Source organism: Butyricimonas sp. RTP31003st1_G1_RTP31003_210430 (assembly GCF_040920905.1).
Taxonomy (GTDB): Bacteria; Bacteroidota; Bacteroidia; order Bacteroidales; family Marinifilaceae; genus Butyricimonas; species Butyricimonas paravirosa.
In genome coordinates, this window is the sequence record NZ_JBCOSQ010000027.1 from 1 (window position 1) to 57,671 (window position 57,671).

Annotated in this window: 47 protein-coding genes and 1 pseudogene (1 of these 48 running past the window's edge); 43 read left to right on the forward strand and 5 right to left on the reverse strand. The window is 42.0% G+C overall.

Going from position 1 to position 57,671, the window contains the following annotated elements; all coding sequences use genetic code 11:
- The 28 genes and pseudogenes from AB5542_RS09980 to AB5542_RS10115 all read left to right on the forward strand — a co-directional run.
- On the forward strand, positions 1 to 870 hold an 870-nt coding region (locus AB5542_RS09980; protein WP_368243049.1), incomplete at its 5' end, for a FecR family protein.
- Between the two features lie 153 nt (positions 871 to 1,023).
- Complete coding sequence (locus tag AB5542_RS09985; protein ID WP_279039287.1) at positions 1,024 to 4,260, forward strand: SusC/RagA family TonB-linked outer membrane protein; 3,237 nt, start codon at positions 1,024 to 1,026, stop codon at positions 4,258 to 4,260.
- Between the two features lie 12 nt (positions 4,261 to 4,272).
- Positions 4,273 to 5,709: a RagB/SusD family nutrient uptake outer membrane protein gene (locus tag AB5542_RS09990; RefSeq protein ID WP_279039285.1), complete on the forward strand. Its 1,437-nt coding sequence runs from the start codon at positions 4,273 to 4,275 to the stop codon at positions 5,707 to 5,709.
- 12 nt (positions 5,710 to 5,721) lie between these two features.
- Positions 5,722 to 6,462: a DUF4843 domain-containing protein gene (locus AB5542_RS09995; protein ID WP_279039284.1), complete on the forward strand. Its 741-nt coding sequence runs from the start codon at positions 5,722 to 5,724 to the stop codon at positions 6,460 to 6,462.
- A 3-nt stretch (positions 6,463 to 6,465) separates the two neighbouring features.
- The gene (locus AB5542_RS10000) at positions 6,466 to 7,923 is read left to right on the forward strand and encodes a hypothetical protein (RefSeq protein ID WP_279039282.1); all 1,458 of its coding nucleotides are present in this window, start codon (positions 6,466 to 6,468) and stop codon (positions 7,921 to 7,923) included.
- 6 nt (positions 7,924 to 7,929) lie between these two features.
- The gene (locus AB5542_RS10005; protein WP_279039281.1) at positions 7,930 to 9,069 is read left to right on the forward strand and encodes a TlpA disulfide reductase family protein; all 1,140 of its coding nucleotides are present in this window, start codon (positions 7,930 to 7,932) and stop codon (positions 9,067 to 9,069) included.
- Between the two features lie 56 nt (positions 9,070 to 9,125).
- Positions 9,126 to 10,172: a TlpA family protein disulfide reductase gene (locus AB5542_RS10010; protein WP_288215194.1), complete on the forward strand. Its 1,047-nt coding sequence runs from the start codon at positions 9,126 to 9,128 to the stop codon at positions 10,170 to 10,172.
- A gap of 119 nt (positions 10,173 to 10,291) precedes the next feature.
- On the forward strand, positions 10,292 to 10,843 hold the full coding sequence (locus AB5542_RS10015) for an RNA polymerase sigma factor (protein WP_279039277.1): 552 nt from the start codon (positions 10,292 to 10,294) through the stop codon (positions 10,841 to 10,843).
- Between the two features lie 53 nt (positions 10,844 to 10,896).
- On the forward strand, positions 10,897 to 12,048 hold the full coding sequence (locus AB5542_RS10020; RefSeq protein WP_279039276.1) for a FecR family protein: 1,152 nt from the start codon (positions 10,897 to 10,899) through the stop codon (positions 12,046 to 12,048).
- Positions 12,049 to 12,183: 135 nt separating this feature from the next.
- A complete protein-coding gene (locus AB5542_RS10025) occupies positions 12,184 to 15,702 on the forward strand; it encodes a SusC/RagA family TonB-linked outer membrane protein (protein WP_340279451.1) in 3,519 nt (1,172 codons plus the stop codon).
- A 12-nt stretch (positions 15,703 to 15,714) separates the two neighbouring features.
- Positions 15,715 to 17,124, forward strand: coding sequence for a RagB/SusD family nutrient uptake outer membrane protein (locus AB5542_RS10030; protein ID WP_279039274.1), 1,410 nt, complete (start codon positions 15,715 to 15,717; stop codon positions 17,122 to 17,124).
- A gap of 16 nt (positions 17,125 to 17,140) precedes the next feature.
- Positions 17,141 to 18,022, forward strand: a complete 882-nt coding sequence (locus AB5542_RS10035) for a putative zinc-binding metallopeptidase (RefSeq protein ID WP_118304924.1) — start codon at positions 17,141 to 17,143, stop codon at positions 18,020 to 18,022.
- A 6-nt stretch (positions 18,023 to 18,028) separates the two neighbouring features.
- Positions 18,029 to 20,563, forward strand: coding sequence for a zinc-dependent metalloprotease (locus AB5542_RS10040; RefSeq protein ID WP_279039273.1), 2,535 nt, complete (start codon positions 18,029 to 18,031; stop codon positions 20,561 to 20,563).
- 592 nt (positions 20,564 to 21,155) lie between these two features.
- On the forward strand, positions 21,156 to 21,986 hold the full coding sequence (locus AB5542_RS10045) for a hypothetical protein (RefSeq protein ID WP_087421808.1): 831 nt from the start codon (positions 21,156 to 21,158) through the stop codon (positions 21,984 to 21,986).
- 87 nt (positions 21,987 to 22,073) lie between these two features.
- The gene (gene cmk / locus AB5542_RS10050) at positions 22,074 to 22,775 is read left to right on the forward strand and encodes a (d)CMP kinase (RefSeq protein WP_118304926.1); all 702 of its coding nucleotides are present in this window, start codon (positions 22,074 to 22,076) and stop codon (positions 22,773 to 22,775) included.
- Positions 22,759 to 23,610: a 4-hydroxy-3-methylbut-2-enyl diphosphate reductase gene (locus tag AB5542_RS10055; RefSeq protein WP_118304927.1), complete on the forward strand. Its 852-nt coding sequence runs from the start codon at positions 22,759 to 22,761 to the stop codon at positions 23,608 to 23,610. The genes cmk and AB5542_RS10055 overlap by 17 nt, the downstream gene beginning before the upstream one ends.
- Before the next feature lie 94 nt (positions 23,611 to 23,704).
- Positions 23,705 to 24,685 carry a 6-phosphofructokinase gene (pfkA, locus tag AB5542_RS10060; protein ID WP_279039270.1) on the forward strand — a complete coding sequence of 327 codons (981 nt, stop codon included), beginning with the start codon at positions 23,705 to 23,707 and terminating at the stop codon, positions 24,683 to 24,685.
- 18 nt (positions 24,686 to 24,703) lie between these two features.
- On the forward strand, positions 24,704 to 27,160 hold the full coding sequence (gene priA / locus AB5542_RS10065; RefSeq protein ID WP_279039268.1) for a primosomal protein N': 2,457 nt from the start codon (positions 24,704 to 24,706) through the stop codon (positions 27,158 to 27,160).
- 439 nt (positions 27,161 to 27,599) lie between these two features.
- A complete protein-coding gene (locus tag AB5542_RS10070) occupies positions 27,600 to 28,592 on the forward strand; it encodes an AAA family ATPase (RefSeq protein WP_027199954.1) in 993 nt (330 codons plus the stop codon).
- 150 nt (positions 28,593 to 28,742) lie between these two features.
- Complete coding sequence (locus AB5542_RS10075) at positions 28,743 to 29,621, forward strand: DUF58 domain-containing protein (RefSeq protein WP_270594911.1); 879 nt, start codon at positions 28,743 to 28,745, stop codon at positions 29,619 to 29,621.
- Positions 29,622 to 29,647: 26 nt separating this feature from the next.
- Positions 29,648 to 30,691, forward strand: a complete 1,044-nt coding sequence (locus AB5542_RS10080) for a hypothetical protein (RefSeq protein ID WP_279039263.1) — start codon at positions 29,648 to 29,650, stop codon at positions 30,689 to 30,691.
- An 85-nt stretch (positions 30,692 to 30,776) separates the two neighbouring features.
- Positions 30,777 to 31,769 (forward strand): vWA domain-containing protein, encoded by a 993-nt coding sequence (locus AB5542_RS10085; protein WP_340279450.1) that lies wholly within the window; start codon positions 30,777 to 30,779, stop codon positions 31,767 to 31,769.
- Positions 31,770 to 31,853: 84 nt separating this feature from the next.
- A complete protein-coding gene (locus tag AB5542_RS10090) occupies positions 31,854 to 32,906 on the forward strand; it encodes a VWA domain-containing protein (protein WP_270542901.1) in 1,053 nt (350 codons plus the stop codon).
- 17 nt (positions 32,907 to 32,923) lie between these two features.
- Positions 32,924 to 33,769 (forward strand): tetratricopeptide repeat protein, encoded by an 846-nt coding sequence (locus tag AB5542_RS10095; protein WP_279039260.1) that lies wholly within the window; start codon positions 32,924 to 32,926, stop codon positions 33,767 to 33,769.
- Between the two features lie 48 nt (positions 33,770 to 33,817).
- Positions 33,818 to 35,635: a BatD family protein gene (locus tag AB5542_RS10100; RefSeq protein ID WP_279039257.1), complete on the forward strand. Its 1,818-nt coding sequence runs from the start codon at positions 33,818 to 33,820 to the stop codon at positions 35,633 to 35,635.
- A gap of 33 nt (positions 35,636 to 35,668) precedes the next feature.
- On the forward strand, positions 35,669 to 36,424 hold the full coding sequence (locus AB5542_RS10105) for a tetratricopeptide repeat protein (RefSeq protein WP_279039255.1): 756 nt from the start codon (positions 35,669 to 35,671) through the stop codon (positions 36,422 to 36,424).
- Between the two features lie 642 nt (positions 36,425 to 37,066).
- A pseudogene (locus tag AB5542_RS10110) lies at positions 37,067 to 38,152 on the forward strand (DNA polymerase III subunit gamma/tau); the annotation flags it as partial.
- Between the two features lie 188 nt (positions 38,153 to 38,340).
- Complete coding sequence (locus tag AB5542_RS10115) at positions 38,341 to 38,796, forward strand: hypothetical protein (protein ID WP_270547520.1); 456 nt, start codon at positions 38,341 to 38,343, stop codon at positions 38,794 to 38,796.
- A 114-nt stretch (positions 38,797 to 38,910) separates the two neighbouring features.
- On the opposite strand, the gene AB5542_RS10120 is transcribed toward AB5542_RS10115, so the two are convergent.
- Positions 38,911 to 41,175 carry a cation:proton antiporter gene (locus AB5542_RS10120; protein WP_288215192.1) on the reverse strand — a complete coding sequence of 755 codons (2,265 nt, stop codon included), beginning with the start codon at positions 41,173 to 41,175 and terminating at the stop codon, positions 38,911 to 38,913.
- A gap of 75 nt (positions 41,176 to 41,250) precedes the next feature.
- Between AB5542_RS10120 and AB5542_RS10125 the strand changes: the two genes are divergently transcribed.
- The 7 genes from AB5542_RS10125 (at position 41,251) to AB5542_RS10155 (ending at position 46,984) form a co-directional block, all read left to right on the forward strand.
- A complete protein-coding gene (locus AB5542_RS10125) occupies positions 41,251 to 42,249 on the forward strand; it encodes a 4Fe-4S binding protein (RefSeq protein WP_288215191.1) in 999 nt (332 codons plus the stop codon).
- A gap of 90 nt (positions 42,250 to 42,339) precedes the next feature.
- On the forward strand, positions 42,340 to 42,990 hold the full coding sequence (locus AB5542_RS10130; protein WP_087421825.1) for a DUF47 domain-containing protein: 651 nt from the start codon (positions 42,340 to 42,342) through the stop codon (positions 42,988 to 42,990).
- A 5-nt stretch (positions 42,991 to 42,995) separates the two neighbouring features.
- Entirely contained in the window at positions 42,996 to 44,030 is a 1,035-nt protein-coding gene (locus AB5542_RS10135) for an inorganic phosphate transporter (RefSeq protein ID WP_087421826.1), read from the forward strand.
- Positions 44,031 to 44,159: 129 nt separating this feature from the next.
- Complete coding sequence (locus AB5542_RS10140; protein WP_027199968.1) at positions 44,160 to 44,408, forward strand: GlsB/YeaQ/YmgE family stress response membrane protein; 249 nt, start codon at positions 44,160 to 44,162, stop codon at positions 44,406 to 44,408.
- Positions 44,409 to 44,412: 4 nt separating this feature from the next.
- A complete protein-coding gene (locus tag AB5542_RS10145) occupies positions 44,413 to 45,306 on the forward strand; it encodes a phospholipase A (RefSeq protein WP_288215190.1) in 894 nt (297 codons plus the stop codon).
- Positions 45,307 to 45,429: 123 nt separating this feature from the next.
- Positions 45,430 to 46,119, forward strand: a complete 690-nt coding sequence (gpmA, locus tag AB5542_RS10150) for a 2,3-diphosphoglycerate-dependent phosphoglycerate mutase (protein WP_118259686.1) — start codon at positions 45,430 to 45,432, stop codon at positions 46,117 to 46,119.
- A gap of 94 nt (positions 46,120 to 46,213) precedes the next feature.
- The gene (locus tag AB5542_RS10155; protein WP_279039247.1) at positions 46,214 to 46,984 is read left to right on the forward strand and encodes an exodeoxyribonuclease III; all 771 of its coding nucleotides are present in this window, start codon (positions 46,214 to 46,216) and stop codon (positions 46,982 to 46,984) included.
- Positions 46,985 to 47,440: 456 nt separating this feature from the next.
- Here AB5542_RS10155 and AB5542_RS10160 read toward each other — a convergent pair whose 3' ends face one another.
- Both AB5542_RS10160 and AB5542_RS10165 read right to left on the reverse strand, forming a co-directional pair.
- Positions 47,441 to 48,511, reverse strand: coding sequence for a DUF3868 domain-containing protein (locus AB5542_RS10160; RefSeq protein WP_288215189.1), 1,071 nt, complete (start codon positions 48,509 to 48,511; stop codon positions 47,441 to 47,443).
- A gap of 8 nt (positions 48,512 to 48,519) precedes the next feature.
- Positions 48,520 to 49,104 (reverse strand): DUF3575 domain-containing protein, encoded by a 585-nt coding sequence (locus AB5542_RS10165; protein WP_087421831.1) that lies wholly within the window; start codon positions 49,102 to 49,104, stop codon positions 48,520 to 48,522.
- A 240-nt stretch (positions 49,105 to 49,344) separates the two neighbouring features.
- Between AB5542_RS10165 and AB5542_RS10170 the strand changes: the two genes are divergently transcribed.
- The 4 genes from AB5542_RS10170 to AB5542_RS10185 all read left to right on the forward strand — a co-directional run bounded on the left by AB5542_RS10170 (position 49,345) and on the right by AB5542_RS10185 (position 52,983).
- A complete protein-coding gene (locus AB5542_RS10170) occupies positions 49,345 to 50,313 on the forward strand; it encodes a hypothetical protein (RefSeq protein WP_270542914.1) in 969 nt (322 codons plus the stop codon).
- A gap of 351 nt (positions 50,314 to 50,664) precedes the next feature.
- On the forward strand, positions 50,665 to 50,928 hold the full coding sequence (locus tag AB5542_RS10175; RefSeq protein ID WP_087421833.1) for an HU family DNA-binding protein: 264 nt from the start codon (positions 50,665 to 50,667) through the stop codon (positions 50,926 to 50,928).
- A 14-nt stretch (positions 50,929 to 50,942) separates the two neighbouring features.
- Positions 50,943 to 51,902: a helix-turn-helix domain-containing protein gene (locus tag AB5542_RS10180; RefSeq protein ID WP_288215188.1), complete on the forward strand. Its 960-nt coding sequence runs from the start codon at positions 50,943 to 50,945 to the stop codon at positions 51,900 to 51,902.
- 112 nt (positions 51,903 to 52,014) lie between these two features.
- The gene (locus tag AB5542_RS10185; RefSeq protein ID WP_288215187.1) at positions 52,015 to 52,983 is read left to right on the forward strand and encodes a DUF5106 domain-containing protein; all 969 of its coding nucleotides are present in this window, start codon (positions 52,015 to 52,017) and stop codon (positions 52,981 to 52,983) included.
- A 133-nt stretch (positions 52,984 to 53,116) separates the two neighbouring features.
- Here the strand turns inward: AB5542_RS10185 and AB5542_RS10190 are convergent, their stop codons facing one another.
- Positions 53,117 to 53,647, reverse strand: a complete 531-nt coding sequence (locus AB5542_RS10190) for a DJ-1/PfpI family protein (protein WP_279039242.1) — start codon at positions 53,645 to 53,647, stop codon at positions 53,117 to 53,119.
- 165 nt (positions 53,648 to 53,812) lie between these two features.
- Between AB5542_RS10190 and AB5542_RS10195 the strand changes: the two genes are divergently transcribed.
- The 4 genes from AB5542_RS10195 (at position 53,813) to AB5542_RS10210 (ending at position 56,838) form a co-directional block, all read left to right on the forward strand.
- Positions 53,813 to 54,166 (forward strand): winged helix-turn-helix transcriptional regulator, encoded by a 354-nt coding sequence (locus AB5542_RS10195; RefSeq protein WP_118259671.1) that lies wholly within the window; start codon positions 53,813 to 53,815, stop codon positions 54,164 to 54,166.
- A 132-nt stretch (positions 54,167 to 54,298) separates the two neighbouring features.
- Positions 54,299 to 56,176, forward strand: coding sequence for a heavy metal translocating P-type ATPase (locus AB5542_RS10200; RefSeq protein WP_288215186.1), 1,878 nt, complete (start codon positions 54,299 to 54,301; stop codon positions 56,174 to 56,176).
- A gap of 6 nt (positions 56,177 to 56,182) precedes the next feature.
- Positions 56,183 to 56,611, forward strand: a complete 429-nt coding sequence (locus AB5542_RS10205) for a Fur family transcriptional regulator (protein WP_027200034.1) — start codon at positions 56,183 to 56,185, stop codon at positions 56,609 to 56,611.
- A 17-nt stretch (positions 56,612 to 56,628) separates the two neighbouring features.
- Entirely contained in the window at positions 56,629 to 56,838 is a 210-nt protein-coding gene (locus tag AB5542_RS10210; RefSeq protein ID WP_087421837.1) for a heavy-metal-associated domain-containing protein, read from the forward strand.
- Positions 56,839 to 56,969: 131 nt separating this feature from the next.
- Here AB5542_RS10210 and AB5542_RS10215 read toward each other — a convergent pair whose 3' ends face one another.
- Positions 56,970 to 57,671 carry the 3' portion of a hypothetical protein gene (locus AB5542_RS10215; protein WP_124317326.1) on the reverse strand. Its footprint extends 6 nt past the window's final position, so only the last 702 of its 708 coding nucleotides appear in the window; the start codon falls outside the window, past its right edge; its stop codon occupies positions 56,970 to 56,972.

Below are 57,671 nucleotides of genomic sequence, written 5' to 3' on the forward strand. Positions count from 1 at the left end.
ATAATGTATTATCAGGTCAACACGAGGAAGGACATGAATATAGCCGTACAAAATATTGTGCCGGGACAGTATAATGCTATTTTGGAAATGGCTGATGGGTCCACATACCATTTGGGAGAGCAACAAGGCTCGTTGCAAGAGAAAACGGGGAGGCTGATAAAGATTGATAGTACACTGGTGAGCTATCTGCCCGTGAGTAACAAGCAGGAAATACCTCAAGAGATCGTGTACAATAAATTGAGCGTGCCCAGAGGGGGGGAGTACCGGATCGAATTGGAAGATGGAACAAAAGTATGGATGAATTCGGAATCTTGTTTACGGTATCCGATTGCTTTTTTTAATGATATGCGAGAAGTGTATTTGGAGGGAGAGGCCTATTTCGAAGTGCAACGGGATGTGGATAGACCTTTTATTGTTCATTCCGGTGAACAAAAAGTGACTGTGTTGGGAACGAGTTTCGGTATTAGTTGTTATGCTAGTGAGGTAAATGATTACACGACGTTGGTTTCAGGAAAAGTAAAAGTCGATTTTGAGCGGAGAAAGCAAAGTTTTGTGTTAGAACCGGGAATGCAGGTTGTATATAATAAAGAGAGTGATGTTGCCACGGAGAAGAAAGTGGATGTTGCGGAATTCGTGGCTTGGAAAAATGGGAAATATGTATTTAAACAGAAACGTTTGGTGGATATTTTATCCACCTTGTCTAGGTGGTATGATTTTGAGGTTTTCTATCGAAACGAAGACGTGAAGGAGGTCTTGTTCTCTGGTGAGCTGAGGCGGTTTGATGACTTCAGTTACCTGTTGCAATTGATAGAACGTACGAGTGATGTGAAGTTTGTTATAGATAAAAAGATAGTACAAGTAATGAGATAAAAGCGAAACAGGAGAATACGGCAATATCCTCCTGTCACATATAAGCCGGCAAGCTTATTGGATTGTTTAATTTTACACTACAAATCTATGAAAAAAAGAGGTAAACTGTGCACACCTTTTCAAAAAAGGTGGTGTCAAAAAATTCTTTTATTAATGAAACACCTTTGTATTTTTTTGTTCGTGTTCAATTTCGGATTGAATGCGGCGGTTCATTCTCAGAACCAGCGAGTAAGTATTGAGTTAAAGAATGCGAGTATCGAGGAATTGATTAGGGCGATCAAGAGCCAGTGTGACATGGGATTTTTGTATGATTACAGCAAAACGAAATCCGTGAAAAATATCACGGTGAGTATGCAAAACGTTTTGTTGTCGGAAGTTCTGGTAAAGGCATTGGCGGGTACTGGTTTCGTGGCAGAGATCGAAAATAATATGATTATTATTAAAGAGGCTCCCCAAAATCAACAAAAAGAGGCCCGAACGATTAGGGGGCGGGTGACTGATAATGCAAAGGCTTCTCTGCCGGGAGTAACGGTTTTGATCAAGGGAACGTCTATCGGTGTCGTGACGGATACGGCAGGAACGTATCAGATCACATTGCCGGATCAGAAGGAGGTTATCTTGGTTTTCTCTTTTGTTGGAATGGAAAATGTTGAAATTAAGGTTACTCCTGAACGTCAGGTGTATGATGTCATTATGCAGGAGTCTCGTACGGCCTTGGATGACGTGGTGGTTACCGGATTTTTCACGAAAAATAAGCAGAGTTTTACCGGATCGGTAAAAACAGTTTCAGTTGAAGAAATCAAAGCAGTTTCCAACACGAATTTGATCAGTGCTTTAGCGATGTTGACACCGGGCCTCAAGCTTGTGGAGAATAATCAAGCCGGTTCGAATCCGAATCACCTTCCGGAGATTGTCATTCGTGGAACTTCTTCTTTGACTACCGAGGCGGATGTTAATCCGAATCAGCCGATTATTATTTTAGATGGTATTGAAATTACGCTTCGGGATTTGTATGATCTTGATATTAACGAGATTGAACGAGTTGATGTGTTGAAGGATGCGTCGGCATCCGCTTTGTATGGGGAGAGGGCTGCCAATGGAGTCATCGTTATTGAGCGGAAAAAAATCTTGAATGACAAGTTACGCTTGACTTACAATCTGGATGGATCGGTTGATTTTCCTGACTTGACAACGTATGATTATTTGAATGCGGCGGATAAGTTGGAATTTGAACGAAGGGCCAAGTTGTATGATTTCGAGAATAAGTATGATTTGGAGGATTATAATCGGAAAAAATTATTGATTTCTAAAGGAATGGATACGGATTGGATGTCCAAACCTTTGCGTACAGGTTATACGATCGGTAATTCGATCGGAATTAGCGGTAAGGGAAATGATATGACTTATCGGGTGAATGCCAATTTGAGAAATGTGAAGGGGGTTATGAAGGGCGATTATCGAAATACGTATAGTGTAAGTGTATTTCTGTCTTATCACGTTGCCAATAAAGTAACGGTTTCTTACCAAAGTAATTATTCCGGCGTGAAGTCAAAAAATAGTCCTTATGGGACCTTTTCCGATTACGTGACTTTAAATCCTTATGATAGTCCTTACGATGAAACCGGTGTTCTTGTTCAGAAATTGTCATGGGATGTCAATAATCCTTTGTATGAGGCGAAATGTGGCAATTTTGACAAGACTTCTGATAATACATTTACGAATACGGTTAATATCCGCTGGGATATTATGAAAGGTTTGTATTTGACGGCTAATGGTTCGCTTGTGACGGGGCAATCCAATCAAGAGATTTTTACTTCTCCGACTTCTGCCGTTTATCTGAGTGAAGAGGATTTGACGAAAAAGGGACAGTTATTAGAGAGTCATAAGAAATCTTTGAATTTGAGTGGAAATTTTGTTGTAAGTTATAATCGGCCAATCGGGGATAACAGTTTGTTGACCGTGAATGTTGGTGGTGATATTTATAAAGATGATTCGAAATCTCATAGTTTTGTTGGAACGGGATTCTTGAAACCGGAATTACATTCACCGCAATATGCCGCAACGTATCAAGAAGATTCACGTCCTAGTGGTAGTCAAAGCCTGACGACTAGAGCCGGTTTTTTTGCTTATCTTAATTTTATCCTGCAAAATAAGTATTTTGTTGATGGGACGATCCGTCGTTCCGGTTCTTCTCAATTCGGGGCGAATAATCGTTATGCTCCTTTCTGGTCTGTTGGTGCAGGTTGGAATTTGCATAATGAATCGTTCTTGCAAAGAGAATGGCTTGGTACGTTGAAACTTCGTTATTCTTACGGAGTAACTGGAAATATTTCTTTCCCGTCTTATCAAGCTATTACGACCTATACTTATAACCAGGATAATTATTATTTACATGGTATGGGTGCCGTTCCAAAACAGATGGGGAATAAGGACCTTACTTGGCAGTCGACGAAAACTCATAATATCGGTTTGAATGCGGATTTCTTGGATAATCGTTTTAGTTTGACTTTTGATTATTATATTAAAACAACGGATGATTTGTTGATAGACCAGACGATTCCGCCATCTATCGGAGAAACGACGGTCAAGAGTAACTTGGGAAAACAACGCAATAAAGGTTACGAGTTTGATATTTCTGCCGTATTGGTTCAAAATAAAGATTGGCGATTTAGCTTGAAAGTCAATGGTTCTCACAATAAGAATAAAATTTTGGCAATCAGTAATGCCTTGGCAGCGGCTAATGATGTGGCTAATGAATCCAGTGCCGGTAAACCGAAAGTATTGTATAAAGAGGGACAATCCACGACAGCGATATATGCGGTTCGTTCTGCCGGAATTAATCCAGCCACGGGAAAAGAGGTTTTTATCAACAAGAACGGAGAGTATACTTTAACTTATAATACAGATGACAAGGTTGTTATTGGAGATGAGGCTCCTAAATTGGAGGGATCTATTTTCCCGATGTTATCTTTTCGGAATTGGTCGTTAAATATTAGTATGTCTTATAAATTTGGAGGACAAACTTATAATTTAACTCGTGCCGAGAATGTTGAAAACGTGGACCCGAGGAAGAACGTGGATCAACGGGCGTTTGACGAGAGATGGACAAACGTGAATGATCTTTTCCCTTATTTGGATATTGCAGACACGGAGTCAAGGACCAATTATCAGAGTAGTCGATTTGTAGAGGATGATGATATATTAGAAATTAACCGGATAGAAATTGCTTATGAATTCCGTTCGAATTGGCTTAAACAAATTGGTTTTAAACGGTTACGCTTATCGGCTGGAATGAATGATATAGCCCGTTTGTCAACAGTGAAATACGAGCGAGGAACTTCTTATCCTTTCAGTCGAGGATTTTCTTTTACGATTAGTCCAACTTTTTAAACCACAAGAGTCATGAAAAAATTGAAATATATACTGATTATTTTCTGTTTCACGTTTCACTGTTCATGTGATAGTTTTCTGGATGTAAGGCCGGAAGGTGAAGTGGTGAACAATGAACTTTTTAAAAATGCAGCAGGTTTTGAGGATGCTATTTACGGAGTATACTCGACGTTAGCCGGGCCTTCTTTTTATGGGCGTACGATGACCTATAATTTTAATGATGTTTTGTCGCAATATTTCTTTCATGATTGGCCGGGAGACGTTACGCTGAAGATTTGTAACTTCGAATATAAGGATGCTTTGGTTCGTCCGACGGTGGATCAGATCTGGGGTGGAATGTATAAAAATATTTCCTATGTTAATAATATTCTGGAAAATTTGGGCCATCATAGTGAGAGTTCTTTGCCATTGTATAACGTGTATAAAGCGGAATGTTTGGCTTTGAGAGGTTTTATGCATTTCGACATTCTTCGATTTTTCTGTGAGAATATAGTGAATAACCCTTCGGCTCAAGGTATTCCTTACGTGGATAAATATGATTTGACTGTTAGTCCGTTTTTAACGGCAGAGGCCGCTTACGGGAGAATTATCGAAGACTTGAAAGCTGCGGAAGAGATTATGCAGGAAAATGGAGAGTATTTTGAGGAGGTTGATAAACAAAATAATGAATTCTTGAAAGATCGTCAGATTCACATGAATTTATATGCTATTCAAGGAATATTAGCTCGGGTATACTGGATGAAGGGAGATTTAAAAACAGCAGCAGAATATGCCCAAAAGATTTTGGATTGTAAATATTTTGAGTTGGCTGATAAATCTGAAATTGAGGATTTGATAAACGGAGTTCTTTCTCCTAAAGAAACAATCTGGGGATTATTTTCTGCCAATTTTTACACGAATGTTCGGGCTGATCTCTATTTGTCCGGAGGTACTTCTTCCTTGTTTTTGAAAGCTGATCATGATGATACTTACATGGCTGATAAAGAGGGTACGGATTATCGATATGAAAAATGGTTTAAGAATTATAGTGCCATTGAAGCAAGTGGTATGCGTTGTATTAAAGTTTTGGATACTTATGAATTGAATTATGCAACACGTTCGGATGCCCGAGTGAAGGGTGTGAATATGCTTCGTTTGCCAGAATTGTATTACATTATTACCGAATATTATTTAAGTATAGATAATCAGACTGAGGCCGTGAAGTATTTCGACAAAGTGTTAGTTTCCAGAGGGCTTACAGGGTATGCCAATCGTCAAGGAGCAACGCTTACTTTAGAAAAAGTTATTCAAGAAAGAAGGAAAGAGCTTGTTTGTGAAGGGCAGTATTTTTTCACGCAGAAGAGATATAATCAAAATATTTATGAGCCTAAAAGCGGTAAAATCTATCAGGCGTCTAATGATATTTATGTACTTCCGCTTCCGGAAAATGAAACCGAATACAGATATTAATTCGATATGACTATGAAAAAAGCATTTGTATATTTATTATTTTTTAGTGGTCTTATTTCGTTATTTTCTTGTGAAGATACCGATTACCAGATATATGATAAGAATCAGAAGGATAAGCTGTTTTTTACGGAGGATTCAGTCCAGTTTACTTATGGGTTAACCCGGGATCAAGATGTCGATTTGAATTTGGAAGTGAATTTAATTGGTTTCGTGGATTTGTCACAGAACAAGACGTTTAAAGTTGAGATCGTGAAAGAGAAGACGACAGCTTTAGAAGGAGAACATTTCACGTTGGCAGAGGAAAACACGATTCCCAAAGATTCGGCGGTGGCGTATGTTCCTTTGGATTTTCACAAGTTACAACTTGAAAAGAACAAAGAGTATGTGTTGACGCTGCGTTTGGTGGAAAATGAAAATTATGTGCCAACGGATGTTAAAGAGTGTATAATCTTGTTTAGCAACAAGGATATTGAAGCTCCCGTGTGGTGGCAATCCGGTAAACTTGGGGAATATAATCAGGAAAAGTTAATTCTGTTCGTTGATTTTTATCACCAGTCTAAAGAAAAGAGTCCTGTAATCTATGAACTTATTCGAAAAACGTGGGGGGAGAACTTAGATCAAGGAACGGCAACGAACTTATTGACAATCTATCGGTATCAGGGATATTTGAAACGTTATATTTTGACCCCGATGTATGAATATTATTTAGAGAGTAATGATCCGATGTATCAAATTCCTAATCCTAATAATTAAGCCATGAAACGATTATATTATATCATATCATTTCTAGTTATTCTGTTTTCGTTCAATTCTTGTTATGATGATGATTCTTCTCTTGCCGTGAAAGAGATTGCGGAAATTCAGGTAACAAGTAACGTGAAGGATACCATTAATCTCTATTTGGGAGATAACATTTCCATTAAAAATCAGTATTCTTACACGGGAGATGACATCAGTTGGCAATGGAGTATCGGTAAATACACGGAAAATGCGGTAACTGATCAGGTGTCGACTGTCTTTAAAGAGATTAGTACGGAGCCGGATTTGGAATATAAAACAACGGATTTGGGACATTATTTCCTTCGTTTGGTGACTACCAATAAATATGGGAGTGATATTAAATATTATCACGTGTTTGTTAATTCCGAATTCGAAGAAGGATATTTGATCTTGGGTAAAAGAGAAGATGGAAAGGGGAGCCTCGCCTTTATGAAGACTTTGACACCGGAAGAAATCGCTCAAGGATTACAACCGGAGTTTCGGCAGAATCTTTTCGCTTACACGAATGATGGAGAAGAATTGGGTGAAGGACCCATTGATTGCGATAAAGTGTACGATAAACTTTATATTATGTGTGGTAAAGCTCAAAAATTATATCAGATAGATGCGAAATCGTTTCAGTTGGTACATGTGTTTGATTACTCTATCTATGGAAATGATTTTATACCTCAGGATTTAATCTCCTATGATTCCAAGTATTGCAGTGAAATTTATAGTACCTCTCCTAACGGTGGAGTTACCAAGGTACAAATTGCCGATTTGGAAATTTTCCCGTACACGGATCTTCCACAGAATATAAAATTTACCCGGACGTATGATCGACCGAATTATTCTGCCTCTAAAGTGATCGCTTTTATTGATGATGTAAATAGTAAGATATACGCAAGTGGTTTTAATGCAGCGGATTTTAGTTTCAGTTATTTCCCTTGTTATGACTATTTTGATGGACGTGAGATTATTCAGGTATTTTTCGATGTGGATGGGAATATGTTGGTCTACACGATTAAAGAGGATAAGTATTATTTAACTAAGATCGGATCAACTTTAACGAGCTTTGAAACGTTGCAACTGGATGTGGTGTATGAAAGGGAGTGTACGGAGAATACAACCTTATTCAATAAAAATTCTGTATTTGAAGTTAACGATCCTAGTTCTTGTCTTTTCTTTGGAAATCAGAATATGGTATATAAATGGACTTACAATCAATCGGAAATTCCATCAAAGGCTTTTATTACCTTGCCTGATGGTGAGATTATTAAATGCATGAGCCAGTCTGCAGATCATAAACAACTTTATATCGGGACTTATAATAGTAGTCGTTCCGATCTGAAAGGCTCTTTGTATATTTATGATAGTGATACGGGGAAAGTTATTGGAAAGCCTTATGAAGGAGTTGCTGACGAACCGGTTAAAGTAATGTATAAAGTAAAATAAATAATGATGAGTAAAATTATATTTTTTATGTGCGTGGTCGGATTACTTGTTCCGGCCACTCTCATGGCTAAAGTTGAGAAAGTAACTTTGAAAGGTGCTATAAAGGGACTTGGTAATGAAGAATTGATTCTTATGAATAGTGACCGAAGTGAAATAACCCGTACGAAAACGAAAAACGATCATTTCGAGATCGTGACAGAAGTGGAGACTGGGGATCTACGTTATTATATTCTTTATGCGCCATCGGTGGGTCCATTAGGACCTTCTATGGCAATTCCTACGATTCACTTTTTTATTGATTCTCCTAAAATAACCGTCGAGGCAGAACTCAAAGACAAACAGATGTGCTTGAAGTCGTTGAAAGGTTCTCCGGGCTGGGAGGAGCATAATCGAATTCTGGAGTCTTTGCCATCAAGTTTGACGATTCAGAAGGTGTATGATCGCTATAATCAAGCTTTTCATGAATATAACGAGGTCGAACAGACTGAGGAAAATATGAAAGAATTAAAAGCAGCAAGTCATGAGATTGATGTTTTACAGAGGCAAAGACGTGAAGAGATATTTGGTCTGTTTCCCCAATATACGACGAGTATGCCTTTTGCTGTTATCATTTCGTCTTATTTCGGAATTGATAACATTGATGAGGCAGAAAAAGTATGGAATCAATTTGATCCTTCAATTCGGCATTGTTATGCGTTAAAGCAATTAGAGAACTTAATTCAGCGTGGCAAAAATTGTGCAGTTGGGCATGAGGCTCCCAATTTTGAATTGATTACCTCTACGGGTGGAAAAATTGCGTTGTCTTCTCTTCGTGGGAAATATGTACTCATTGATTTTTGGGCCTCTTGGTGTGGACCTTGTCGTCGAGAGATTCCCAATATTAAGAAAGTATATGCGGAATTTAAGGACAAAGGATTACAAGTTGTGGGAGTTTCTATTGATAATTCTGATAAGGCTTGGAAGAAAGCGTTAGAGGAGGAGAATATGGATTATTTGCAACTTTATGACCCGGAAGGGATTACTTCTAAATTATATAATTATAATGGAATTCCTTTTATTATATTGATTTCTCCGGAGGGAATTATATTGGAGAAGGGACTTCGGGGAGAGAATATTCGGGAGAAAATCACGAAATACTTGAAGTAAATGAATTTGAAAATATGTGTTTGATGGGGAAAAATATTTTGATTTTAATGTGTTTTATGAGCTTGATAGCTTGTAAAAGAGAGGCTGTTTTTGAATTGGAAGGGCATAGCGAACAAGTTCTGCGAGAACGTACCATTGGATTAAGATATCCGACAGCTCCGGGACGTCAATACTTTCTTTCGACTCAAGCGGATTCAAGTGGTCATTTCTTGTTAACCGGAGAAATTATTCCTGGTAAAGCAGCCTCGCTTAATTTTGGTTACCAACATCTTCCCTTGTATGTTGAAAAAGAGCATTATCGGGTGATTAAAGAAAATGATAAGTATTTCGTTGTTTCCGACAGGAAAGAGTCTTTACAGAATCGGTATGTACAGTATATGCGTCGAATAGATTCATTGGATGCGACTTATAACCGATTGAGTCATGGTTATGATACTATTTCTGATATAAATCGGAAAGCTCAACTTTCAGATCAGATGAAAAGGAAGTTTGCATTACGGAATGATCAGGTTATTTCAGGTATAAAAGAATTTGCAGGAACAGAAATCGCTTTGAATATTATTAATGAGCTAATGTATCTTTGTGAGGTTGATTATCGTTTTTTTACAAAGGCGATGAAAGCATTAGGAGATTCAATTCCTGAAGGAGATTTGAAAGATAAGATAACGGAAGCTTATCGTCAAGCACAAGGGCGGCAACTCACGGGGAAAGCTCCTGTATTTCGTTTGCCTGACGTGGAGGGGAGAATGTATACATTAGAGGATTTTAAAGGGAAATATTTGTTAATTGATTTCTGGGCTTCTTGGTGCGCTCCTTGTCGAGCTAAGAATAAAGAACTTAATAAACATTATCAGGAATTAAAAGACCTAGGAGTAAATGTCGTGTCGGTTTCTTTAGATAATGACCGTAAAAAATGGGTAAAAGCAATGGAAGAAGATCAGGTCGCTTGGTTACAATTGGTAGATCTGGATGGGTTCGAGAAAAGTAAAGTTAGGGCTGATTACAAGGTGAGTGGGGTACCAACGGTATATCTGATTGATCCTGAAGGAAACGTGTTGATTACAGGGCCGAGTTTGGAAGAGATTAAAAATGCGATCAAGTAGTATATTGGTATAACAGGAAATATTTGGATTTAAAATAAAGAGTCGTCCGAGAATTTCGGGCGACTCTTGTCTGTATAAAATAAAGTCATATCTTTGCATTTAGAATGTGAAGGTGTAGAATGAATAAGGACAATGGATTATTAGCTAAACGAATTTTTCAGGGGGATGAAGAAGCGTTTAAAATTTTGTATGAAGAGTTTTTTCATACATTGCTTGCCATCGCTTGTAAATATGTGGAGAGTGAGGTGGCGAAGGATATTGTGCAGGACATTTTTTTTAAATTGTGGACTACACCTCATAAATTTTCTGCGACCACGGATTTACGTTTTTATTTGTATCGTTCCGTACAGAATCAATGTTTGAATTATATTCGGGATAAGAAAGTGGAGGATCGTTATCGTGATCGAGCGGAGGTCGTTTCAGAAGATTTCTTTTATAACACGGTATTGGAGGAGGAAGTTTTTATTCGTTTGCAACAAGCCATTGAAGAACTTCCGGAGAAATATAGGAAAGTGATAAATTTGAATTTGGAGGGATTGAGTGATAAAGAAGTTGCCCTGCGTTTGGGAATATCTATTGATGCAGTTAAACAACAGAAAAAGAGGGGAAAAGAGCAGTTGAAAGAAAAACTAAATCACCCGTTTTTGCTTTTGCTAATAAATTTCTTGTAGATTTTTGTCACTTTTTATGATGTTCCGTGTCTTGTAATAAAATACAAGAAAATATGACGGAGCAGGATAAACATATTACTCATATTGCCGATTTGATTATAGCGGAATTAACCGGGAAAATTGATGATGCCGGTCGAAACGAGCTTGAAAATTGGAAACATGAGACTCCCGAGCATTTACGATTGTATAATCTTTATCAATCACCGGATTTTATCGCTCGCAAATTTGAATTTATCAAGGAATACAGTGCTATAGAAGCTTACCAAGAATTTGCAGGACGAGTGAAACAGGCAAAACGTCAGAAAAGAACTTTGGTATTATATCGTTATGTGGCTGCGGTGGTATTATTATTTGTGTTAGGTGGAAGTTTTTATTTTTTTCACGATACTAAAGATGAATCCATTGTTTTCGTTCAGAAAATACAACCGGGATCTTGTAAGGCGATATTGACAGAACCAGATGGGACAAAAATAGATATTTCAGACACGACGTTTCTAGCTTTTGTTCAAAAGAGTGTGATGTCAAGAAAGAATGAGGAAGAGAAAGAGGTGGGAGAAACTCTTTATCACACGATTACGATTCCCCGGGGTGGAGAATATGATTTACTATTAAGTGACGGTAGTCGTTTGAGAATGAATTCAGAATCTGAAATTCGGGTTCCGGTAACATTTGAGAAGGGACAACGGGAAGTTTTTATGAAGGGAGAAATTTATTTTGATATAGTCCGGGATTCTTTGGCTCCTTTCGTGGTTCATACCCATCAAGGTGATATTCGTGTGTTAGGGACTTCTTTTAACGTAAGGGATTATCAAGATGAAGATTTTTTAGAAACAACTTTGGTAAACGGGAAAGTTGCTTTTGAAAGGGAAGGTAATTATAGTTATTTGAAACCGGGAGAACAATTGCGCTTGAATAAAGAAGATGGAAAGACAACGGTTGAGACCGTTGATGTGCTTTTGTATTGCTCGTGGAAAGATGGAAGGTTTGTTTTCGAGAAACAACGTTTAGAGGTGATCATGAACACGATTGCCCGGTGGTATAATATTAATGTGTTCTATGAGAGTTCTTCGGTGAAAGACATTTTATTCACAGGAAATATAAAACGATATAGTGATTTGGAGCAGGTTGTTAGTATGTTGAAACTTATAAATAAAATAGATATAAAGATTAAAGATAGAAATGTTTTTGTAAGAAGTAATGAATGAAAAACAGGTGATACGCCAATATCACCTGCCTAAGCCTGAAACGAGTTCAGGACAGTAACTTATCTAATTTACAAATGTATGAAAAAAAAGTTCAAATGCAAGGGCTGGTGTTCTGGCCTGAGAAAATGTTGTCTTATGATGAAATTTTTCATGTTATTTATGTTGCTTACGGTGCTTCAAGTGAATGCCGTGGTGAAGTCTCAAGAGACATTGTTAAACGTAAATGTGGCTCATGTTTCTTTGGTGGAAGTCTTAAAGATTATTGAATCAAAAAGTGACTATACTTGCCTTTATAGTCATGAAGATGTAGTTAAAGTAGATAACTTAACGGTTGAGCTGAAAAATGTGACCGTTCAGGAAATATTGGAAGTTTGTTTAAAAGGGACGAGATTGGGGTATAAGATCGTGGACCAGACAATTGTGATCCGTAATTTGAGTGAAATGGAGCAGAGAAATGGAGAGGCAAAACAAAGAACGATCACGGGGAGAGTGACAGATAAAAGCGGGGGTCCTCTTCCGGGTGTAACAGTGATGATCAAAGGGTTATCGGTAGGGACGGCTACAGACGTGAATGGCAGTTATAAGTTGGCTATTCCCCAAGGAGAGAAAGATTTTGTCCTTCAATTTTCTTTTGTCGGAATGAAGACACAAGAGGTGAAATATGTGGGTAAAGATACGATTAATGTGGTGCTGGAGGAGGAAGTAAATACGATGGATGAGGTTATTATTACTGGGTATCAACGTATTGATAAACGTAAAAATGCCAGTTCCGTGATCAGCGTGAAGGGATCTGAGTTACAGGAAGGTGCTGCTATTTCGATTGATAATATGTTACAGGGAAAATTGGCGGGAGTGAATATTATCAACCCGACTTCAACTCCTGGTGCGGCCCCGAAAGTGCGAATCCGGGGAGCCTCTTCTATTTCTGGAAATCGGGAACCGGTTTGGGTGGTAGATGGAATTATTTTAGAAGATCCGGTGCCTATTTCTGCTGAAGAGTTGAACAGTTTGGATAACGTGAATTTGATAGGTAATGCAATTGCCAGTATTAATCCGGAAGATATTGATCGTATAGATGTTTTGAAAGATGCATCAGCCACGGCTATATATGGAGTGAAAGCGGCTAATGGTGTGATTGTGATCACGACAAAAAAGGGTAAATATGGGAAGCCAATAGTGCATTATTCTGGTAATGTGGGAATTAGTTTGAGACCGAGTTATAATAATTTGAATCGGATGAATTCCAAAGAAAGAATTGATGTGTCTAAAGAGATTGAAGAAAGGGGATTGACGTTCGGAATAAAACCTTCTAATATCGGTTATGAGGGAGCTCTGTATGATTTGTATGCTAAACGGATTACTCAAGAACAATTTGTGGATCGGGTGTATGATCTTGAAAAGGTGAATACTGATTGGTACGATGAGCTTTTTAGAACGGACGTGTCTCATAAACATTCATTATCAATTTCGGGAGGTTCGGAGTTTGTGAATTATTATTTTTCTGCAGGATACGCAAATACAAATGCCGTGGTGAAAGGTTCTGATGTGGAGAATTATAATGCTCTTTTGAAGTTAAATTTAGAATTGAGTAAAAGATTGAATGTCGGGTTATCTTTGAGGGCTTACGCGGCAACAAAGAAATATTTGCATGGTTCTATCGATCCATATGGTTATGCTTATAATACTTCTCGTGCGATTCCCGCTTATAATGAGGATGGATCTTATTTATTTTATAATAAAACAGAGGGTTATGAAACTATCTTGAATTATAATATCCTTAATGAACGAGATAATACCGGTCGAAAGATAAAGAATCAGACGATTGATTTCATGGTAGATGTAAATTATAAAATATTGTCAGGATTAACATTCTCCGGAGTGTTTTCTCTATCAAAAGCTAATACGAAGGATTCTGAATGGGCAAACGAGAAATCATATTATATTGCGGATTTACGGGGTGTGAATTATGGTGATGAATTGCCGACCGATCGTAATTTTATTGAAACTAGGTGCCGTTTACCTTATGGTGGGGAATTGAAAAATGATAATACATTATCATCTACATATACGGTAAGGGCAGGATTCAATTATTTCAAAAGATTGCACGAAACGCACGAAATAGACGTGAATGTGGGATCAGAAGCTCGTTCTGTAAAATATGATGGAATATCTACTGTGCAACGTGGATATTTGCCGGATAGAGGTAAGAAATTTGTTGCTATTAATGCGGCAGAATGGCCTTTGTATAACAAATGGTTGATGGCTAATCCGGATGTGGTGGTGGATCGTTTGACTAATGTGGTTTCTTTCTATGGAACTTTCACGTATACTTATGATGACCGTTACACGGCTAATTTTAATATCCGTACTGATGGATCCAATAAATTTGGACAGGATAAGAGTACGAAATTCTTGCCAGTATGGTCTGCAGCTGTTCGTTGGAATATTCATAACGAGGTGTTCTTTCGTAATGTCCAATGGATGAATTTATTGGCATTGAAAGGATCATACGGGGTACAAGGTAATGTACATTCGGACCAGACTCCGGATCTGATCGTGTCCATGAGTGGAATGGATGATGTTTCTAAAGAATATATGTCATCTTTAAATAAACTTCAGAATCCATATTTGAAGTGGGAAAAGACAAAATCTTATAATTTAGCTTTAGAGTTTGCATTTTTGAATAATAGAATCAGTGGTTATGCTGAATATTATTTGAAAAAAGGTGAAGATCAGATTATAACTAAACGAGTTTCAACGGTTTCCGGTAAAAGAGATGTTTCAATTAACGGGGGGGATGTGGAAAATAAGGGTTGGGAATTTACGTTAAATGGAACTCCGATAAAAACGAAGGATTTTACATGGGGACTCTCTTTGAATATGTATCAAAATTATAATAAAGTGACTAGTAAAAATCAGACACAGACTTATGATTATAAAGATTATTTACAAGGAAATTTGATCATGGAGTCTAAACCTTTGGATGGTTTTTATTCCTATAAGTTTGATGGTTTGGATGAAGAGGGGTTACCGAAATTTAAAGATATAGATGAGCCGGACGGGATCTCGAAAGAGGAAATGTTTGCTAAAGCATTTACTTATTCCGGGAAGCGAGTGGCTGATTTTAACGGAGGATTTTCCACTTATTTCAGTTTTAAAGGTTTTACGCTGAATGCACTGTTTGCTTTCTCTGTGGGTAAAAAAGTTCGGTTGAATAATTTATATGAATCGACAGGACAGATGTTGCCTTTACCACAACAAAATATGTCAGATGAGTTTGTACACCGTTGGAGAAAAGGTGTAAATGAAAATACAAATATCCCGGCTTTGTCTGATTTGAGCTTGGCTTATTCTGATATGGAACGGAAATATACTATATCTAGTAATATGTGGGAGATGTATAATAATGCGGATCTACGAGTGGTATCAGGTGATTTCTTACGGATGAGAAATATTTCGTTGAGTTATAATTTGCCGGAACATCTTTATAAACACATCGGAGTGTCTGGAGTTAGTTTGCGTTTAGAGGCTGGGAATCTTTGGTTGTGGGCTAATAAGAAATTACGAGGCCAGGATCCGGAACAGATGACTTTGGGATCCGGAACGGTACCTCCGACGAAGAGTTTTACTTTTGGATTAAATATTTCACTTTAAAACGAGACTGTTATGAAGAAATTGATATATATAATAGTTGTAGTACTTTTCTCTTCGTGTGGAGATTTTCTGGAAGAGAGTTCTCAAGACCTAATTATTCCTAAAACGGTAAAGGACTATAGTGAATTTTTGTTTGGGGAGGGGTATATCCGAAATAATACGTCGATTCATACGTATTTGGATATTATGACGGATGATGTTGAAGAAAAAGCGAATACCTGGCCCGTTATGCAGTCAGATATTCGGGGGGATGGGTATGGTTATTTTTGTTGGCAACCGAATCCGGAGTATCGTTTTACCGGGGCGTTGAATGCGGATAATGCTTGGGAAACGTATTATAGTAAGATTCTTATTGCTAATAATGTTATTGATTTGTTGGATGATGCGGAAGGAACGCAGAGCGATAAAGATGATCTGCTAGGGGAAGCTTATTTTTTACGTGCATATTGTTATTTCATGCTAGTAAATCTGTACGGGGAACCTTACGAGAAAGAATCGGCTGATAAAGCTTTAGGTATACCCTTTAATTATGAGCATAGCGTGAGGGAACGGACATATAAGCGGGAAACATTGGCACGTTCTTACGAATTGATCGAAAACGACCTGAAAAAGTCAATTCACCTTCTTGAAACCACGGATTATACGAAAACGGTTTTTCGGATATCAAAAGGTGCTGCTTATTTGCTAGCTTCCAGATTTTATTTATACAAAAAGGATTATGAACAAGCCATTTCTTATGCGGATAAAGTTTTAACGATAAATTCAGCTTTATATGATATTCGAACATTAACGGAAGAAGATTATGTGTTTACAAAAGAAAATCCTGAAATTATTTGGACGTATGGTGATTATGAAGTGAATTATCTTAGTGCTGCATATCGTGGGTGTTTTCCTGTTTCAATGGCATTTTATAATTCGTTTCATGCAAATGATGCCCGAAAACGGACTTATGTGAAAGATGATTGGGGTGATTTGATTGTTGGAAAAGGAGCTGCAAATACAGGAGTATATGGCTTTGCTTTTCGTACGGCAGAGGCCTATTTAAATCGAGCTGAGGCTAATGCGGAGTTAGGACATACGGATTTGGCCTTAGATGATATTGTACATCTTAGAAGATATCGTTTTGAGACAGAGGTGCCTATAACAGTTTCTACAAAAACGGATGTTATTCAGTTGGTTCGGCAGGAACGCCGTTTCGAGTTGTGTTTTGAGCAACATCGTTGGTTTGATCTTCGGCGCTGGGATCGGCCGAGGATAGAGCATATTTACACGACAGACGTGAACAGTTCTCAAAAAGAGAAATTCGTGCTTGAAGAAAACGATAAAGCGTATACGTTACCTTTACCTGTGGAAGTAAAAGAGTTTGACTATAATCTGGAGAATATCAATCGTCCGGAGAGAAAAGGGGTTATTGTACAATAATTAAAAGAAGAATAGGATGAGAACAAATAAATTACTATCGTTAATCATTGTATTAGGTATGGGATTTTCAGCCTGTTATGATGAGAATGACATTCATACGACGAAGGGAGATATTCCTTATGAATTGAAGGAAGGAGGGGATGCGGTCGATCAATATATTTATAAATTTTATCAAGAGAACGGATCAATTATTATGGTTGATTACGATACGATTGATTACCAGTGGAACATGAGTGGACTAGCAAAAAATGTTTATCTGACAAAACAAGAAGACCGAGTAGTTTTGATGAAGGGGTTTTCTATGTTGGAAAAGACATTTTTAAATATCTATGATATAGACTTTAAAAAGAAGTATTTTCCATTGAAATTGTTGATTGGAAAACAAGTGGGCCGGATGAATTGGGGTGTACTGGAGGATAATGCGGCCTTAGCAGGTCTTAGTTATTTGGCTTTAGGAAAAATACGGGAAGGGGTAGAGAATTTATCAGAAGAAGAGTTGAGAAGCATGCGCGAGTCAACTAACGGAGTGTTCTGGCAAGAGTATCTATTACAAAATGGTATTATTCAAGTTCCGGAGAGTTTTTATGAAGTGAGTAAAGGGTATTATCAATCGTTTTTGGAATATTTACCGGAAAATGAGGGGGTGACTGATGTGGATGTAAGAGATTATGGTTTCTGGTATAGAGATCCTTCAAATTCTTATTCATTGGTGACACCTAATAAAGAAGGTGATTTTAAAGATTTTATGGGAGTAATTCTGACGGTTCCTTATGAAGAGTTAAAACCCGTGCTAGATGCTCATAGTAAATTGAAAGATAAATATGACATCTTGGTAAATTATTTTAAAATGAAATATCAGATTGATCTTGTTGCTATTGGAAATAAACAATTTAAATAATCAAGAATGAATGTAAGGACAGGAATACTAATCTTTGCCGGTTTATTACTGGCAAAGACTAGTGAAGCTCAGTTGTTTGGCAAAAAGTTGGGAGAGTTGAGTCCCGTGACAACCAAGCAGGATTCGGCGGTGGGTGCTAGTAATTATGCCGATATTTTAAAAGATGCGGAGGTGCATGAAGGGATGTTTAAAATATTCAAGAAAAAACAGAAAGTGTATTTTGAAATACCTCAATGTTTGTTGGATAAGGAAATGTTGCTTTCTTCACGGGTAACGGCTACAAGTAATAATACCGACGTGTCGGGAGGAGAAATGCCTCTTCATCCGTTATTGGTGAAATTTACACGGGATGATGAACAAGTGTATTTACATCGGTTGAGTCCGTTGAATCAATGCGACCCGATGTCCCCGATTTATCAATCATTGCAAAGAAATAATGTCGAGCCAATAATGGAGGCTTTTAAAATCGTGTGTGAGAATGCAGATTCTACCGGAATTGTGATTGATGTTTCTTTTTTCTTTTGTTCGGACCAGAAAGAATTAAGTCCTTTTAAACCGCGAACCCCGTTGAGTTTTATTCTTGGGGAGAATCCTTTGGAGGGGAGTTTTTCTAGTGATAAATCGACGATATTAGAAGTGAAATCATTTCCTTTAAATCTGAACATTAAAAGTCGGTTAGTGTATACCGTTGATGATTATCCTTTTACAGCTATTATGACTCGTTCGATCATTCTGTTACCGGATGAGCCTATGAGACCGCGTATATCTGATGTCCGAATCGGGTACTTCCCGTTACGAAAACATATTTATACGGAAAAGGTGGACGAGTTGAAAAAAGTAGATTATATCCAACGATGGCGAATCGAGCCTAAAGATGAGGATGTGGAGCGCTATCGTAATGGAGAACTTGTGGAACCGAAGAAGCCGATCGTGTGGTACATTGATCCCGCTATTCCGGAACGATGGAGAAAATACATTAAGTTAGGGGTTGAAGATTGGCAGGCGGCCTTTGAAGAAATTGGTTTTAAGAATGCGATAGTAGCTAAAGATTATCCGGTGGATGATCCGAATTTTGATCCGGATGATATTCGTTACTCGTGTTATCGTTATATTACTACAGAAACAGCCAATTCAATGGGGCCGGCTTGGATTGATCCTCGTTCGGGAGAAATCATACAGGCTGATGTATTATTCTACCATAACGTGATAAAGTTGTTGCATAACTGGCAATTTGTTCAATTAGCTCAGGTTGACCCTAAAGTGAGGGCAAAAGTGTTTGACGAGGAAACGATGGGGCGAGCATTGCGGTATGTCGCAGCTCATGAAATTGGTCATACACTTGGATTGATGCATAATATGGGGGCATCTTATGCTTACCCGGTAGATTCTTTGCGTTCCGTGACATTTACTCGGAAATATGGAACAACTCCTTCTATCATGGATTACGCTCGTTTTAATTATGTGGCGCAACCGGGAGACGAAGGTGTAAATTTACTTCCCCCACTTTTGGGAGTTTATGATAAATACGCCATAAAATGGGGATATGCGCCTATTGCAGTAGAGAATCCAGAGGCAGAACGTCCGATTCTGAATAAATGGATACAAGAAAAGCAAGATGATCCAATGTATCATTATGGACCTCAGCAGTTTTCTTTGTTTTCGATTGTAGACCCGTCTGCTTTATCTGAATCTTTGGGTAATGATTGTATGAAAGCTAATCGTTACGGGATTGAAAACTTGAAATATATTACGAGCCATTTGTTAGAATGGACGTATGATGAAGGAGTGACTTTTGAGAAGCCAGAAGAACTTTATCGGGAAATATTCAGTCAATATAGGAGGTATATTGAACATATTCTCGTTTATTTGGGAGGTGTTTATTTGGATGCTCCGGTTATGGGTGATCAAAAGAAAGCTTATAAATTCGTAAGCAAGGAAAAACAACAGGAAGCATTAGCTTTTGTATTAGAACAATTACGGGCATTTCCAGATTGGTATTGTCAACCCGAAATAGAACGAAATTTCTCATTCGGGAATACAAAAGTGGCTGAGTATATGGGATTGGTTGTTGGTTCTTTAACGTCAAGTGGTATATTATCGAATCTTTCAGTATGGGAAAAACAGGATGGTAAAGATGCTTATACGCCAGTCGAGTATATGGATGATGTTTATAATCTGGTGATGGAACCAACGCTAAAACGTCAGGATCTTAATCATTACGAACGGGTGATGCAGTACAATTACATCTTGTCATTAATGATGGCCGAGGGAAAAGGGATCACGGGAGAGAAAGGACGACGTTCTTTGGTTGAAGGTGATCATACTGATATATGTTCTTGTTCGACAAGCCATTTGCATGAACGTATGGCTATGAGTCCAGTCGATGGTTCTGACACGAGAATAGTGGCGAATGCTGTTTATCATTATGAGTTGGAAAAAGTTTATAAATTACTAAAACGAGTAATGAATTCTGGAGACCGGGATACACGGGCACATTATCGTAATTTGTATTTCGAGGTATCGAAGTTTTTCGAGAATTAGAATAAGGACGAGATTGATTGAAAAGTTAAATTTTTGGTCAATCTCGCTAATACAATTTTCCGTTGTCTAGTCATACCTTTGAAATTTTCTTAAAATCAAGTGTATGGAACGGTTATATGTATTAATTTTTTTGATTAAAAAGGAGCAATCAGAAAAATTAGTTCCCAATGATTTCCAAGGATTTTATTGATATTACGTGTTGACGAATTTGTCGAGGAAAAGAGGTAGGTTAATATTGGCATCCAATTTATAGATAAATTTGAACAAAACATTCATTTCTGTATCAGTGTGGAGTGTTTGAAAATTAAGATTGTTAAAATTTAAGTGATTCTCATGTAAAAAGAGGGATTCGGGTGAAACATACAATATGTTTAGTCCGTATATAACACCGTAAATATTAAATATTTCACGGATTAGAGAGAAAAAGAATGAGAAGGTTATAAATTTTTATTTAAAGGGGGGATTTGATTCGTTTTTGTAAGTAAAATAATTAATTCATGTTAAATATTAAGTTAAAATCGACTTTTGAGTCACCCTTTTTGCTCCTAAAGGTGTTATATGGGTGTAAGTTCAAATTTAAGTATCAAGTATTATGTTGAAAATTGTATTAATCGTAGGTGTTTTATTATTCAATCTTGTTGGAGTGCAAGCTCACGAGAAGGAGATGGATTCATTGGATAATTTAGTGAAGAAGTTCGAGGCGAATCCTGCGGACCCCCAAACGACAATTCAACTTCTGAGAGAGTTGAAAAACCAAGGGAAGCCGAATCGTGATGTTGTGAACAGGTATTTTCAGACTCAGAAGGAGGCGGATTACTTGAAGGATTATAACTGGTCGATTATCCGGGATTACGTGGATGATGTGAATGCTCCCCAGATTAAATATTTGTTTAACAATCAGTCCAAGTTCATGCAGAACTTCTCGAAGGATGATGTGTTTCAGAAGTTGGATAACGTGTTTGTCGGTCATTTGGAACAATACTACAACAGTAACAAGATCGAGTATAACAAGTATCTGGATTTCTTAAAGAGTAGCGGTTACGAGCATTATGATGTGGTGGCTGACTATTTTTACATCAAGCAATTGCGGGCAGAGCGTAAGTCAGAAGATTATTTCTACAAGGCTAGAAAGTTATTCCGTTATTTCCCCGAGAACAGGAAAATGATCAAGGAGATCACCGATGGTGCGTTGGAGATCATGAATGATGTTTCCCGTTTGAAGGTGATTCAATTGTGGGCAGGTAAAACCGTCGAGTCAAAGAAAGATTTTGATGCCCTTTATAATTATGCCTTGATCTCTAACAAATGTGGTTTCGAGGATGTTGCTAAAAGATATGCTAAGATTGCTACTTCTTTGGCAGAAGAGTCTTCTAACCAGACCATGATGGAGAAGGCAAAGAAATTGTTGCAGTTGGTAAACTAGAATTTGTAACAAAAATATAGCAGGGGGTGATCGTCATGATTACTCCCTTTTTTTGTATCTTCGCAATCTGAACAGATAAAATTGAAAATGGAAAAGAAAGGTTTGATTGTTGCCGTTGACGGCCATTCTTCTACGGGAAAAAGCACGGTATCCAAAATACTGGCTGCACGTTTGGGGTACACGTATATTGACACGGGAGCCATGTATCGGATCGTGACGTTGAAAGCAATGCGTGAAGGATTAATCCGAAACGGGAACGTGGATGATGAGAAGTTGAAAGAAGTTCTTCCGACAATTATTTTCGGTTTTAAATATAACGAGGAAAAAAAACGTTATGAATCTTACATGAATGGCGAGTATGTAGAGGTAGCCATTCGCGGATTAGAGGTTTCTGATAACGTGAGTTTGATTGCTGCGTTGCCTTACGTGCGGGAGTTGCTTGTTGAGAAACAACGGGAGATGGCAAAAGAGGGTGGTGTAATCATGGATGGACGGGATATAGGGAGTGTCGTGTTCCCTCATGCGGAGGTGAAGTTCTTTATGACGGCAAGTCCTGAAGTACGGGCTCAACGACGTTACAAGGAACTGATCGAGAAGGGGGAGCAGGTGACTTATGAAGAAGTGGAAGCGAATGTCCGGAAACGGGATTATATAGATGAACACCGGGAAACAAGTCCTTTGGTGAGAACGTCGGATGCTGTGTTGATTGATAATGGCGATATGACCGTGGAGGAAGAAGTGGAAGAGATGTTAAAGATCATTCGTTCGAAATATGAAAGTAGAAATTGACGAGAATTCCGGTTTCTGTTTTGGGGTTGTGAATGCGATTGCCAAGGCGGAGGAAGAATTGCAACATGGAAGATTATATTGCATAGGAGATATTGTGCATAATAGTTTAGAGGTGGAGCGATTAAAACAGCTGGGATTAAGTACGATAGATCATGATGAATTTGCCCGGTTGAAGGCGTGTCGTGTGTTGTTCCGGGCTCATGGTGAACCACCGAGTTCATACGAACTGGCAAAGAAGAACGGGATTGAGGTGATCGATGCCTCGTGTCCCGTGGTATTGAATTTGCAGAAGAAAATACGAGAGGCATACGAGGAGGTGAGAGCGAACGGGGGGCAGATCGTGATTTATGGAAAAAGAGGACATGCCGAGGTGAACGGGTTGGTAGCACAGACGAATGATGAGGCGTTGATTATCGAGCAAGAGGAAGATTTGAAATCCATCGATTTTTCCCGTCCGGTAATCCTGTTTTCCCAAACAACCAAGAGTTTGGATGGTTTCAAGCGTGTCGTGGAGTTGGTGAAGGAGAATGCGAGGGCCTCCGTGGTAGTAAACGATACAATCTGCCGTAAGGTGGCAAATCGAATCCCGCAGTTGAAAGATTTTGCAGCAAGACATGATGTGATCTTGTTTGTTAGCGGGGAAAAGAGTTCCAACGGGAAGCAACTTTTCGAGGTTTGTCGGGAGGTGAATTCCCGGACTTATTTTGTGCAGGGGGTGAAAGACCTGCGTGATGAGATGTTTGATAAAGCCGATAGTGTCGGAATCAGTGGGGCTACTTCAACACCGAGGTGGGTGATGGAAGAGATAAAGGAGGGGTTAAAAGCTAAAAACTAAAAGTTAAAAGCTAAAACTAAAAAAATAAATTATAGAATTGGGGGTATAGAGATTAACATTTTTAATTTCCAATTTTCAATTAAACATTGTTTTTATGGGAAAGATTAAAAAAATAGGAGTTTTAACTTCAGGAGGCGATGCTCCGGGAATGAATGCCGCTATTCGGGCGGTTGTGAGGGCCGCTATTTTTAATGGCTGTGAGGCTTATGGTATTTACGATGGATATGAGGGATTGATCGAGGGAAATATTGTGCGTATGCATTCCCATGACGTGAGTAATATTATTCAACGAGGAGGAACGATCTTAAAGACGGCCCGTAGCGAGGAATTCCGTACACCGGAGGGACGTACGAAAGCTTACGAGAAGATGCAGAAATTGGGAATTGATGCATTGGTCGTGATTGGTGGGGATGGAACTTTTTCCGGAGCCCGGTTGTTCTGTCAAGAGCATAACGTGCATATTGTCGGGATTCCCGGTACGATAGATAATGATCTTTACGGGACGGATTACACGATTGGATATGACACGGCGGTAAACACTGTGGTGGATGCCGTGGATAAGATCCGGGATACGGCAAGTGCTCATAATCGTTTGTTCTTTATCGAGGTTATGGGACGGGATGCCGGATTTATTGCGTTACGGTCGGCCGTGGCTACGGGAGCCGAGGCTGTTCTGGTTCCGGAAATCGAGACGGATTTGAATGACTTGGATCGTTACCTGGAACATGATTATAAACCTCATAAGTCAAGTGGTATCGTGATCGTGGCAGAAGGTGATAAATCAGGTGGAGCGTACACGATTGCCGATCAGATCGCTAAAAAACATCCCGAATATGATGTGCGAGTAACCGTTCTAGGTCATATCCAAAGAGGAGGATCACCTTCCGCTTTTGACCGCGTGACGGCTAGCACGTTGGGAGTGGCGGCAGTGGATGCTTTGTTGGATGACCAGACCAGTATCATGGTTGGGATTATGAATAAGGATATTGTTCATGTTCCTTTTAACAAGGCTATCAAGAATTCAAAACCGTTAAATCATAATTTGTTGGACATTACGGAAGTTTTGTCTATTTAAAATCTAAAATTAATTCGTTTGTTGTACGCGGATGTCATTATCCCTCTGGGAGTGGAAAGTTTTTTTACTTATTCGGTACCGGAAGAATATGAACATTCGGTAACGGTAGGTGCGCTCGTGGTCGTTTCATTTGTTAAGAATAAACGTTACACGGGTGTTGTCTATGCGTTGCATACGAATCCGCCTGTCGGATTTGAAACAAAACCGATAGAACGAGTTATCGAGGAAGGATTCGCTCTTTCTGGTTCTCATCTGAAATTTTTATTGTGGCTCAGCGAGTATTACATGACGCCACCGGGAGAGGTTATGCGTGCAGCATTACCTGTTTCGATGCGCTTGGAGAGTTACACGAGTTTGAGTTTGGTGAACGGCTGGGAAGAGCGGTTGGTAGATGAAAGTGAATTAAGCCGGGAAGAGAAGGAGATCATGGGAGTATTTCGAGAAAGAGGTGAGATATGTATGGCCGAAGTCGAAAAACTCTTGAGGAGAAAGGATGTCTATGTTGCTGTTCGAGCCTTATTGGAAAAAGAAATTATCGGAATCAAGGAGTCGGTAGATGATCTGTTCAAGCCTAAAATTGAGCGTTTGGTGAGATGGAAACGAAAGTTCACGAGTGAAGAATTGGACGGGATTCTTGATAGCTTAAAACGGGCGAGGGCTCAATACAAAATGCTGTGTGATTGGGTGTATTATAGCGACGAGCATCGGGTCGAGGGGGTGCCTAGAACGGAGTTTATTCAGAAAATCGGTAGTTCGGCCTCGGCCTTGAAAGGATTGTGTGAACGGGGCGTGTTGGAAATTGTTGTGCAGGAAGTCAGCCGTTTAGAGGTATCTAAAGAGGAAGTGGAGGATGTACACGCTTTGTCGGGGGCGCAAGAAAAGGTTTTGGGCGACATTCAATGGTATTACAAGGAGAAGGATTGTGTCTTGTTGCAGGGCGTAACTTCTTCGGGTAAGACTGAAATATATATTCATCTGATACAAGAGACGCTAAGGCAAGGAAAACAGGTGTTGTACTTGTTACCGGAAATTGCGTTAACAGTACAGATCGTGAAACGCCTGCGACGGGTCTTTGGGGATCAAGTCGGCGTTTATCATTCGGGTATGGCAGATAGTGCCCGGGCGGAGATGTGGCGTAAACAGAATGGTACGAATCCTTATCCCGTGGTGTTGGGTGTGCGGTCATCCGTGTTCTTGCCTTATAAACAATTGGGTTTGGTTATTGTTGACGAGGAGCATGAAAGTTCTTACAAGCAAAAAGAACCGGCACCCCGCTATAACGGTCGTGATGCCGCTATAATGCTTGGAAAGATGAGTGGGGCAAAAATATTGTTGGGTTCAGCAACACCTTCTTTTGAAAGTTATCAGAATGCCCTAAGCGGGAAATATGGTTTCGTGCAACTGACAACCCGTTACGGGGAAGTGATGATGCCGGAACTGTTGTTCGTGGATATGAAGGAGTATCGTCGTAAAAAGATGATGAAAGGGAGTTTTACTCCGGTTTTGTACGAGGAAATGAAACGGGTGTTGGAGAGCGGGATGCAGGTGATTTTATTCCAGAATAGACGGGGGTATTCGACTTATTTACAATGTGACCGTTGCGGTTCCATCTTGAAATGTAAACATTGCGATGTGAGTATGACTTATTATCGCTACCGGAACACGCTGAATTGTCATTATTGCGGGAGCCTGCGGGCTGTTCCGGCCGTGTGTCAGGAGTGTGGGCAGGGACATTACGTGAATCGTACTCCGGGAACGGAACGGATAGAGGAAGACGTGAAACAGTATTTCCCGAAGGCCCGGATTGCCCGAATGGACTTGGATGTGATGAGTAATAAGGCAAAGTTCAGGGCTTTAATCGATGATTTTGAAAGTGGAAATTTGGATGTGCTGATCGGCACACAGATGGTTTCGAAAGGGTTGGATTTTGAACGGGTGAAACTTGTCGGGGTGATGGATGCCGATAGTCTGATGGGATTTCCCGATTTCCGGGCAGAGGAGCGGGCTTATGATATGTTGATGCAAGTGAGTGGACGCAGTGGACGAAAAGGTGAGCGCGGAAAAGTGGTAATTCAGGTAACAGATATGCAAAGTCGAGTGTATCAGTTGGTGAGGAAGGAAAACTATAGAGAGTTTTACACTCAGTTATCCCAAGAACGGGAAATGTTTAACTATCCCCCCTTTTCCCGGTTGATTCAGGTAGAGTTGAGGCATGTGGATGAGGTGGTTTTGAGAAATGCCGCAAACGAGTTAGCTAGGTTGCTGCGGGAACGGTTGGAACGTAGGGTATGCGGCCCGGCAGAACCGGATGTGTCCCGGGTTAGAAAAATGTATCGGATACAAATTCTGATAAAGGCGGAACAAGGTCTTTCCCTGTCAAAATTGAAAGCATTCTTAAAGCAGAAAAGTGATGAATTGGTGAAAACTCCTATTGGTAGGGGAGTGCGTATTTATTTCGATGTTGACCCGTTATAATTGGGTTGTATTTTGTCGCTAGTATCGGACGTTGAGCATGATTTATTTCTTATCTTTGTTTGGAACGAAGGCCGTTCCGACTGTTTCGTCGAAAAATATATAGGTTATTGTTAAGTCATAAAATCTTGATTTTTGCTTACTTTTTGAGAGTGGTCTGTTAACAAGTATGTCATGAGAAAAGGTGAAATGTTAAAAAATAGACCATATCTTAGTAATATTCCGTATTTTAAGAGGAGATTAGAAATTATTTGGGAAAACCTTAAAATTTGTTTTAACATTATTTAGTGTCTTTGATTTTAACATTTGGCGGAATAATCTCTATTTTTGGAAAAACAGAAAACGGTGAAGATACAGATTCTCTTTTTGAGGAGATTGAAACCGAAGTGGAATATTTACGTTAGACAAAGTAGTAATATAAATCAATATAAAAATCAATGATATGAATACGGTTGATATCAAAGCATTGAATGAGCGCATACAGCAAGAGAGTTCTTTTGTGGATATGATTAGTATGGAGATGAACAAAGTGATCGTCGGACAGAAGCACTTGGTAGAAGGACTGATGATCGGTATGCTTTCTAATGGACATATTTTGTTGGAGGGAGTTCCCGGTTTGGCGAAAACCTTGGCGATAAATACACTAGCACATATTATTAATGCTAAATTCAGTCGAATCCAGTTTACCCCGGATTTGTTACCGGCTGACGTTGTCGGTACGATGATTTATTCTCAGAAAAGAGAAGAGTTCGTGGTGAAGAAAGGACCGATTTTCGCTAACTTTATTCTGGCGGATGAGATTAACCGGGCCCCGGCGAAAGTGCAATCGGCCTTGTTGGAGGCGATGCAGGAGCGTCAGGTGACTATCGGGGATATGACTTACAAGTTGGAAGAACCATTCTTGGTGATGGCAACCCAGAATCCGATCGAGCAGGAAGGAACTTATCCTCTTCCCGAGGCTCAGGTTGACCGTTTCATGTTGAAAGTGGTGATTGATTACCCGAAAAAAGACGAAGAAAAATTGATCGTTCGTCAGAATTTGGAGAAAATTTATCCCCAGTCTAACACGATCCTACAACCGGAAGATATTCTGCGGGCTCGTGAGGTGGTGAAGGAGGTTTACCTGGACGAGAAGATCGAGAAATATATTGTTGACATCGTGTTTGCAACACGTTACCCGCAAGAGCATGGCTTGGAAAAATTCGTTTCCATGATTGCTTACGGGGCATCTCCTCGTGCTAGTATCAGTTTGGCCAAAGCAGCACAAGCGTACGCTTTCATTAAACGTCGCGGATATGTAATCCCGGAAGATGTTCGTGCTGTTTGTCATGACGTTCTGCGTCATCGTATCGGTTTGAGCTACGAGGCTGAAGCGAATAACTTGACCAGCGAGGATATTATCAGTGAAATTTTGAACACGGTAGAGGTACCTTAGTGATTGAAGACCGATTAATTTACGATTTGTGAATTACGATTTACGTTTAAAAAAGCATTGATTTGCGGTCGGAAATCATAAATCTAGAATCATAAATTAAAGAGGGTTGGAATTTAAAATCTAAAATTTTTAAATCTAAAATTAACTAAGGTGGAGACTTCAGATTTATTAAAACGTGTCAGGCAGATTGAGATAAAGACTCGGGGATTATCGAGTAATATCTTTGCGGGGGAGTATCACACGGCTTTTAAAGGTCGGGGAATGACGTTTAGCGAGGTGCGGGCCTATCAATACGGGGATGACATCCGAAGTATTGACTGGAACGTGACCGCTCGTTATAACCATCCTTACGTGAAGATATTCGAGGAAGAACGGGAGTTGACCGTGATGTTGTTGATTGACGTGAGTGCCTCGCGTAATTTCGGTACGGTGTCGAAACTGAAAAAGAATCAGATTACCGAGATTGCGGCCGTGTTGGCTTTCTCTGCCATTCAGAACAACGATAAGATTGGCGTGATCTTCTTTTCTGACCGGATCGAGAAATTTATTCCGCCGAAGAAAGGACGGACACATATTTTGCATATCATCCGGGAATTGGTGGATTTTTATCCGGAACACAAGGAAACGAATATCTCTGTGGCGTTGCAATATCTGACAAATGCGATCAAGAAACGGTGTACTTGTTTCCTGATTTCCGATTTCATGGATGATCACGATTTCGAACACCCGTTGATTATTGCCAATAAGAAACATGACGTGGTGGCTTTGCAATTGTACGATCGTAGAGAGAAAATATTGCCTCCTGTCGGGTTGATGTACTTGACGGATGCGGAGACAGGAGAAAGTGTTTGGGTGGATACATCCGACAAGAAAGTCCGGGACGAGTTCGAAGCGTATGGCATCGAACGAGACAAGGAACTGGATCGGATATTCAAACATGCCGGTGTCGACATGGCATCTATCAGCGCTGATGAAGATTACGTGAGGTCATTGATCACGTTATTCAAGAAAAGAGGGGCTGGATATTAATTGAACATTGAAAATGGAGAATTAAAATGAAAAATAGAATTATTCTATTCGTAATTATCCTACTAGGTTGTGTCAGTGCTTTGAAAGCACAAAATCGGGAATATAGTGCCGAGATTGACACGAACTATATCATGATCGGGGATCAGATTCATTTCCGGATGAAAGTGAAGGCTGAACCGGGTGTGAAAGTGGCATTCCCTCAATTGAAGGACACGATAGCACAAGGAATCGAGATTATATCCGGGCCGGTTCATGATTCTATCATGGAAAAGGACGGACGGGTACTCGTGCAGGAAAGTTACGTGATAACTTCTTTTGATTCGGGCGTGTTCGTGATTCCACCAATGCCCATTGAGATTCAACAGGAAAGTTATAATAACACGCTGCGTACTGATCCGTTACACTTGATCGTGAATACTTTCGTGGTTGATCAGCAGAAAGGAAATTACGATATTGTAATGCCTTTGGCTGCCCCGTGGACATTTGCCGAGATATTACCTTACTTGTTATGGACATTGTTGGGAATCGTGGTGATTCTTCTGGTTGTCTGGATTATCAAAGTTCGGAAATCCCGTAAGAGTCTTTTCCATCACGAAAAACCGGCAATTCCTCCGTACGTGTTGGCCATGAAGGCTTTGGAGGAGATCAAGAAGGAGAAATTATGGCAGAGTGGAAAGACCAAAGAGTATTACACGCAATTAACTGACACGATCCGGAATTATTTGGATGGAGAATTGGGTATCTCAGCGATGGAACAGACTTCTTTCGAGACTTTGAAGGCTTTGGAGAAATGCGAGCAGGTAGGTGCAAAGCAACGGGATAAGTTGGCAGATATGTTTGAAACGGCTGATTTCGTGAAGTTTGCTAAAGCGGAGCCGTTGCAGGATGAGAACGTACGGAATTTGGATATTGCCTATGATTTTGTACAGGAAACTAATGATACAATTCGAGCCGAGCATGAGAAAGAACGCCTGGAGCAGGAGTTGAAAGAACAACAGGAGAGGGAGGCGAGAGAGAAGGCGGAAAAGGAAGAGAAGGAAACCGGAGAGGAGAAAGATAACGGAAATTAATTTATGATTTATGATTTACGATTTATGATTTGTTTGCAATCAAAACCTTAAATCAAGAAATTAAATAGAATCTAAAATAGAAGATATGTTTGGATATGAATTTGCAAATCCCGAGTACTTTTGGTTGTTGTTGGTGCTGATACCAATGATTATCTGGTACATATTCAAGGAGAAACGCTCGCATGCTGATTTGAAGTTTTCTTCAATCCGGGTGTTCAAGCAAATGAAACGGGGTAGCCGGATCTGGTTACGTCATTTGTTGTTTGCAGCTCGGGTTTTGGCCATTCTATTTTTGGTTCTGGCATTGGCTAGACCGCAATCCAGCACGAGTTGGCAGACCTATAACAGCGAGGGTATTGATATTATGCTGGCATTGGATATTTCCGGTAGTATGTTGGCACGAGATTTTACTCCTGATCGACTGGAGGCAGCCAAGGAGGTTGCGACTAAGTTTATATTGGAGCGTCCTCAGGATCGTATCGGGCTGGTTGTTTTTAGCGGGGAAAGTTTCACGCAAAGTCCTTTGACGACGGATCAAGCCGTGTTAGTCAACGTGATGAAGGATATTCATAGCGGGATGATTGAAGATGGAACAGCTATTGGCCTCGGGTTGGCAAATGCGGTAAATCGTTTGAAGGACAGCAAGGCGAAATCCAAGGTGATCATTCTTTTGACGGATGGAGTCAACAACCGGGGAGCGATTGCACCGATGACGGCTGCAGAATTGGCAAAAACTTTTGGTATCCGGGTTTACACGATCGGTGTCGGGTCTTTGGGTGAGGCTCCTTATCCCGTGCAAACGTCCTTTGGGATGCAATTACAGCGAATGCCGGTTGAGATAGATGAAGATATATTGACCCAGATTGCTGACATGACAGGCGGTAAATATTTCCGGGCAACAGATAACAAAAAACTGGAGCAAATTTATCAGGAGATTGATCAATTGGAGAAGAGTAAGGTAGAAGTCAAACATTTCAGTCGTAAGAACGAGCAGTATTTCTATTTTGCTTTGATCGGGGCTTTGTTATTAATTGTGGAGGCGTTAGGGCGATACACGTTGTTGAGGAAAATTCCATAATTGTAAGTTTTAAATCTTAGATTGTGAATTGATGCAATCCGGAATTTAAAATCTAGAATCATTAAATTTAAAATTGAAAGGGTTATGTTTAGATTTGCACATCCTGAATTATTATACTTGCTGATTATCATACCATTGTTGATTGTTTTTTACGTGGTAGCAAGGATTCGGAAGAAAAAAGCGATTGCTGAATTCGGGAGTCCCGAATTACTGTCAACACTGATGCCTTTGCAATCTTATAAGCGGGAGACATTAAAATTTATACTTGTTCTGGTAGCTTTGTTTTTCGTCATTCTTGGGGTTGCAGGTCCTCAGTTCGGGTCAAAATTGCAACAAGTAAAAAAAGAGGGCGTGGAGTTAATTATTGCGTTGGATGTGTCAAATTCCATGATGGCGCAGGATATAAAGCCCAGCCGGTTGGATGCGGCGAAACAGGCCATTTCCCGAATGGTGGAAAAATTAAGTGATGATAAAGTGGGATTGATCGTATTTGCAGGGGATGCTTACGTGCAATTGCCGATCACGACGGATTATTCTTCGGCTAAATTATTCCTATCTGGAATTAATACCGATATTGTCCCGATACAGGGTACGGCGATAGGAACGGCAATAGATTTGGCTGCGAAGTCGTTTACCCCGGACACGGAGGCATCGAAAGCGATTATCGTGATCACGGATGGTGAAAACCATCAGGACGATGCGATTGCCGCGGCTAAAGCTGCCCGGGAAAAAGGTATCTACGTACACACGATCGGGATGGGATTGGCACAAGGAGGACCGATCCCGGAGAAGGGAAATCCCGGACAATACATGAGAGACGGGAGTGGTAACCCGATTATATCCAAGCTGGACGAGGAAACATTGAAAGAGATTGCCAAGGCCGGAGAGGGAATATTCGTGCGGGCAAGTAATTCGAACGTGGGATTAAACACCTTGTTGGACGAGATTGATCGTATGGACAAGACATTATTGGAAGAACGGGTATTCAGTGATTATGCTGAAAAATACCAGTATTTCCTGATTATGGCATTGATATTCGTGTTGCTGGATTTCATGGTATTGGGACGTAAAAACAAGAATTTCTTGAAGATCAATATATTTGGAAGTGAGACGAAAAGTGTTGAAACGAATCGGTAAATTTTAAACGAGACATTATGGTGAAGATATTGATAACGATGATAGCAGCTGTAGTTATAAGTTTACCATCGGCTGCGCAACAGGAACGAAAGTTTATTCGGGGTGGGAATGATCTGTTTAATAAACAGGATTTTGAGAAGGCTGAAGTGGAGTATCGTAAGGCTTTAGATACGGAAGTGAAATCATACGAGGGTGCGTTTAACCTGGGAGATGCGCTTTATAAACAGAAAAAGTTTGACGAGGCATTACAACAATTCCAATCGTTGGCACAGAATGAAAAAGACAAGGAAAAATTAGGAGAGTTGTATCACAACATCGGAAATACTCTTTTGGCCATGAACAAGTTGGATGAGAGTATCGAGGCTTATAAACAGTCGTTGAGAAACCGTCCGAATTCCCAAGAGACAAAGTATAACCTGGAGTTTGCCCGCAAGCAGAAACAGGATCAACAAAATCAAGATCAAAATCAAGATCAAAATAAGGACCAGAATAAGGACCAGCAGGATCAAAATAAAGATCAACAGAATCAAGATCAGAACAAAGATCAGAATAAGGACGAGAATAAAGATCAAAACAAGGATCAAAACAAGGACCAGCAAGATCAGAATAAGGATCAACAAGATAAAGATAAACAGGATCAAGATCAGAAAGATCAACAGAATAAAGACCAGCAAAACAAGGATCAACAGAATAAGGATCAACAACAGCAGGACCAACAGGCCCAGCCTAAAATCTCTAAAGAGGATGCCAAACGCTTGTTAGAGGCTTTGGAGGCAGATGAAAAGAAAACACAGGAAAAGGTACAGAAAGATAAAGTTCAAGCTCAAAAGGCAAAGAAGATGAAGATTGAGAAAAACTGGTAACTTTGTACGTTTTTCCATAGAGATAATAAAGAATTAAAAGATAAACAAATGAAGTCATTCATTATCATATTGCTATTATGCGTTATTGGTGGGTCTAAGTTATTTGCCCAAAAGACAGAATTTATCGCATCCGCACCTTCCGTTGTGGAAGTCGGGGAGCAATTCCGTCTTTCCTTCGTGTTGAACAACAAGGGGGAGAACTTACAGGTTCCCACGATAAAAGGGTTTGATTTACTGGCAGGACCGTCATTGAGTACGTCTTCTAACATCACGATTATCAATGGCGATATGAAACAAAATCAAGAGTACACGTACACTTATATTTTGGAAGGACAGGAAGAAGGAGAGTTTACGATCGAGCCGGCCACGATCACCGTGGATGGTAAAGAGTATAAGTCCCAGCCCTTGAAGATAAAAGTGATTAAAGGTTCTGGGAAACCTCGAAATAATGCCCAAAGTTCCGGGGATGTTTCTGAGAACCGGGGAAGTACTTCGATTACGGATGATGATTTGTTCCTGCGAATGGATGTGAGCCGCAACACGCTTTACGTGGGTGAGAGTTTGACTGCCACGTTGAAAGTATATGCCCGGGTAAATCTGGTTGATGTGCAGGGGAAAAAGATCCCGCCTTTTGACGGGTTCCTGACAGAAGACGTGAAGATTCCCCAGATTCATTTGGAACGTGAGGAATATAACGGGAAAATATATGATCGGGTAGGCGTGTTACAAAAAACGATTCTTTTCCCGCAACATGCCGGGACGTTGACGATCGAGCCTTACGAGTTGTATTGTCTTGTCCGCCAACGGGTGGGGAGTCGTGGTGGTAGTATCTTTGATGACTTTTTCGGGAATTCCCGTGATGTCCGTGTACTCTGCAAGAGTAAACCCGTGAAAATTACCGTGAAACCTTTACCAGAGGCCGGAAAGCCTTTAGGATTTAGCGGTATGGTGGGAACCCTTGCCATGACAACCTCTATGTCAACAGATACCTTGAAAGCGAATGATGCGTTGACGTACAAGGTGGTGTTACGCGGGAATGGAAACATGAAATTGTTAGAGGCTCCGAAAATCACTTTCCCGCATGATTTTGACGTGTACGATCCGAAAGTGACCAGGGATATAAGCGGAACGTCCGGAACCGTTACTTTTGAATATCTCGTGATTCCTCGTTATGCGGGGGATTACAAGATTCCAGCCGTGCAATATTCCTATTTTGACCCGCAAGCCGGGGCTTATAAGATGTTGAAGGGAAAGGAGTATTCTGTTCGGGTTGAAAAGGGAAATGAATCCAGTCAAGGATCCGGGGAGGCAGCCTTACAGTCGTTCAAGAAAGAAGATGTCAGGATGTTGGGACAGGATATTCGCTACATCAAGACACACAAGAACGACCTCCGTCCGAAGGGAGTGTTGTATTTCGCCACGATGGAATACTGGTTGAGTTTCTTGATTCCTTTTGTACTTTTCGTGGTCGGGATGATTCTTAATCGTCGCCGGATCAAGGCAAATGCCGATTTGGTACGGGTGAAGAGTAAAACGGCGAATAAAATGGCTCAGAAACGTTTGCGGGCAGCCTCTGTTGCGATGAAAGCCGGAAACTCCGAGCTATTCTATCAAGAGACGTTGAACGCTTTGTGGGGATATGTTAGTTATAAATTGAACATAGCCGCATCAGAATTGAATCGGGACAATATCAGTGATCACCTGACTCGTCGGGGGGCAGACGCGACGTTAATTCAGAGCTTTATCGAGGTGCTCGATCATTGCGAGTACGCTCGTTATGCCCCGGGTGCTAATCAAGGAGAAGAGATGGATAACGTGTACAAGGATAGTATATCTATTATCACGAAATTGGATAAAGCGATATGAAAGCTAAAAGTTAGAAACTAAAAGTTGAAAAGAATGAAAAGGATATATATAATATTGATGTTGCTCTTATCCGGTGTGGTGACCTATGCTACTGATGTCAAGACGCTGGCGGAAGAGGCAACTAAAATGTACCAGGAAGGTGACTATCAGAAAGCGATTGATTTGTATAACGAGATGTTGTCCGATGACCTGGAATCCGCGACCGTGTATTACAATTTGGGAAACTGTTATTACAAGCAAGGGGAGACTGCGAAAGCTATATTGAATTACGAACGTGCTTTATTGTTGCATCCGGGCGATAATGATATAAAGTATAATCTGACGATGGCACAAAAGGCCACGGTTGACAATATCAAGGTATTACCGGAACTTTTCCTTGTACGTTGGTATAATGCTTTCGTGACCGCTTTCACGGCTGATCAATGGGCGTACGTGTCTGTCATCCTGTTTATTGGATTTCTGATCATGGCAGCGTTGTTCTTCCACGCGACATCTATATCATTAAAGAAAAGTTGGTTCACTTTAGGGATAATCATGCTGTTGGTGTCCGTGATGACCATTTTCTTTGCTTTGAAACAATATCACCGGATGACCGACAGGGATAGCGGGATTATCATGACTCCCAGCGTGGTGGTACGAGGGGCTCCGGATAATAGCGGTACCGAATTGTTCGTGATCCACGAAGGACTGAAAGTACAAGTTATCGGAACTCTAGGAGATTGGTACAACGTGCGTTTGGCCGATGGAAACGAGGGGTGGATTGCTAAAACGGATTTGGAAAAGATATAGTAGCGGGATACATAAAATGTACAGTGAAGGGGATAGCTGCAAAAATAAGCAGTTATCCCCTTTACTATTGGGAGATTGTATAAATGATTAAGTGATTAAAAGAGCGTTGGGTAGAGGGTTGGAATCACTAAATCGGAAATCACGAAATCAAAAAATTAGTAGGATCTAAAGTTAACAGGATGACTAACATCCCTTTTCCCGGGGTGATCCATGCCCGTAACATGACGGTAGGGTGACTGTTAGGCGACAGTTAGGCGCCATCGCCCGATTGTCGCCCGATTATCGCCCGATCATTGCCGCCATTTTAATAAATAATAAGCAAAAATAACATACTCGAATACCCCGTCAACCGGGCCAATAACAAGGCTATTCACGTTCAAGAATAATATTGCGGGCCATTATATCCCCGGTAAAGTGCTGGGAGAAGGGATGCATCTCCTGATATATTTATTTGAATAATATTGATATCGTGATAAAAGTAGCCTTGTTTTGATTATATCGAATTCACATTAAATCGTACATAGTTTCGCGTGATAAGAAAAATTATTAGGTTTTGTGGCGTGATAAATCATTTTACTTTGTAAATTTGTAATCCGGTACGATTTTTTACTCGTGCCGGGTAACAACCTGTAATAGATTATCATGGAGAATTTTATTGTTTCGGCGCGTAAATATAGACCTGCAAGTTTCGACACGGTGATCGGGCAGCACTCGATTACATCCACGTTGAGGAATGCGATTCTTAATAAACAACTGGCTCAGGCTTATTTGTTCTGTGGACCCCGTGGGGTGGGCAAGACAACCTGTGCCCGTATATTTGCCAAGACGATTAATTGCATGAATCTACAACCGAATGCCGAACCTTGTAATGAGTGTGAGTCGTGTAAGGCGTTTAATAGCGGGCGTTCGTTGAACATTCACGAGTTGGATGCTGCCTCTAACAATAGCGTGGATGATATTCGAGGTCTGGTTGATCAGGTGCGGATATTGCCGCAGGTGGGAAAATACAGCGTGTATATTATTGATGAGGTGCATATGTTGAGTGCCTCGGCTTTCAACGCTTTCTTGAAAACGTTGGAAGAGCCGCCTGCCCATGCCATTTTTATTCTGGCAACGACCGAAAAGCATAAGATATTACCGACGATTTTGTCACGTTGTCAGATTTACGACTTTAACCGGATAAAGGTACCCGACACGATCGAGCATCTGAAACGAATTGCAGCCAAAGAAGGTGTACAGGCCGAGGAAGAGGCGCTGAACGTGATCGCGCAGAAGGCCGACGGGGCCATGCGTGACGCCTTGTCGATCTTCGATCAAGTGGTGAGTTTTTGCGGGAAGGATTTGACCTATGATAAGGTGATCGAGAATCTGAACGTGTTGGATTACGATTACTATTTTAAGTTGACAGATTTATTCCACGATGGTAAAGTAGCCGAAACATTCTTGCTTTTTAACGAGATCATGGAGAAAGGTTTTGATGCCGGTAACTTGGTTTCCGGGTTGGGACGTCATTTCCGTGATTTATTGGTTGCTAAAGAAGAAATCACCGTGCAATTGCTGGAGGTGAGTGCGTCCATCAAGGAACGTTACCTGAAACAAGCGAAAACTGTAACTCCCGAATTCATATTTGATGCCTTGAAAGTGATCGAGCAATGTGAGATGCAGTATAAAATGCGTGTGGAGAAACGTTTATGTGTGGAACTCACCTTGATCAAGTTATGCCAAATTAATGAACTAAAAAAAAAAGTCTTAGCATAGAGGAATTTACCGGGTTATTAAAGATAGTTGATTTTAATGGGAAATTCCAACAAACGGATGGTGGGACAACGGTTCCGGTTGCTGGGGAAAAGCCTTCTGTGCCTGCCGGAAAAACGAATACTTATAAGGCAGAACCGCCACATTCATTTAAATTGAAAATGGCAATGGCGGAGACCCGGGAGAGCTTGCAGGTCCGGCAGGAAGAGGGTGGTGCAAAGGTTGAGGATAACCGGGTAAAAGCACAAAGCGAATTTACGATGGCGGATGTGATTTCTGCGTTGGAAACTTACGTCGCAACTTCGCAGGAAGATACGACCGTTAAGATTGCCTTGACTTCTCACACTCCAAAAGTGCAAGGGTTTGTTATCACGCTTGAGGTTGATAATGACTTTTTATTGTCCAAGGTGACGGATATCCATCCTTACTTGCTCTCCTTCCTTACCAAAAGATTGAATAACGGTTTTATTACCTTGAATGTTCAAGTTTACACGGAACCGGAAAATGGCGAGGAGAAAAAACGGCTTTTCACGGCTAAGGATAAATTCGATCATTTTGTCGAGATCAATCCAGCCGTGAGTGAGTTGAAAGCCTTGTTCGGGTTGGAGATAGAATGATGTAATTTTAAATTTTAGATTTTAGATTTTAAATTTCCAGCCGCACGGGGTGGGACGATGCCTTTTGATTCCATACTAAATTCTAAGCTTTAAACTTTTCTTCATTTTCAATTGTTAAATAGTTTCTCCTGCGGCGAGATGGAGCAATTTGTCTTTTTCACCGACGATCCAAACCACGTCACCGGCCTCGAAGGTTGTGTCCGGGGTGGGGTTCATTGTGGAGGTGCCGTTGCGTTCGATGCCGATGACGAGACAGGCGGCTTTATCACGGATACCGGATTCCCGGATGGTGCGTCCCACGAGTGGCGTGTCGGCCTCAATGGTGAATTGTTCCAAGATGACTTCCGGGGGACGCTGTAGTTCAAGTTCGTGTTTCCGTTTTTCTATGCGGTTTTCGACAAACTCACGGAAGACGTTAATTTCTTTGTCCGTGGCGGCCACGATGATATGGTCGAAAGGATACAGGCGTTCTTCCCCACCGGGAATGTTTATTCGTTCTTCTCCCCGGATGATTGTTACTACGCTGACCCCACAGGTCTGGCGGAAATTCAATTCCTTTAGCGTTTTGCCGACGCTGGGAGAGGATTGCGACACTTCGAAGTCAGCGAGGTGGAGATCCCGGTCAAGTAAATGTTTGACAAAACGTTGTTTGATGGGAGACTTGCGTTCTTGTTCCTTTTGTCGGGCCGTGAAGTTACGCAGGAAACGACGTTCCAGTTGTATGGAGTATTTTTTTAACCGTTTGGAATAGATGAAAAACAGGATGACTGCGGTGGCGATCACGAGCAGAAGGCCGGCAGCGACGTTCACGAGGCTGGATATGACGAACATCACGATCCCGATGCAGAGCGCTACCCGCAGTACGATGAGGGATACGAGTGGTCCCCGGTTGTATTTACTATCATTCCATAATTGCTGGAATTCTTCCGAATGGTTCTTTTTCATCATGATAGCCCGTAGGAAGGGGGAGATAAGTAGCAGGATGGCAACGGCACTAACAAGGCCGCCCTGTATGCCGGGAAGTTCCTTGCGGATTAACGGGGTCAGGTATTGTAGGAAAAGAGCTATGGTGAAGACCGACAGGATGGTGTAGGTGATCACTATGCGGCATAACGCTTTCAGTAGTTGGTGCCATGTGCTTTTATGGCGGATCGTGTTCGTTCCCGTGCTATACCTGTCAAGGAAATGAATCCAAGGGGCCGGTAGGTGTTTGGTCACGAACTGGTAGGCGGGGTCTGCCAAGCGAATCATGTAGGGGGTGAAAAAGGTGGTGATGACGGAGACGGTAACTACTATGGGGTAGAGAAATTTGTCCGTCACGTGCAGGGTCATACCTAGACTTGCGATAATAAAAGCAAATTCTCCAATCTGTGCTAACGAGAATCCCGATTGGATGGCAATCCGGAGGCTTTGCCCGGACAGGAGTATACCGGATGCGGCAAACGTGATTTGTCCAGCCATGACGACTGCGGTGATCAGTAATATCGGGAACCAGTACTCGACGAGCATGGCGGGATCGATCATCATCCCGACCGAGACGAAAAAGATCGCCCCGAAGAGATCTTTCACGGGTTTAATGAGGTGTTCGATGTTTTCGGCCTCGATGGTTTCCGCTAGGATGGACCCCATGACAAAAGCCCCCAAGGCGGAGGAAAAACCGGCTTTCACGGCAAGTAGAACCATGCCGAGACAGAGTCCGAGTGACACGACTAATAATGTTTCCCCGTTGAGCCATTGTTTCGTTTTTTTCAGGAAGGTCGGGATGAGGAATATCCCGGTAATAGACCAGAAAACGAGGAAGGCGATGAGTTTAAGGATGCTGTCGACCATTTCCATACCTTCAAAATGCTTGCTGACGGCCAGCGTGGAAAGTAATACCATGAGGACGACGGCGAAGAGATCTTCCACGACAAGAATTCCGAAGACGACTCCTGCGAAACGCTGATTACGGAGCCCCATGTCGTCAAACGCTTTGAAAATGATGGTGGTGGATGACATCGAGAGCATTCCCCCGAGAAAGAGGCTATTCATGTGTCCCCATCCGAGTGACAGCCCGGTGATGTAACCCAGCATCATCATGGCACCCACGATGGTGAGGGCGCTGATCATGGCGGTTCCCCCGATGTTCATGAGTTTTTTGAAACTAAAGTCAAGTCCCAAGGCAAACAGGAGGAAAATGACCCCGATGTCAGCCCAGATATGAATATTCTCGGCATCCATGATCATGGGGCCGCCAAACGTGTAGGGGCCCGCGATAATACCTGCCATGATATAGCCCAGCACGACAGGTTGTTTTAGCCATTTAAAGAGGATGGTTATCAATCCGGCGGAAAATAAGATAATCGCCAAATCCGATATTAGGACAGGAATGTCTGACATGATGTTTATTTTTGCGGGAGCAAAGTTAATGATTTTTGATTTGGATGAATAAATATCAATTATCTTTGTGTGGATATGAGAAAAAAAATCAACATTCAAAAAGGGGCCGTGTTGGGGGCGATACTCACGACGATTGTCGCGGGAATGTTGCTTTCCGTGGTACAGGTTGTCGTGAAACCACCGTTGCTGTTGGGGGAGAGATTGTTGCCGGGCGGAGGATGGGTTCAAATTGTGCTGGCAGCTCTTTTCGGTGGATGGCTATATTTGCAGATGTTCGACCGGAAACGACGAGGCGTGTGGCGGAGACGTATTTGGCTACTCTTCTCGATCGTGTTCTTTAGCCAGCTATTTTTAGGGATTTTCGTGGATAGTGTGTTTCTGATGTCGGGAAAACTTCATTTCCCCATACCCGGACTGATCCCGGCGGGAGTATTTTACCGGGGAGAGGTTTCATTCATGCCGTTTTTGTTTCTCGTAACGATTCTATTGTCCGGGGGCGCGTGGTGCAGCCAGCTCTGTTATTTCGGGGCGTGGGATAGTCTGGCAGCGGGAAAAAATGGAAAACGGGAGGTCCCTTCTTCTAAAATGAGGTCCCGAATGCGTTGGACGGTATTGTTTGTATTTATAGGTGTTGCTTCTGCGTTGAGAGGCTTCGGGGTTCCGGTGATTTATTCCACGGGACTTGCGGCTTTTGCCGGGATGGTGGGAATCATGGTTATTGGGTTCGTGTCTAAAAGGCGTCATGTTGCCATGCATTGCTCCTCCTATTGTCCGGCGGGAACGTTGGTCATGTACTTGAAACACGTGTCTCCATGGCGATTGCGTCTGAACGATCGTTGCCGGCATTGCATGGCTTGTACGCGGGTGTGTCGGTATGGGGCTCTGTCGAAAGCAGACGTGCTGAAAGGGCGTCCGGCAATCAACTGTACTTTGTGCGGAGATTGTCTCGCAGGATGCGGTCATGATGCCTTGGAGTATCATTTTTGGGGAATCTCTCCTATATTGGCGGAACGCCTTTGGTTGGGGACTACACTGGTACTTTTCACGTGTTTCCTTTCTATTGCCCGGGTTTAAATATGTGGAAAAAAAGATTGCATATTTTGGTTTTTTTAACGTGCATATCCGCGTAGGGATACTACATTTGTGTGCTAATCAATAAAAAATATGAAAATAGACCGATTTCTTCAATTATTTGTGGTAAAGGAAAAAAAGTTTTACCCTTTGTATATCGAACAAGCCGCTAATATAGAGGCTGCAGCCAAACTTTTGGTGGAGTTATTACAAGAGCAAGACCCTGAAAAACAGAAAGCGCTGTACAAGGACATCAAGGAGTTCGAGCATAGTGGAGATATGATCACCGCTAAGTTGTACGAGGAATTGAACAAGACGTTTGTTACCCCTTTCGATCGCGAGGATATTAATCTGTTGAGTGGCCGTATGGACACGTTCCTTGATTTTATTCACGATGCCGCGAAACGAATGTTGATGTACCGTCCGAAGAGTGTGAACCAGTTGTTGATTGCGATGGGGCAATGTATCGTGGAAGATGCTCGTATCTTGAAGGATATTATGAATGGATTGGAGTATATCCAGAAAAAACCGCAGGAGATTAACGAGAAATGTGTTCGTATCAAACAGATCGAGCATGACGTGGATGATTTGTATGAACAATTTATGAGTGATGTGTTCGCGAACGAGAAGGACGCTATCGAACTCGTGAAACTGAAGAATATCGGTCAGGTGTTGGAAGATGCTACCGACCGGGCAAAGGACGTGGGGGATATTGTGCGAGGTATTATTATTAAATTTGCCTGATCGCTATGTTGACAATCGTTCTTTTAGCTATTGTGATCGCTCTTCTTTTCGACTTTTTGAACGGAATGAATGATGCGGCCAATTCGATCGCTACGATCGTGGCGACACGTGTGTTTTCTCCCACGATGGCTGTTTGCTGGGCAGCATTCTGGAACTTTGCCGCTATCTTTATTTTTGGAGTGAGCGTGGCTCACACGATGGGCGAAGGAATCGTGGATCCCTCGAAAATCAATGAATATCTTATTTTGGCAGCTTTAATCGGTTCGGTGATCTGGGTTTGGTTGTGTACTCATTTCGGTATGCCGATCAGTGTGTCCCACGCTTTGATCGGGGGATTGATCGGTCCGGTATGGTTCACGTTCGGGGGTGACGCTCTGGTTGCTTCCGGGATATTCAAGATTGCCATCTTTATCGTGCTGTCCCCTTTGATTGGTATGATACTGGGATTCTTCATGATGTGTCTCACGATGCTCGTGTTTCATAAAAAACACCCGATGAAAGTGGAAGGGTTGTTTAAGGGATTGCAGTTGTTCTCTTCCGCTATATTCAGTTTGGGACATGGTGCTAACGATGCGCAGAAAACGATGGGTATCATTGCCATCCTGTTATATAGTGTTGCAGGAAGTAATACTTTCGTGAGTGATTATTTGTACGAGAATACAGGAGAGTTTCATGTTCCCGCTTGGTTGATTGTTACTTGCTACTCGGTGATCGCTTTAGGTACGATTATCGGGGGAAAGAAGGTGATCAAGACTTTGGGCGACGGGCTGGCCCGGTTGAAACCCGTGCAGGGATTCTGTGCCGAGACATCGGGAGCTTTGACATTGATGGGAACAGCCGTGTTGGGGATTCCCGTGAGTACGACTCACACGATTACCGGCTCTATTATCGGGGTTGGAATCACGAAAGGGGTTGCTTCTGTTCGGTGGGCTACGGCCACGAATATCGTGGCGGCCTGGATTCTTACGATTCCGGCAACCGTCGTGATGTCCGGTCTTGTTTACTGGGTGATGGGATTGTTCCTGACCTTGCCGGAATAAGTATATAAAGTTTGTAAAGTCTATAAAGTTCATAAAGTTCTACTTTATGAACTTTTTTATGCATAATATCATAACTTTTTGGGGCTCTATCAAGTTTAAATAGATAGATTAACCTAAATTTTATAAGTTATGATGTTTATATGGTATATTTTGATTGGTATTCTTGCCGGGTATTTGGCAGGAAAAATAGTCCGGGGAGGTGGAATGGGTTTGTTGGTGAACCTGATTGTGGGAATCATTGGTGGCGTGTTGGGAGGTTGGCTTTTCGGCATCATGGGAATATGGACAACGGGTGTTATCGGGAGTTTGATCACGGCGACCGTGGGGGCGATTGTGTTGCTGGCGATTGTTTCGTTGTTCAGTAAAAGAAATTCGTAGATATATGAAAAAGAAGGTCCGAGGTATTTATATACTTTTATGCTTTTGCGTGTTTACGCCTTTGGTGTTGCAAGCCCAGACAGACGAGGAGAAGAGGATATTGCAGGAACGGGAGGAGATCAGCAAACAGAAAAAAGGCGGTTCCGTGGTGGTTGATGAGAGGACTGCATTGGAGTTGTTTGATAACACGCCGAGTTTTGGCATTTTCCGGGATAATTATTTCGTTACGGGGGTGCCTACGAACCGGAAGATTGACAAACACAGTGCGGATGCCAAGTTTCAGATCAGTATCCGGCAACGTCTGACGAAAAGTATCTTGCCTTTCAAGACCTTCTTGTATTTAACTTACACGCAGCGTTCGTTTTGGGATATTTACGGGAAGTCCAGTCCATTTCTGGATAATAATTTTAATCCGGGGCTTAGTTTGAGCAAAGCGTTGATCTATCGTAATCAACTGATGGGGATAGCGGTTCTTTCCTTTGAACACGAGTCGAACGGCCGGGATTCGCTGGCCTCTCGCAGTTGGAATTACATTTCTCTTTCGGGTTCGTGGTTTATTGATTACCGCTTTTCTGCCCAGATGAAATTATGGGCTGGATGGGTCGATAAAGAAGGAAATCCCGATTTGTTGAAGTATAAAGGCTACGGATTCATAGCGTTTAACTACCAGAGTGCAGACGAGCGTCTTTGGTGTTCGGCCGTGATTAATCCCCGCCGGAAGTTTATTAACATGAACACAACGTTGGAGATCAATTTCAAGCCTTCACCGAAAGCTAACGAGTATTTCTTTTTACAATACTATAACGGATACGCGGAGAATCTTCTGGAATACGATCGTTACGTGTCAATGGTGCGAGTGGGTATTTGTATCAAGCCGGTTTTGAGAAATTACTACTAAGTTCATAAAGTCCTTACTGATTTTAGATTTTAAATTTTAGATTTCCACTCACAAGCCCACGCTTTTCCAACTTTTTCTTCCCGTTTTCGTATACTCTATTAACAATTAAATAATAAAAGCGTTATGTACAAGTTAATATTGGTACGGCATGGGGAAAGTGTCTGGAACAAGGAAAACAGGTTTACCGGGTGGACGGATGTCGACCTGAGTGAACGGGGCGAACAGGAAGCACGCCGGGCGGGAGAGCTAATTAAGAAACATGATCTTTTCTTTGATGTAGCTTATTCTTCCGTGTTGAAACGTGCGATTCGTACGCAGCATATTTTGGCAGAAGTTGCCGATCGGGTGTGGGTACCCGAAGTTCATCACTGGCGTTTGAACGAGCGACATTACGGGGCATTACAGGGATTAAATAAAGCGGAGACGGCAAAGAAATACGGGGAGGAGCAGGTGCATATATGGCGAAGGAGTTTTGATGTGACACCACCATTGTTGGAGCCGGATGATTCTCGTTGTGCCGTTTTCGAGGATAAGTACAGGGATGTTGATCCGGCCGTTCTTCCTTTGGGGGAATCATTGGCATTGACGATCACGCGGGTCCTCCCGTTCTGGCAGGATTATATCGCACCTTCGTTGCTTTCAGGGAAGACGGTTCTGGTAACGGCCCACGGAAATAGCCTGCGGGCGTTGATCAAATATCTGGATGATATTAGCGACGAGGAGATCGTCAAGTTGGAGATACCGACGGGTATTCCCCAATTGTATGAGCTGGATGAGCAATTGCATCCCTTATCTCGTAAATATCTGGAATAGATTTCCACGTGTGAAGTGAACCCTAAAAGTAATACCCGGCTTTTGGGGTTCACTTCTTTTTTGTAAGTTTGAGGCAAATTGTAAAATGAATCGTATGAAAATTATAACTTATAACGTGAATGGGTTACGGGCCGCTTTGTCCAAAGGTTTTACACAATGGCTGGAGGAAGAACAGCCGGATGTCGTGTGTTTACAGGAAACGAAGGCTCAGCCGGATCAGATACCTACACTGGAATTCGAGGCGTTAGGTTACAAGTCGTACTTTTTTTCAGCCAAGAAAAAGGGGTATAGTGGGGTTGCCATCCTGACCCGGGTGGCGCCCGACCACGTGGAGTACGGGATGGGTATTCCGGCTTATGATGACGAGGGGCGTTTTATCCGTGCCGATTACGGTGATCTTTCTGTCGTGAGCGTGTACCATCCGTCCGGGACTACCGGCGACGAACGGCAGGCATTTAAGATGAAATGGTTAGAGGATTTTCAGCATTATATCGGGGAGCTGAAAAAGGTACGGCCGAATCTGATCTTGTGCGGGGACTACAATATATGTCACCGACCGATAGATATTCACGATCCGGTGCGGAATGCCACGAATAGCGGGTTCTTACCGGAAGAACGGGAATGGATCGGGGGATTTATTGATACCGGTTTTATCGACACGTTCCGTTACTTCCACCCCGAAGAGGCCGGGAAGTATTCTTGGTGGAGTTACCGGTTTAACGCCCGGGCAAATAACAAGGGATGGCGTATTGATTACTGTATGGCGAGCGAAAGTCTTAAATCCCGGCTGAAAGATGCTTATATTTTGCCGGAAGTGCATCACTCGGATCATTGTCCTTGCGTGCTGGAAATGGGGGAGGTTTAAAGTTAAAAGCTAAAAGTTAAAAACTAAAAGCTAAAAGTTTAGAGTTGGGAATGAATGAAAAAAGGGCTGATCAATGATCAGCCCTTGTAAATGAATACCCTTGGTTAAGAAGGTGTATGTGAGGATCGGCGTTTGTTACAACCGAAGGGTATTCAAGGATAGCCCTTTAATTTTTTTAGAAGAATGCCCCCGGTTAAGAAGGTGTATGTGAGGATCGGCGTTTGTTACAACCAGGGGGCATTCAAGGATAGCCCTTTAATTTTTTAGAAGAATGCCCCGGTTAAGAAGGTGTATGTGAGGATCGGCGTTTGTTACAACCGGGGACATTCAAGGATAGCCTTTTAATTTTTTAGAAGAATGCCCCCGGTAAGAGGTGTATGTGGGGATCGGCGTTTGTTATACCGGGGGGCATTCAGGAATTATTTTTAGTCTGGTTTAGTCATAGTTTTAATTTCTTTATTTAATCACCTTGTACGTGATCTTGTAATCCACTCGTCTCAATTCCGGGAAGAAATGTTTCATCATGTACCTGTACGGTTTCCCGTTGTTCAAATCCATGAGGCGCTTCTCTCTTCCCTCGAACACGCTGTAGTTTTCCATAATCGAGAGTACTCGTTCTTCATCCGGCATCCCGTACAGGAGAATCAATCTTTTCAACCCGATCCAGTCTTCCCCTCGCCAATCCACGTGGTAAAGGTTTTCCGGAAATGAATACCTGCGGAGCAAGTAATTCCTCAGCGCTCTCGTGCGATCTCTGGATAACACCTCGTTCTGCGCGTATGATCCCTCTGGTGATGCGAAGCCGGTGAGGTAAATTCCCGTGATCTCGTAGTCGGGATTGCTCGTGATAGAATCTAGCGTTACCCTGATTTTGTCCAGCTCCTTCTGATTTCCTCTGAAATCGGGGAGTATATAAGTTTGGTTTAGCGGGAAGTCCAGGTATGCTGAACCTTCCTTGTAGTATATGTTTTTCTCTTCTTCAACCTTTTCGGTAGCAACCACTTCCACTGTTTTTTTCTTGCGGTTTTCCAAGGTGATGGTTTGCGCCAGCATCTTGATGGAGATCAGACGTTTTTCTCCGCCACATTCACAGAAGTTTTCCCGTAAATTCAGTTTAGCGTCCTTCATCCAAGTTTCGTAAGGAATGACCACGTTATAGGCGATTCTTTCCCGGCTCCATTGGTTGACAATGACCGTCGTGTAGATTGGGAAAGGGGGATGCCCGTGATTGAAAGCCAGCGCTCGTTGGTAGGCTTTTTCCCGTCTTTTCCCGTTAATCACGATGGACGGTAGTTCCTCGGATTCTTTCTCGGTTTCGACTACCGGGGTCAAGATGAAAGCTTGGTTCTTGTGTACGGGTAAGCCGTTCAAGTTCACGTTCATTTCGATATAAACGCTGTCTCCCTGTTGCTCGAAACGATTCTGTATAATTTTCACCTCTCCCAAATATACTTCTTGAGCCTTGAGTTCCGTGAGGAACAGCCCGGCTGTCAACAAGAATATGGTATATATAAACGCTCTTTTCATCACCTTACTTATTTTATAATATATATAAAATTGATCCCGATTTTCGTGGGTCCGATATAATCTTTCGTACCCTTCTTAATATATGGTCCACAGGTCTGGTATTCGTACTTGTCGTACTCGATACGTGCGTAACCCACGCCGATCGTGGCCTCCAAGTTCCATCGTTTCCCTATAATCCACTGGTGTCCGTACGCGATTCCGGCCCCGTAAAGCGTTCCCTCGTAACGATATTTCTCCAGTCCCAGCATTTTGATCCCACCCATGTTGAATTCGCTGTAAAAAGCGTGTATCCCCCAAAAATGGCCGTTAAAGCGTTCGCAGGTCCAGTAGCGAAACTCCGGTTGTATCAACCAATGCTTAACTTTCTTGTTATCTCCAAAACTCCAGGGGTTGTAAGTCCCTAGTAAATCCACCGTTGTTTTCTTGCCCAATCCAATTTCTGCTCCGACGTTAATGGTGGTCGTCAACCAGTAAAGGGCATTTGTTTTCACTCCTATTAAAGGAGCGTCGTAAAACCTTTTTTCTTGTCCGTGAGATCTGCTTATCACCACGAATAAAATCAGACCTGCTACGATTATTACTTTCCTCATCATTACCCTGCTTACGTTGTTTTTTTGTTATTACAAAAGTATCAGATGGAACGTTTGGATTGGTGACCATAAAGGTGTATTTGCGAACTAAATCTTTTCTAATGAAGGAATTACAATTTTATTTTGACTTGTTTTTCGAGATTTTTATTAAATTTGTAAGATATTTATTTCGTATTTCGCAACAGAAATAAATACAGACTCGTATAATAAATCAAATAGTTGTATTAATAAAAAACTCAAATCATGACAACTTATAATTACAATAGCGAGTTAATTAAAGCTATGAATGAAAAATTACCGAATGGTACTAATTTGGCGAATACGCTAATAGATATGTTATATTTAGGTAAAGAAGCTGTGTATCGTAGATTACGGGGGGAGGTTCCCTTCACGCTGGCAGAGGCTGCCGCGATTTCCCAGAAAATGGGGGTGTCGTTGGATAAGCTGGCCGGGACGAACGTGGATTCAAATGCCATATTTGATCTGAATATTATACGTCAGACCGATCCGTTAGAAACCTATTATTCCATCGTGGATAATTACGTGAAGATTTTCAAGGATTTGAATCGTGACCCGGCTTCGGAACTTTGTACTTCTTCGAACATGATTCCCCAGACGTTTTACCTGAAATATGAACTCCTGTCCAAATTCCGGATGTTTAAATGGATATATCAATTTGAAAAGATTAATATAGAGAAACATTTCGAGGATATAGAGATCGTGGACAAATTGTTGGAAAAGCAGCGAGAGTTCGTGCGAGAATCCCAGGAATTCGGCTACACCGAATATATATGGGATAATAAATTGTTCATTTACCTGATCAACGACATCAAGTATTTTGCCAGCGTTCACCTGATCTCCCAAGAATATGTTCAGAAACTGAAAAAGGAATTGCTCCAGTTGCTTGATGAGCTGGAAGAGATTGCCACGAGAGGGACGTTTAGGACGGGACAGGGGGTATGTATATATATATCTAATATAAACTTCGAGGCTACCTATAGTTATATAGCGTCTCCTGCCTACCATATCAGTTTGGTCCGGGTTTTCGCAATCAACTCTTTCGCGACGCGTGACGAACAGGTTTTTAACAGTGTGAAAGAATGGATTCATTCGTTGAAGAAATTTTCCACCTTAATATCCCAGAGTGGGGAAATGCAACGTGTCAAATTCTTTAAAACGCAGCGGGAAATCGTCGAGGGATTGTGTGTTTAGGTTGGTTCAATTTTTGAAAGTGTATTTTTGTCTCCGTTTCGATTAGTGAAATGATGATCGGGGATTAGAATTGTTTGTTGCACAAAATAAATTAAAATGTAAAACATGGTACGATATTAGAAAGTTAGTATATCGTTGATACCCTGAATGTAGCACAGAATTGTGAAGAATATACTTCATATTTGTACTGTTGAGTGAGCGAGATGCCACTTGTATAGTATGAATTTTAAACGTGCGAATCAATGAGACAAAAATACAATTAGAATCGAACCGCGTCGGGTGAGCAATCACCGGACGCGGTTTCGTGATATGTGGCAATAAACTCTATTTATTAATTAAAAACCATTTACAATGAACAAACGAGAATTAATTGAAAAAGTGGCCGAGAAAAACGGAACCAGTAAAGTAGAAGCAGCTAAGGCTGTAAACGCTGTAATCGGAACCATGGCTGAGACGTTGAAAAAAGGTGAAAAAATATCCTTGTTAGAATTAGGATCTTTCGCTATCAGAGAACGTAAAGAACGTAACGGTTATAACCCGAATAGCAAGGAAAACATGGTGATTCCGGCTAAGAAAGTAGTTAAATTTTCTATAGGTAAATACTTTTTTGATTAAAGAATAATACCCCTATGAAAAATGCCGTGGTAAATGAATTAATCAGCACGATGCGCGAGGTTACCCCTAAAGAGGGTAATCTTGCTAATGTCCTTATGGATATTTTGTGCATGAGTAAGGAGGCGATTTACCGGAGATTAAGGGGTGAGGTTGCTTTTACGTTCAGCGAAGTCGCGATCATCGCCAGTCAGCTGGGCATATCGTTGGATAAGATTATTGGTAACAGTATGTCCGGTGGGGCGATGTTCGACTTGAACGTGCTCAATCCAGCGGATCCGATGGATAACTATTACGATATTCTGGTGCGCTATCAGAAACTTTTTCGTTATGTGAAGACGGACCCGACAACGGAGATAGTGACCGCGTCGAACACGATTCCTTATACATTTTACGCCCCTTACGAACATTTGTCAAAATTCCGGATTGGCAGGTGGTTATATCAGAACGAACGCTTGAGAACTCCCGCGTCCTTGTCCGACATCGTTCTTCCGGAAAAATTAGTAAAAGTTCAGAAAGAATTAATTGAAGATTTAAGGCTTGTCAGAAGGACTTGTTTTATACTGGATGAAAATCTCTTCGGTTCGTTTGTTAAAGAGATCAAGTATTTCTCTGAATTGGGACTGGTTTCGACGAACGACGTGCAAAACATGAAGAAGGAGTTACACCAGCTTTTACGCGAGTTGGAAATATTGTCTGAAAAAGGATCGTTTCACAATGGGAACGCCTTGTCGGTTTATCTCTCTAACGTGAATTTTGAAGCAACGTATAGCTACGTGGAGAAGGTCGGGTTTCAGATATGTTTTTTGCGGGTTTATTCGATCAACTCGATGGATTCGCGAGATAGTAAAATATGTGATTATCAAAAGAAATGGATTCATTCGTTGAAGAGACATTCCACGCTGATTTCGCAAAGTGGAGAGATTCAACGGATGATGTTTTTTAATGAGCAAAAGAAAATAGTAGACGCGTTATAGTGTGAACGTGTAAATTTTAGGATGGAATCCGGGGTGACTCCCGGATTCTTTTTTTGTTCCTCGTTTTTCGGATAAAAATGTATCTTTGTGTAGGAAAATGAAAGATTGAATTATGAGTAAGAGTAGGATCGTTCGGGTTTGGATTACTGTCGCGTGTTTATCGCTAGTAATCTCCGCTTGTTCTTCTTCCCCTAAAAAACAGGGAAAAGAGGAACCTAAAAATACAGAAATCAAATCATTCCAGGCACCGGAAATTCCACCTGTTTATACCGACCAGCGGGAGCGGGCGAAATACTTGGTGACTCATTACTGGGATAAGTTTAATTTTGCCGATACTTCTTTGATCCGGATGCCAGAGATCACGGAACAGGCTTTCGTGGATTTCTTGCAGGTGTTGCCTTATGTCTCGTATACCGATGCCGAGAAAGAGATTTCCGGGATGTTGGATAAGGCATTGTCGGCTGATACGCTGATGTTTGCCTATTTCACAGTGTTGTATGATAAATATCTTTATAACCCGAATTCCCCGATGTTGAACGAGGAACTTTATATTCCCGTGCTGAAATATATCGTGAATTCCGAACGGGTGGGAGAGATAGATAAAATGCGTCCCGCTTTTCGGCTGGAAATGGCGCTAAAGAATCGGGTGGGGAATCCGGCAACCGATTTCACCTATACATTACCTTCCGGGAAGAAAGGGAAGTTGTCGGGCATAAACGCGGATTACACGATTCTCTTCTTCAATAATCCTGATTGTAATGCCTGCCGGGCCATTAAGGCCGAGGTGGAGGCATCCGGGGTGGTGAAGAACTTGTTGAATGTCAAAGTACAGGGTAACCGGAAGAAACTAGTATTCTTATCTGTATTCCCTGATCCCGAGCTGGAGGTGTGGCGGCGAATGTTGCCGGAACAACCGAAAGAATGGATGTGTACTTATGATGACGGTCAAGTGATCACGAAGGAACGCCTCTATGATTTGCGGGCGATCCCGACATTTTATTTGTTGGATCGAGAGAAACGGGTTTTGTTGAAGGATGCTCCCTTCCGGGTAATCGAGGCCTATTTGGGGGAGAGGTTATAAAGTTCGTAAGGTTTATAAAGTTTATAAAGTGTCGGGTGCCCTTTGGACAAGTTTAATGGCAGCTTAAGCTGCCATAGACAAAGCGCCCGCAGGGTCCATAGACCTTATGGACTTTATAAACCTTATAAACTTTTTATTCCTTCAACGCCGCAATCACTTCCGGCATCATGGTCCAGATCGTGTTTTCCGTTTGAGCGGTGTAGAAATTGCCGTCGATCTCGGATTTCTCGTCGGTGGCTTTTGCATGTTGGATGGCCGGTTTGGCAAGAGGATGAACGGCTACTTTCTTTCCGGTGGCGATGCCCACGGAGTCGAACATCATGGCAGCGGCGCAGTGGCCGATCATGATTTTACCCTTCTCCCCGAAAGCTTTGATCACGGCCAACATATCTTGGTTGTAAGGCTTTCCGGCGTTTTCCCCGAATTTAGGTACAGCGTCACCACAGCCGAATACAAGAGCGTCGAACTCGTCCTCGTGTCCTTTCAAGTGAGCAATCACGTCATCTGCCACGAGGGCAATGCCGGAATTCGTCTTGATTTCTTTCGTTTCTGCCACTGCAAATACTTTATAGGAAATGCCATTTTCGAAAAATGTTTCCAGATACTGGAACAAACCGAACCCGTTTACCGGGTTAACTGCCAATACGGCTACTTTTTTTGCCATGGGTAAATTTTTTTAGTTAAACAATAGTTCTTTAAAGTAAGTTTATTACTTTTGTTTAGCAAATGTAAGCTATTTGATTTGCATAAACAAGAACGAACTTATAGATAAGATAGTTACACGGAGATAACTATTGTTGATACTAAACCATATATAGGGAAGAAAAAAATGGAAAATTTTTACACGAACGATAATTGTCCCATTCGTGATGTTTTGAGTCGCTTGGGTGACAAATGGTCAATGCTCGTCCTCGTGACGTTGAATGCGAACGGAACCATGCGATTCTGTGATGTTCATAAAGCGATTGCCGACATATCCCAGCGTATGCTGACGGTCACCTTGCGGACGTTGGAGGCCGACGGGTTAATTTCGAGAAAGGTATATGCCGAGGTGCCGCCGCGGGTGGAATATCGGCTCACGGAGCTGGGTGAAAGCTTGATGCCGCGGGTGCAGATGCTGGTGGATTGGGCATTGGAACACATGGGTGAAATCATGAAACATCGGGAAGTGATGGCCAAATAATCAACTATGGAGTGTCAGCTCGGAGGAACGCATGTGGGATGATCTGGGATCATGTTCATGTGCGTTCTGTTTTTTGCAATTTAGTTGCACGAAATGAATCGTAATTTTACGGAAAATTAAAACAGTAGAATGATGAAAAAATATAGTGCAGAATTGATTTCCTTCGGGTTGCTGGTTTGCGGGATCGGTTTATCTTGGGGGAATATCGCTTGGTTTCAGGCGGAAATCGTGCGATTTGTATGGTATTTGGTCGCTTTTGTTCCGGTAGGGTTTCCCGTGTTGAAAGAGGCCGTGGAGTGCTTGCGGGAAAAGGAATACTTTAACGAATTCATGTTGATGTCACTGGCAGCCATCGGGGCCTTTTATATCGGGGAGTACCCGGAAGGCGTGGCCGTGATGTTATTTTATTCCATCGGTGAGAAATTCCAAGATAGTGCGGTGAGCCGGGCCCGGTCGAATATCCGGGCTTTACTTGATGTACGTCCGGAGCAGGCGACGGTTATTCGTGACGGGCAAGAAAAGATCGAGAAACCGGAACAAGTTCGTGTCGGGGAGATCATCGAGATCAAGGTGGGGGAACGGGTACCCTTGGACGGGATCATGCTGGGTGACGTGGCGGCTTTTAACACGGCGGCTTTGACCGGGGAGAGCGTGCCTCGGAACATCCGTACGGGAGAGGATGTGCTGGCGGGGATGATCGTGACCGACCGAGTTGTGCGGGTGAAGGTGACGAAGCCCTATGATCAGAGTGCTCTGGCCCGGATTCTGGAAATGGTACAGAACGCCTCCGAGCGTAAAGCTCCTGCGGAACTTTTTATCCGGAAGTTTGCCCGGATCTACACGCCCGTGGTCACGGGGTTGGCCGTGTTGATCGTGCTGGTTCCTTGGATCGTGTCGTGGGTACAACCGGATTTCTCTTTCGTGCTGAATGATTGGTTGTATCGGGCGCTCGTGTTCCTGGTAATATCCTGCCCGTGCGCGCTGGTGGTCAGTATCCCGCTGGGGTATTTCGGGGGAATCGGGGCGGCATCCCGGCAGGGAATTCTCTTTAAAGGGGGAAACTACTTGGATGCAATCACGAAGATTAACACGGTTGTATTCGATAAGACCGGGACGTTGACGAAGGGTGTGTTCGAGGTGCAGCAAGTACACGTTCGGGAGGGTTTTACCGAAGAGGAGGTTGTGCGAACAATTGCCTCTGTCGAGAGCCGGAGCAATCACCCGATAGCCAAGGCGGTCGAGCAGTATGCTAAATCCCGGCAAATCTCCATCCGGCGTGACGTGGAGGTCTCCGAGCTGGCAGGCTACGGATTGAAGACACTCGTTGATGGGCAGGAGGTACTGGTGGGAAATACTCGTTTGTTGGAGAAGTACGGGATCTCGTTCCCGTCCGAGCTGACCGGGGTTTCCGAAACGCTTGTCGTGTGTGCGGTAAATGGCGAGTACGTCGGTCACTTGTTGCTGGCGGACACCGTGAAAGAAGATGCTAAAGAAGCCGTTGCAGCATTAAAAAAATTAAATATTGATAATATTCAGATATTATCGGGAGATAAACAAACAATTGTTTCTAAATTAGCAGGGTATTTGGGCGTGGATGAGGCCTACGGGGATTTGTTGCCCGAGGACAAGGTGGCGCACGTGGAGGCATTGAAGAGCGATCCGGGAAGGCGTGTTGCTTTCGTGGGTGACGGGATTAATGATGCCCCGGTACTTGCCCTGAGCGACGTGGGAGTTGCCATGGGGGGCTTGGGAAGTGACGCTGCGATTGAGATTGCGGATGTGGTTCTCCAGACGGATCAGCCCGGTCGGTTGGCCATGGCGATCCGGATCGGGAAGGAGACCCGCCGGATCATCTGGCAGAACATCACGCTGGCTTTCGGGGTAAAACTGATCGTGTTGGTACTGGGAGCCGGGGGACTCGCCACCATGTGGGAGGCCGTGTTTGCCGATGTCGGGGTAGCCTTGTTGGCAATTTTGAATGCGATAAGAATACAGAAACGAGCAAGATAGAGTGTTATGGACGAGAAGGTATATTTGGAAAAACTGGAAAAGCGGGAGATCAAGCCGACGGCCATGCGGCTGTTGATTCTGAAGGCGATGACCCGCTTTACCCGGGCGTTTAGCCTACTGGACCTAGAGACGGAATTGGATACCGTGGATAAATCGACGATATTCCGGACGATTAATCTGTTTTTGGATCATCACTTGATTCACGTGATTGATGACGGTTCCGGTTCGTTGAAATATTCGGTATGCAGTAATGAATGTACCTGTTCTATCGATGATCTTCACGCTCATTTCTATTGCCGGAATTGCCACAAGACCTTTTGTTTAAGAAAAATTCACGTGCCCACGGTGGCCTTGCCCGGCGATTTTACGTTAGAAAGTATAAACTACGTGTTGAAGGGGTTATGTGCCGAATGTTCTTCACGGGTGGAATCGTAATTAAAAACAAGAAGGATATGAAAACAAGTAAATTCAAAACCACCGCCAAATGTGGTGGATGCGTTGCCAAGATCGGTGAAACGCTGGATAAAGTAGTCGCTCGTGACCAATGGAATATCGATCTCTCCACTCCCGACCGGGTGTTGACGATTACTTCCGATTTGTCAGATGACCGGGTAATCGAGCTGGTAAAAGAGGCTGGGTTTAAGGCTGAGAAATTGGGATAAGACGTTGTAATTTTTGATTTATGATTCAGTGATTTTAGATAAGGTAATGTAGAATCACTGAATCATTTGTTATACTCCGAAATAGTTGCAAAAGGAAGGAGAATCCCTTTCGAGATACTCCTTCTTGCGATTTATTCTCCCTTGTTTTTCGGTGTTTGGAGACATTGGGAATTAGATGCCTGATCTCCTCTCCGGCTCGTGGCAAACGTGTAGATTGCTAGCTGGTCAAGATCGTATCTCTCCGGTAGAGAAACACTGGTCACCCCGTTTTCTTTCCGTTGGCGAAGTTCACGAATAATGCATGCTTCGATTTTAGTTTCATAAATCACGGCATAAATACGATCATTCTCTTCGTTTTTGGTTCCTTCTAGGAAGTTCTCCGTTTGCGTGAACGTGAGCATTCGAGATTCCTTATCGATGGCAACCGTCACGTCCGGCCCTTCCAGTTCCCCGTTTGCAACGAGCAGACGATCGAAATGAATCTCTGCGTGGAATTCTTCGGATGCTTTTTTGTTCTTACTTACTGGCGCGTCCGGATCGTTTTGAATGCCTTCGGCAACTCCGTTTTTTAAATTGATCCGGATAAAAAGGGTTGCCCCTTTCTCACGGATAATGTTGGGCGGGAATCCCAGCCGGATAGCTTTAATCATTTTTCGACTGAGATGTCCGATACTTCCGAATGCGACGGCGTGGGGTTTACGCTCCGCATCGAGTTTTATCGTCCGGGCACTGACGGCTCTGGCAACGATGATACCGGACTTCGTGGGATGGGTCCAGAAAATTTCGTTTCCACGTCTCCCGCTTTTGCCGGTTGCTGCCGGCTCTAGTTCTTT

Excerpts from the sequence above, each read along its gene's own strand:
- AB5542_RS09985 (WP_279039287.1), top strand. The coding sequence starts at position 1,024 with ATGAAACACCTTTGTATTTTTTTGTTCGTGTTCAATTTCGGATTGAAT.
- AB5542_RS09990 (WP_279039285.1), top strand. The coding sequence starts at position 4,273 with ATGAAAAAATTGAAATATATACTGATTATTTTCTGTTTCACGTTTCAC.
- AB5542_RS09995 (WP_279039284.1), top strand. The coding sequence starts at position 5,722 with ATGAAAAAAGCATTTGTATATTTATTATTTTTTAGTGGTCTTATTTCG.
- AB5542_RS10000 (WP_279039282.1), top strand. The coding sequence starts at position 6,466 with ATGAAACGATTATATTATATCATATCATTTCTAGTTATTCTGTTTTCG.
- AB5542_RS10005 (WP_279039281.1), top strand. The coding sequence starts at position 7,930 with ATGAGTAAAATTATATTTTTTATGTGCGTGGTCGGATTACTTGTTCCG.
- AB5542_RS10010 (WP_288215194.1), top strand. The coding sequence starts at position 9,126 with ATGAGCTTGATAGCTTGTAAAAGAGAGGCTGTTTTTGAATTGGAAGGG.
- AB5542_RS10015 (WP_279039277.1), top strand. The coding sequence starts at position 10,292 with ATGAATAAGGACAATGGATTATTAGCTAAACGAATTTTTCAGGGGGAT.
- AB5542_RS10020 (WP_279039276.1), top strand. The coding sequence starts at position 10,897 with ATGACGGAGCAGGATAAACATATTACTCATATTGCCGATTTGATTATA.
- AB5542_RS10025 (WP_340279451.1), top strand. The coding sequence starts at position 12,184 with ATGATGAAATTTTTCATGTTATTTATGTTGCTTACGGTGCTTCAAGTG.
- AB5542_RS10030 (WP_279039274.1), top strand. The coding sequence starts at position 15,715 with ATGAAGAAATTGATATATATAATAGTTGTAGTACTTTTCTCTTCGTGT.
- AB5542_RS10035 (WP_118304924.1), top strand. The coding sequence starts at position 17,141 with ATGAGAACAAATAAATTACTATCGTTAATCATTGTATTAGGTATGGGA.
- AB5542_RS10040 (WP_279039273.1), top strand. The coding sequence starts at position 18,029 with ATGAATGTAAGGACAGGAATACTAATCTTTGCCGGTTTATTACTGGCA.
- AB5542_RS10045 (WP_087421808.1), top strand. The coding sequence starts at position 21,156 with ATGTTGAAAATTGTATTAATCGTAGGTGTTTTATTATTCAATCTTGTT.
- cmk (WP_118304926.1), top strand. The coding sequence starts at position 22,074 with ATGGAAAAGAAAGGTTTGATTGTTGCCGTTGACGGCCATTCTTCTACG.
- AB5542_RS10055 (WP_118304927.1), top strand. The coding sequence starts at position 22,759 with ATGAAAGTAGAAATTGACGAGAATTCCGGTTTCTGTTTTGGGGTTGTG.
- pfkA (WP_279039270.1), top strand. The coding sequence starts at position 23,705 with ATGGGAAAGATTAAAAAAATAGGAGTTTTAACTTCAGGAGGCGATGCT.
- AB5542_RS10070 (WP_027199954.1), top strand. The coding sequence starts at position 27,600 with ATGAATACGGTTGATATCAAAGCATTGAATGAGCGCATACAGCAAGAG.
- AB5542_RS10080 (WP_279039263.1), top strand. The coding sequence starts at position 29,648 with ATGAAAAATAGAATTATTCTATTCGTAATTATCCTACTAGGTTGTGTC.
- AB5542_RS10085 (WP_340279450.1), top strand. The coding sequence starts at position 30,777 with ATGTTTGGATATGAATTTGCAAATCCCGAGTACTTTTGGTTGTTGTTG.
- AB5542_RS10090 (WP_270542901.1), top strand. The coding sequence starts at position 31,854 with ATGTTTAGATTTGCACATCCTGAATTATTATACTTGCTGATTATCATA.
- AB5542_RS10095 (WP_279039260.1), top strand. The coding sequence starts at position 32,924 with ATGGTGAAGATATTGATAACGATGATAGCAGCTGTAGTTATAAGTTTA.
- AB5542_RS10100 (WP_279039257.1), top strand. The coding sequence starts at position 33,818 with ATGAAGTCATTCATTATCATATTGCTATTATGCGTTATTGGTGGGTCT.
- AB5542_RS10105 (WP_279039255.1), top strand. The coding sequence starts at position 35,669 with ATGAAAAGGATATATATAATATTGATGTTGCTCTTATCCGGTGTGGTG.
- AB5542_RS10115 (WP_270547520.1), top strand. The coding sequence starts at position 38,341 with ATGGCAATGGCGGAGACCCGGGAGAGCTTGCAGGTCCGGCAGGAAGAG.
- AB5542_RS10120 (WP_288215192.1), bottom strand. The coding sequence starts at position 41,175 with ATGTCAGACATTCCTGTCCTAATATCGGATTTGGCGATTATCTTATTT.
- AB5542_RS10125 (WP_288215191.1), top strand. The coding sequence starts at position 41,251 with ATGAGAAAAAAAATCAACATTCAAAAAGGGGCCGTGTTGGGGGCGATA.
- AB5542_RS10130 (WP_087421825.1), top strand. The coding sequence starts at position 42,340 with ATGAAAATAGACCGATTTCTTCAATTATTTGTGGTAAAGGAAAAAAAG.
- AB5542_RS10135 (WP_087421826.1), top strand. The coding sequence starts at position 42,996 with ATGTTGACAATCGTTCTTTTAGCTATTGTGATCGCTCTTCTTTTCGAC.
- AB5542_RS10140 (WP_027199968.1), top strand. The coding sequence starts at position 44,160 with ATGATGTTTATATGGTATATTTTGATTGGTATTCTTGCCGGGTATTTG.
- AB5542_RS10145 (WP_288215190.1), top strand. The coding sequence starts at position 44,413 with ATGAAAAAGAAGGTCCGAGGTATTTATATACTTTTATGCTTTTGCGTG.
- gpmA (WP_118259686.1), top strand. The coding sequence starts at position 45,430 with ATGTACAAGTTAATATTGGTACGGCATGGGGAAAGTGTCTGGAACAAG.
- AB5542_RS10155 (WP_279039247.1), top strand. The coding sequence starts at position 46,214 with ATGAAAATTATAACTTATAACGTGAATGGGTTACGGGCCGCTTTGTCC.
- AB5542_RS10160 (WP_288215189.1), bottom strand. The coding sequence starts at position 48,511 with ATGAAAAGAGCGTTTATATATACCATATTCTTGTTGACAGCCGGGCTG.
- AB5542_RS10165 (WP_087421831.1), bottom strand. The coding sequence starts at position 49,104 with ATGATGAGGAAAGTAATAATCGTAGCAGGTCTGATTTTATTCGTGGTG.
- AB5542_RS10170 (WP_270542914.1), top strand. The coding sequence starts at position 49,345 with ATGACAACTTATAATTACAATAGCGAGTTAATTAAAGCTATGAATGAA.
- AB5542_RS10175 (WP_087421833.1), top strand. The coding sequence starts at position 50,665 with ATGAACAAACGAGAATTAATTGAAAAAGTGGCCGAGAAAAACGGAACC.
- AB5542_RS10180 (WP_288215188.1), top strand. The coding sequence starts at position 50,943 with ATGAAAAATGCCGTGGTAAATGAATTAATCAGCACGATGCGCGAGGTT.
- AB5542_RS10185 (WP_288215187.1), top strand. The coding sequence starts at position 52,015 with ATGAGTAAGAGTAGGATCGTTCGGGTTTGGATTACTGTCGCGTGTTTA.
- AB5542_RS10190 (WP_279039242.1), bottom strand. The coding sequence starts at position 53,647 with ATGGCAAAAAAAGTAGCCGTATTGGCAGTTAACCCGGTAAACGGGTTC.
- AB5542_RS10195 (WP_118259671.1), top strand. The coding sequence starts at position 53,813 with ATGGAAAATTTTTACACGAACGATAATTGTCCCATTCGTGATGTTTTG.
- AB5542_RS10200 (WP_288215186.1), top strand. The coding sequence starts at position 54,299 with ATGAAAAAATATAGTGCAGAATTGATTTCCTTCGGGTTGCTGGTTTGC.
- AB5542_RS10205 (WP_027200034.1), top strand. The coding sequence starts at position 56,183 with ATGGACGAGAAGGTATATTTGGAAAAACTGGAAAAGCGGGAGATCAAG.
- AB5542_RS10210 (WP_087421837.1), top strand. The coding sequence starts at position 56,629 with ATGAAAACAAGTAAATTCAAAACCACCGCCAAATGTGGTGGATGCGTT.